The sequence below is a fragment of the Paenimyroides viscosum genome, assembly GCF_003858535.1.
GTDB classification, from domain to species: Bacteria; Bacteroidota; Bacteroidia; order Flavobacteriales; family Flavobacteriaceae; genus Flavobacterium; species Flavobacterium viscosum.
Genome location: NZ_RQTJ01000010.1, coordinates 1 through 57,671, shown reverse-complemented (window position 1 = coordinate 57,671; position 57,671 = coordinate 1). Strand labels below are relative to the sequence as shown.

Annotated in this window: 63 protein-coding genes (1 of these 63 running past the window's edge); 24 read left to right on the top strand and 39 right to left on the bottom strand. The window is 33.7% G+C overall.

Annotation, left to right across the window (positions count from 1 at the left end; all coding sequences use genetic code 11):
- The 3 genes from EG242_RS06520 to EG242_RS06510 form a co-directional block, all read right to left on the bottom strand.
- Positions 1 to 3,068, bottom strand: the 5' portion of a protein-coding gene (locus EG242_RS06520) for a hypothetical protein (protein ID WP_124899096.1). The gene continues 334 nt to the left of window position 1, outside the view; the window shows 3,068 of its 3,402 coding nt (coding positions 1–3,068); its start codon is at positions 3,066 to 3,068; its stop codon lies beyond the left edge, outside the window.
- 74 nt (positions 3,069 to 3,142) lie between these two features.
- Positions 3,143 to 3,862: an endonuclease/exonuclease/phosphatase family protein gene (locus EG242_RS06515; RefSeq protein WP_124899095.1), complete on the bottom strand. Its 720-nt coding sequence runs from the start codon at positions 3,860 to 3,862 to the stop codon at positions 3,143 to 3,145.
- A gap of 90 nt (positions 3,863 to 3,952) precedes the next feature.
- The gene (locus EG242_RS06510; protein ID WP_124899094.1) at positions 3,953 to 4,165 is read right to left on the bottom strand and encodes a hypothetical protein; all 213 of its coding nucleotides are present in this window, start codon (positions 4,163 to 4,165) and stop codon (positions 3,953 to 3,955) included.
- 98 nt (positions 4,166 to 4,263) lie between these two features.
- Between EG242_RS06510 and EG242_RS06505 the strand changes: the two genes are divergently transcribed.
- Genes EG242_RS06505 through EG242_RS06480 form a run of 6 tightly spaced genes read left to right on the top strand, consistent with a single transcriptional unit; the run spans position 4,264 to position 7,940 of the window.
- Entirely contained in the window at positions 4,264 to 4,740 is a 477-nt protein-coding gene (locus EG242_RS06505; RefSeq protein ID WP_124899093.1) for an XRE family transcriptional regulator, read from the top strand.
- Position 4,741: 1 nt separating this feature from the next.
- Positions 4,742 to 5,200: a hypothetical protein gene (locus EG242_RS06500; RefSeq protein WP_124899092.1), complete on the top strand. Its 459-nt coding sequence runs from the start codon at positions 4,742 to 4,744 to the stop codon at positions 5,198 to 5,200.
- A gap of 1 nt (position 5,201) precedes the next feature.
- Complete coding sequence (locus tag EG242_RS15215; RefSeq protein WP_124899091.1) at positions 5,202 to 5,525, top strand: DUF805 domain-containing protein; 324 nt, start codon at positions 5,202 to 5,204, stop codon at positions 5,523 to 5,525.
- A gap of 27 nt (positions 5,526 to 5,552) precedes the next feature.
- Entirely contained in the window at positions 5,553 to 5,900 is a 348-nt protein-coding gene (locus EG242_RS06490; RefSeq protein WP_124899090.1) for a hypothetical protein, read from the top strand.
- A 1-nt stretch (position 5,901) separates the two neighbouring features.
- Complete coding sequence (locus EG242_RS06485; protein ID WP_124899089.1) at positions 5,902 to 6,360, top strand: hypothetical protein; 459 nt, start codon at positions 5,902 to 5,904, stop codon at positions 6,358 to 6,360.
- 56 nt (positions 6,361 to 6,416) lie between these two features.
- On the top strand, positions 6,417 to 7,940 hold the full coding sequence (locus tag EG242_RS06480; RefSeq protein WP_124899088.1) for a bifunctional GNAT family N-acetyltransferase/carbon-nitrogen hydrolase family protein: 1,524 nt from the start codon (positions 6,417 to 6,419) through the stop codon (positions 7,938 to 7,940).
- An 18-nt stretch (positions 7,941 to 7,958) separates the two neighbouring features.
- Here EG242_RS06480 and EG242_RS06475 read toward each other — a convergent pair whose 3' ends face one another.
- The 10 genes from EG242_RS06475 to EG242_RS06430 all read right to left on the bottom strand — a co-directional run bounded on the left by EG242_RS06475 (position 7,959) and on the right by EG242_RS06430 (position 18,024).
- Positions 7,959 to 8,339, bottom strand: a complete 381-nt coding sequence (locus tag EG242_RS06475) for a hypothetical protein (protein WP_124899087.1) — start codon at positions 8,337 to 8,339, stop codon at positions 7,959 to 7,961.
- Between the two features lie 110 nt (positions 8,340 to 8,449).
- A complete protein-coding gene (locus EG242_RS06470) occupies positions 8,450 to 8,857 on the bottom strand; it encodes a hypothetical protein (protein WP_124899086.1) in 408 nt (135 codons plus the stop codon).
- A gap of 208 nt (positions 8,858 to 9,065) precedes the next feature.
- Complete coding sequence (locus EG242_RS06465) at positions 9,066 to 9,545, bottom strand: lipocalin family protein (RefSeq protein ID WP_124899085.1); 480 nt, start codon at positions 9,543 to 9,545, stop codon at positions 9,066 to 9,068.
- Between the two features lie 171 nt (positions 9,546 to 9,716).
- Complete coding sequence (locus tag EG242_RS06460) at positions 9,717 to 10,886, bottom strand: class I SAM-dependent rRNA methyltransferase (protein WP_124899084.1); 1,170 nt, start codon at positions 10,884 to 10,886, stop codon at positions 9,717 to 9,719.
- Positions 10,887 to 11,027: 141 nt separating this feature from the next.
- Positions 11,028 to 12,284: an AI-2E family transporter gene (locus EG242_RS06455; protein WP_124899083.1), complete on the bottom strand. Its 1,257-nt coding sequence runs from the start codon at positions 12,282 to 12,284 to the stop codon at positions 11,028 to 11,030.
- A 13-nt stretch (positions 12,285 to 12,297) separates the two neighbouring features.
- Entirely contained in the window at positions 12,298 to 12,954 is a 657-nt protein-coding gene (locus tag EG242_RS06450; RefSeq protein ID WP_124899082.1) for a CoA transferase subunit B, read from the bottom strand.
- A gap of 2 nt (positions 12,955 to 12,956) precedes the next feature.
- Entirely contained in the window at positions 12,957 to 13,658 is a 702-nt protein-coding gene (locus EG242_RS06445; protein ID WP_124899081.1) for a CoA transferase subunit A, read from the bottom strand.
- Between the two features lie 71 nt (positions 13,659 to 13,729).
- On the bottom strand, positions 13,730 to 16,072 hold the full coding sequence (locus EG242_RS06440; protein WP_124899080.1) for a penicillin-binding protein 1A: 2,343 nt from the start codon (positions 16,070 to 16,072) through the stop codon (positions 13,730 to 13,732).
- A 16-nt stretch (positions 16,073 to 16,088) separates the two neighbouring features.
- Entirely contained in the window at positions 16,089 to 16,580 is a 492-nt protein-coding gene (locus EG242_RS06435; protein WP_124899079.1) for a gliding motility lipoprotein GldH, read from the bottom strand.
- A complete protein-coding gene (locus EG242_RS06430) occupies positions 16,564 to 18,024 on the bottom strand; it encodes a PSP1 domain-containing protein (protein WP_124899078.1) in 1,461 nt (486 codons plus the stop codon). The genes EG242_RS06435 and EG242_RS06430 overlap by 17 nt, the downstream gene beginning before the upstream one ends.
- 333 nt (positions 18,025 to 18,357) lie before the next feature.
- On the opposite strand from EG242_RS06430, the gene EG242_RS06425 reads away from it, so the two are divergent.
- Positions 18,358 to 19,296 carry a T9SS type A sorting domain-containing protein gene (locus EG242_RS06425; RefSeq protein WP_124899077.1) on the top strand — a complete coding sequence of 313 codons (939 nt, stop codon included), beginning with the start codon at positions 18,358 to 18,360 and terminating at the stop codon, positions 19,294 to 19,296.
- 50 nt (positions 19,297 to 19,346) lie between these two features.
- Here the strand turns inward: EG242_RS06425 and EG242_RS06420 are convergent, their stop codons facing one another.
- On the bottom strand, positions 19,347 to 20,417 hold the full coding sequence (locus tag EG242_RS06420; protein WP_235831882.1) for an endonuclease/exonuclease/phosphatase family protein: 1,071 nt from the start codon (positions 20,415 to 20,417) through the stop codon (positions 19,347 to 19,349).
- A 137-nt stretch (positions 20,418 to 20,554) separates the two neighbouring features.
- Between EG242_RS06420 and EG242_RS06415 the strand changes: the two genes are divergently transcribed.
- The 6 genes from EG242_RS06415 to EG242_RS06390 all read left to right on the top strand — a co-directional run bounded on the left by EG242_RS06415 (position 20,555) and on the right by EG242_RS06390 (position 28,961).
- On the top strand, positions 20,555 to 23,335 hold the full coding sequence (locus EG242_RS06415) for a carboxypeptidase-like regulatory domain-containing protein (RefSeq protein ID WP_124899075.1): 2,781 nt from the start codon (positions 20,555 to 20,557) through the stop codon (positions 23,333 to 23,335).
- A 12-nt stretch (positions 23,336 to 23,347) separates the two neighbouring features.
- Positions 23,348 to 23,953, top strand: coding sequence for a choice-of-anchor J domain-containing protein (locus EG242_RS06410; RefSeq protein WP_124899074.1), 606 nt, complete (start codon positions 23,348 to 23,350; stop codon positions 23,951 to 23,953).
- Positions 23,954 to 23,963: 10 nt separating this feature from the next.
- Positions 23,964 to 25,343, top strand: a complete 1,380-nt coding sequence (locus EG242_RS06405; protein ID WP_124899073.1) for a DUF5689 domain-containing protein — start codon at positions 23,964 to 23,966, stop codon at positions 25,341 to 25,343.
- Positions 25,344 to 25,450: 107 nt separating this feature from the next.
- Entirely contained in the window at positions 25,451 to 27,673 is a 2,223-nt protein-coding gene (locus tag EG242_RS06400) for a cation:proton antiporter domain-containing protein (RefSeq protein WP_124899072.1), read from the top strand.
- Between the two features lie 3 nt (positions 27,674 to 27,676).
- A complete protein-coding gene (locus EG242_RS06395) occupies positions 27,677 to 28,171 on the top strand; it encodes a GNAT family N-acetyltransferase (RefSeq protein ID WP_203227686.1) in 495 nt (164 codons plus the stop codon).
- 79 nt (positions 28,172 to 28,250) lie between these two features.
- On the top strand, positions 28,251 to 28,961 hold the full coding sequence (locus EG242_RS06390; RefSeq protein WP_124899070.1) for a LuxR C-terminal-related transcriptional regulator: 711 nt from the start codon (positions 28,251 to 28,253) through the stop codon (positions 28,959 to 28,961).
- Between the two features lie 201 nt (positions 28,962 to 29,162).
- Here EG242_RS06390 and EG242_RS06385 read toward each other — a convergent pair whose 3' ends face one another.
- The 10 genes from EG242_RS06385 to porW form a co-directional block, all read right to left on the bottom strand.
- Entirely contained in the window at positions 29,163 to 29,795 is a 633-nt protein-coding gene (locus EG242_RS06385) for a hypothetical protein (protein ID WP_124899069.1), read from the bottom strand.
- A 56-nt stretch (positions 29,796 to 29,851) separates the two neighbouring features.
- On the bottom strand, positions 29,852 to 30,712 hold the full coding sequence (gene atpG / locus EG242_RS06380) for an ATP synthase F1 subunit gamma (protein ID WP_124899068.1): 861 nt from the start codon (positions 30,710 to 30,712) through the stop codon (positions 29,852 to 29,854).
- A gap of 88 nt (positions 30,713 to 30,800) precedes the next feature.
- Positions 30,801 to 32,375: a F0F1 ATP synthase subunit alpha gene (gene atpA / locus EG242_RS06375; protein WP_124899067.1), complete on the bottom strand. Its 1,575-nt coding sequence runs from the start codon at positions 32,373 to 32,375 to the stop codon at positions 30,801 to 30,803.
- Positions 32,376 to 32,412: 37 nt separating this feature from the next.
- Positions 32,413 to 32,946 carry an ATP synthase F1 subunit delta gene (gene atpH, locus EG242_RS06370; RefSeq protein ID WP_124899066.1) on the bottom strand — a complete coding sequence of 178 codons (534 nt, stop codon included), beginning with the start codon at positions 32,944 to 32,946 and terminating at the stop codon, positions 32,413 to 32,415.
- 9 nt (positions 32,947 to 32,955) lie between these two features.
- Positions 32,956 to 33,456 (bottom strand): F0F1 ATP synthase subunit B, encoded by a 501-nt coding sequence (locus EG242_RS06365; RefSeq protein ID WP_124899065.1) that lies wholly within the window; start codon positions 33,454 to 33,456, stop codon positions 32,956 to 32,958.
- Between the two features lie 88 nt (positions 33,457 to 33,544).
- Entirely contained in the window at positions 33,545 to 33,739 is a 195-nt protein-coding gene (locus EG242_RS06360; RefSeq protein ID WP_091520805.1) for an ATP synthase F0 subunit C, read from the bottom strand.
- A 56-nt stretch (positions 33,740 to 33,795) separates the two neighbouring features.
- Positions 33,796 to 34,962 carry a F0F1 ATP synthase subunit A gene (gene atpB, locus EG242_RS06355; RefSeq protein WP_124899064.1) on the bottom strand — a complete coding sequence of 389 codons (1,167 nt, stop codon included), beginning with the start codon at positions 34,960 to 34,962 and terminating at the stop codon, positions 33,796 to 33,798.
- 90 nt (positions 34,963 to 35,052) lie between these two features.
- Positions 35,053 to 35,460 carry a hypothetical protein gene (locus tag EG242_RS06350; RefSeq protein ID WP_124899063.1) on the bottom strand — a complete coding sequence of 136 codons (408 nt, stop codon included), beginning with the start codon at positions 35,458 to 35,460 and terminating at the stop codon, positions 35,053 to 35,055.
- Positions 35,453 to 35,692 carry an AtpZ/AtpI family protein gene (locus EG242_RS06345; RefSeq protein WP_124899062.1) on the bottom strand — a complete coding sequence of 80 codons (240 nt, stop codon included), beginning with the start codon at positions 35,690 to 35,692 and terminating at the stop codon, positions 35,453 to 35,455. Before EG242_RS06345 ends, EG242_RS06350 begins: the two co-directional genes overlap by 8 nt.
- A complete protein-coding gene (gene porW, locus EG242_RS06340; RefSeq protein WP_158608852.1) occupies positions 35,679 to 38,246 on the bottom strand; it encodes a type IX secretion system periplasmic lipoprotein PorW/SprE in 2,568 nt (855 codons plus the stop codon). Before porW ends, EG242_RS06345 begins: the two co-directional genes overlap by 14 nt.
- Positions 38,247 to 38,598: 352 nt before the next feature.
- On the opposite strand from porW, the gene EG242_RS06335 reads away from it, so the two are divergent.
- On the top strand, positions 38,599 to 39,006 hold the full coding sequence (locus EG242_RS06335; RefSeq protein WP_124899060.1) for a hypothetical protein: 408 nt from the start codon (positions 38,599 to 38,601) through the stop codon (positions 39,004 to 39,006).
- A gap of 34 nt (positions 39,007 to 39,040) precedes the next feature.
- On the opposite strand, the gene EG242_RS06330 is transcribed toward EG242_RS06335, so the two are convergent.
- From EG242_RS06330 to EG242_RS06285, 10 genes are all read right to left on the bottom strand, one after another.
- Positions 39,041 to 40,078, bottom strand: coding sequence for a TerC family protein (locus EG242_RS06330; RefSeq protein ID WP_124899059.1), 1,038 nt, complete (start codon positions 40,076 to 40,078; stop codon positions 39,041 to 39,043).
- A gap of 11 nt (positions 40,079 to 40,089) precedes the next feature.
- On the bottom strand, positions 40,090 to 41,085 hold the full coding sequence (locus EG242_RS06325; protein ID WP_124899058.1) for an NAD(P)H-dependent glycerol-3-phosphate dehydrogenase: 996 nt from the start codon (positions 41,083 to 41,085) through the stop codon (positions 40,090 to 40,092).
- Between the two features lie 201 nt (positions 41,086 to 41,286).
- Positions 41,287 to 41,868 (bottom strand): nicotinate (nicotinamide) nucleotide adenylyltransferase, encoded by a 582-nt coding sequence (nadD, locus tag EG242_RS06320; RefSeq protein ID WP_124899057.1) that lies wholly within the window; start codon positions 41,866 to 41,868, stop codon positions 41,287 to 41,289.
- A gap of 3 nt (positions 41,869 to 41,871) precedes the next feature.
- Positions 41,872 to 42,450 (bottom strand): guanylate kinase, encoded by a 579-nt coding sequence (gmk, locus tag EG242_RS06315; protein ID WP_124899056.1) that lies wholly within the window; start codon positions 42,448 to 42,450, stop codon positions 41,872 to 41,874.
- Between the two features lie 160 nt (positions 42,451 to 42,610).
- A complete protein-coding gene (locus tag EG242_RS06310; RefSeq protein ID WP_124899130.1) occupies positions 42,611 to 43,459 on the bottom strand; it encodes a YicC/YloC family endoribonuclease in 849 nt (282 codons plus the stop codon).
- 135 nt (positions 43,460 to 43,594) lie between these two features.
- Entirely contained in the window at positions 43,595 to 44,341 is a 747-nt protein-coding gene (locus tag EG242_RS06305) for a DUF3575 domain-containing protein (protein ID WP_124899055.1), read from the bottom strand.
- A gap of 127 nt (positions 44,342 to 44,468) precedes the next feature.
- The gene (locus EG242_RS06300; protein WP_124899054.1) at positions 44,469 to 45,200 is read right to left on the bottom strand and encodes a DUF3575 domain-containing protein; all 732 of its coding nucleotides are present in this window, start codon (positions 45,198 to 45,200) and stop codon (positions 44,469 to 44,471) included.
- A gap of 134 nt (positions 45,201 to 45,334) precedes the next feature.
- Positions 45,335 to 46,369 carry an asparaginase gene (locus EG242_RS06295; protein ID WP_124899053.1) on the bottom strand — a complete coding sequence of 345 codons (1,035 nt, stop codon included), beginning with the start codon at positions 46,367 to 46,369 and terminating at the stop codon, positions 45,335 to 45,337.
- Positions 46,362 to 47,495, bottom strand: coding sequence for a lysophospholipid acyltransferase family protein (locus EG242_RS06290; protein ID WP_124899052.1), 1,134 nt, complete (start codon positions 47,493 to 47,495; stop codon positions 46,362 to 46,364). Before EG242_RS06290 ends, EG242_RS06295 begins: the two co-directional genes overlap by 8 nt.
- Positions 47,496 to 47,539: 44 nt before the next feature.
- Positions 47,540 to 48,310, bottom strand: coding sequence for a TatD family hydrolase (locus EG242_RS06285; RefSeq protein ID WP_124899051.1), 771 nt, complete (start codon positions 48,308 to 48,310; stop codon positions 47,540 to 47,542).
- A 34-nt stretch (positions 48,311 to 48,344) separates the two neighbouring features.
- On the opposite strand from EG242_RS06285, the gene EG242_RS06280 reads away from it, so the two are divergent.
- Positions 48,345 to 48,782, top strand: coding sequence for a retropepsin-like aspartic protease (locus EG242_RS06280; protein WP_124899050.1), 438 nt, complete (start codon positions 48,345 to 48,347; stop codon positions 48,780 to 48,782).
- On the opposite strand, the gene EG242_RS06275 is transcribed toward EG242_RS06280, so the two are convergent.
- Positions 48,765 to 49,349 (bottom strand): DUF3109 family protein, encoded by a 585-nt coding sequence (locus EG242_RS06275; RefSeq protein WP_124899049.1) that lies wholly within the window; start codon positions 49,347 to 49,349, stop codon positions 48,765 to 48,767. The two genes, EG242_RS06280 and EG242_RS06275, sit on opposite strands and share 18 nt — an antisense overlap.
- A 138-nt stretch (positions 49,350 to 49,487) precedes the next feature.
- Between EG242_RS06275 and EG242_RS06270 the strand changes: the two genes are divergently transcribed.
- Genes EG242_RS06270 through EG242_RS06255 form a run of 4 tightly spaced genes read left to right on the top strand, consistent with a single transcriptional unit; the run spans position 49,488 to position 51,554 of the window.
- The gene (locus EG242_RS06270) at positions 49,488 to 50,063 is read left to right on the top strand and encodes a MarC family protein (protein WP_124899048.1); all 576 of its coding nucleotides are present in this window, start codon (positions 49,488 to 49,490) and stop codon (positions 50,061 to 50,063) included.
- A gap of 47 nt (positions 50,064 to 50,110) precedes the next feature.
- The gene (locus EG242_RS06265; RefSeq protein WP_091520752.1) at positions 50,111 to 50,305 is read left to right on the top strand and encodes a hypothetical protein; all 195 of its coding nucleotides are present in this window, start codon (positions 50,111 to 50,113) and stop codon (positions 50,303 to 50,305) included.
- A gap of 1 nt (position 50,306) precedes the next feature.
- Positions 50,307 to 50,921: an FAD-dependent oxidoreductase gene (locus EG242_RS06260; RefSeq protein ID WP_124899047.1), complete on the top strand. Its 615-nt coding sequence runs from the start codon at positions 50,307 to 50,309 to the stop codon at positions 50,919 to 50,921.
- A 45-nt stretch (positions 50,922 to 50,966) separates the two neighbouring features.
- Positions 50,967 to 51,554 carry a hypothetical protein gene (locus EG242_RS06255; RefSeq protein ID WP_124899046.1) on the top strand — a complete coding sequence of 196 codons (588 nt, stop codon included), beginning with the start codon at positions 50,967 to 50,969 and terminating at the stop codon, positions 51,552 to 51,554.
- Positions 51,555 to 51,588: 34 nt separating this feature from the next.
- Here EG242_RS06255 and EG242_RS06250 read toward each other — a convergent pair whose 3' ends face one another.
- Positions 51,589 to 51,822: a DUF6341 family protein gene (locus EG242_RS06250; RefSeq protein ID WP_124899045.1), complete on the bottom strand. Its 234-nt coding sequence runs from the start codon at positions 51,820 to 51,822 to the stop codon at positions 51,589 to 51,591.
- A gap of 110 nt (positions 51,823 to 51,932) precedes the next feature.
- On the opposite strand from EG242_RS06250, the gene EG242_RS06245 reads away from it, so the two are divergent.
- Positions 51,933 to 52,862, top strand: coding sequence for a DUF6427 family protein (locus tag EG242_RS06245; protein WP_124899044.1), 930 nt, complete (start codon positions 51,933 to 51,935; stop codon positions 52,860 to 52,862).
- On the opposite strand, the gene upp is transcribed toward EG242_RS06245, so the two are convergent.
- Complete coding sequence (upp, locus tag EG242_RS06240) at positions 52,857 to 53,498, bottom strand: uracil phosphoribosyltransferase (protein WP_124899043.1); 642 nt, start codon at positions 53,496 to 53,498, stop codon at positions 52,857 to 52,859. The two genes, EG242_RS06245 and upp, sit on opposite strands and share 6 nt — an antisense overlap.
- A 67-nt stretch (positions 53,499 to 53,565) precedes the next feature.
- Between upp and EG242_RS06235 the strand changes: the two genes are divergently transcribed.
- The 4 genes from EG242_RS06235 to EG242_RS06220 are packed head-to-tail and all read left to right on the top strand — an operon-like array spanning position 53,566 to position 56,601.
- Positions 53,566 to 54,171: a DUF4254 domain-containing protein gene (locus EG242_RS06235; RefSeq protein ID WP_124899042.1), complete on the top strand. Its 606-nt coding sequence runs from the start codon at positions 53,566 to 53,568 to the stop codon at positions 54,169 to 54,171.
- Positions 54,172 to 54,213: 42 nt separating this feature from the next.
- Entirely contained in the window at positions 54,214 to 54,513 is a 300-nt protein-coding gene (locus EG242_RS06230; protein WP_124899041.1) for a hypothetical protein, read from the top strand.
- A 1-nt stretch (position 54,514) separates the two neighbouring features.
- Complete coding sequence (locus EG242_RS06225) at positions 54,515 to 55,546, top strand: glycosyltransferase family 9 protein (protein WP_235831881.1); 1,032 nt, start codon at positions 54,515 to 54,517, stop codon at positions 55,544 to 55,546.
- Positions 55,543 to 56,601, top strand: a complete 1,059-nt coding sequence (locus EG242_RS06220; protein WP_124899040.1) for a M20 family metallo-hydrolase — start codon at positions 55,543 to 55,545, stop codon at positions 56,599 to 56,601. Before EG242_RS06225 ends, EG242_RS06220 begins: the two co-directional genes overlap by 4 nt.
- A gap of 28 nt (positions 56,602 to 56,629) precedes the next feature.
- On the opposite strand, the gene EG242_RS06215 is transcribed toward EG242_RS06220, so the two are convergent.
- Positions 56,630 to 56,998: a hypothetical protein gene (locus tag EG242_RS06215; RefSeq protein WP_124899039.1), complete on the bottom strand. Its 369-nt coding sequence runs from the start codon at positions 56,996 to 56,998 to the stop codon at positions 56,630 to 56,632.
- Positions 56,995 to 57,492: a hypothetical protein gene (locus EG242_RS06210; protein ID WP_124899038.1), complete on the bottom strand. Its 498-nt coding sequence runs from the start codon at positions 57,490 to 57,492 to the stop codon at positions 56,995 to 56,997. The genes EG242_RS06215 and EG242_RS06210 overlap by 4 nt, the downstream gene beginning before the upstream one ends.
- Positions 57,493 to 57,671 lie beyond the last annotated feature (179 nt).

Below are 57,671 nucleotides of genomic sequence, written 5' to 3'. Positions count from 1 at the left end.
AATAATTCTACTCGGGCATTTTGCGAAAACAAATAACTTATTCGTGGATTGATGCTTAAATTATTCAGCAGGTAATTTTTAGATCCGTAGTTTTCTGAAATACTTTCAACCTTATCAAATTTATTGGTTAACTGCACCAGCCACCACTTGTTTAATAAATGCTGAAACTGTATTTGGTGTGTGGTGATTTTATTGTCTAAACTTCCAAAATTCATCAGGTTTTTAGCCCGATTGTTTATTAACGAATAAATGGTGGTGTATTTTTGTTTCCCGCGGTTGAAATAAATCGAATTACGAATGTTTGAATTTTCTGCAACCAGTTCATCAGACGAAGATCCAAAAGGATTCCAAGCAATTCCGCTTCCATCTCTCAAAATACTTCGATCGATAATAAAAGACGATTGCAAATGAAACTGACTGGCAAATTTCTTAAAGCCACTTTCGTTCTGCCAAATACTGAAGTTGAAATTAAAAACCTGCGTTAACTTGGTTTGATGCGTTTTTACAAAACTCTGATTCGGTAAAAACATCCGCACATATTCAGCCAAATCGGGATAAGGCGCAATTTCAAATTCTTCTAATTCCTGAATGCCGTTGCCGTTATAATCGTTCCACATGTGGGTTCCCAAACCTGCATCAACCTTAATATAGGTAAATTCTTGCTGCGCCACAGCACCCGATGAGGTTTCGTAAATAGTGTTGGTCTGTATCAGGTTTTTTAAATAACGATCGTTGTATGCAATGCGTGAATTCAGCGTAGGTTCTACCAAACCGGTATCGGTATATTTTAATCGACGGTAATTGGCGTAAACAGATAAATCGCTGGTTTGGGTTTTAAACAATTGCGATTTTACATAAAACGAATGCGCGTTTGAAACGTTTCGCAACACATTATTCTGCAACGAATCGTTTACCCGATAGGTATAACCCAATTCTACATAGGTTTTTAACGTATCGCCACGACCTACAAAGGCATCAATTTGCGCGTATTTTTGTGATAAGGTTTGAAACTGCTGCGTGGCAACATCTTTTACCTGATAATTTTCTAAATCTAAACGCGAACCTGCCCAATTTTTATCTTTTGTGTAAACCGCCTGTGTTTTGCTTCGAATAAAATTGGTATTGTAAACGCTGCCTTTTGCCGATAGAAAACTGGTATTAGTGTTTAGGTTGAAGTTTTTGTACAGATAATTACCAATCAAAGACTGTTTATGCCCAATGTAGCTGTTGCTGTATTCTAAACGGCTGTATTGATAAGTAAAAAAACTATTATCATTCGGGGAAACTTTAGATCCAACGGTCAGCAACGATTGATTTCCGAAGGTATTTGAAACATTCCAATCCCGATCAAATTCAATAGAATACAAGCGTTCAATGGTCTTGAAATTTTCTGTTACCAACTGCACATTTCCAAAAACATCCACCTTCCATTTATTGTTCAAAACTCGATGCGTGGCATTTACATTGGCGGCAATTCCTTGATTATCTTCATCATCAATAGGCGAAAACAAGTTTTCATCGTGGTTGCTAAATCCAAATTCAAAATCTACCTGCGTAAAATCTTTCGGTTTGTATTGCCCCATAACGGTTGCCAAAGTTAAACGAGTAGGCGCAATTAGCTGAATCAACGGTTCATAATCGCCCTGATTTAATCCATCTACAGGTTCAATAAATTCATAAATTTTACCAACGCCCGACGAATTTGCCAAACGATAATTTCCGTTGCTTGGACCAACATAACTGAACGAAACCATATACAACGTATCGGTTGGCGTGTTAGAATACTGATAGAATTCGTATCCATTTTGGCTGACTTTTTTGTACAACGTTTTGTTTTCTGAATAAGTATCGGGATACGCAGACGGCGCCATCATTAACGCCAGACTGTCACCGGCTTGTTTAAGAATATCGACTTGTTCTTTGTTTAGATTTTGCTGTACAGGCTGATTTTTAATATCGGTTTCGGTATAAACATATCCAGCAATATTCCATTTTTCGCGTTCGTGTTTTATACCGCCATAACCTAAAAATCGCGCATAATTTCTGTCGGTATATTGATATTCTACCACAATACGCATATCCGAAGTAATCGGAAAAAGAGTGGTAAAGCGAATTTCGCCCGAATTATAATCAATCACATAATCGTTTTGTTCGCCTCGAGTGAGTTTTCGTCCGTTTACATATACCGATTCCGATCCCGAAATAATCAAAATATATAATTGATTGTTAGTTCCTTTTAATTTGTACGGACCTTGATTTCCTTCCTGACCAACAAATTCGCTTTTTGCATATTGCCCGCGAACCAAGGCAGCTGCGGTTTCAATGGTGGTTTTGCTTTTGTCGTTTCCGAATTTTACGGTGCCCGAAATTCCCTGAACTTTTTTGTTGAAGTTTAAAAAGCGGGAAGCTCTGTTTTCTAAAAACAAATCTCCGGCTTTAATGCTCCAATCAGTCGAAAAAAGTTCCATAAAGATCTGATCGAACTCATCCATTTTTTGTGAATACCCGCCGTTTTGCAAAGGAACGTTACTGTCTTGCAGCGATGCCCGAATTTGAATTTTATCTGATAAATTTCCGACAATCTGCAAATCGAGATTGGAATTTGTTACCAGATTTTGATTGTTTCCTACGGTAATTCCCCGTGAAATACTTCCGTTAGTATTCAACCCATCAAAAGGCGTAAAAGTGGTTGCCTGTTTTTCGGGAACCGAGAAAATATACGCGCCTTCTTTATTCGGAACGATACGTTTGGTATCGTACAAAGCATAGGTTCGGGTTAAAAAATCGGGATAATTTAAAAAGGAAACGCTTAGGGTGTCTTGTAAAGGTTGTGTAAATGTAAGGGTTGCTTTGTTGTAATCTACCGTGTAATTTGCAGTATCAAGATCGATTCCCTGATTGTTGACAATCTTAAAATAGGTGTTGTTCAGCGCAACGCTGTCTAGATGAACAGTTGTGGTTAAAGAATCGGTTATGATTTTTTTTGATTTGTACAGCGAATTTGTTTCCTGTGCATGGGCAAAAGAAAAAATTAAAAAACACCATACAAAACAAAAAAACTGTTTCATGTAAGTTATAACTTCAAAACATCAAAAATAGTGTATTTTATTCTTGAAAGTTTGATTATTAAAGTTTACGAAAACTATTTACTTAATTCATTGAATTCACAAATAATCGGCATATGGTCACTTAAACTAATCCAATCATCGAATTTTCCAATTTCAAACATTTTAATTTTCTCTTGAAAATTTGAAGGTCCAAATATATAATCAATATGGTATGGTCTTATAAATTTTCTTTGCAAGTATAGTGTATGTATAGTTTCTTTTCCTTGATCTTCATTTGACATTTTATGATAGAAACTTTCTATTCCTATTTCTTTTAATTCTTTTACAACATCAGAATGATTCCACCATATATCCCACTGATCCCAAATAGAATTACTATTAAAATCTCCAATAATAATAGTTCTATTCATATTAGTTTTATTGATTTGTAGATATTTCCATAGTTGACCTATATATCCAAAATTTGGAGAATTATTTTGATGCGTCCACACTCCAACTAAATCGAAATCATTGTTTACTCTACAAGGTAGAAAGTATTTAACAGAATGATCATGATATTTATTTGACCAAGGAAGATTTTGAAGTATTATTTCTGGCTTTGCAAATATTCCTAATCCTTTGTTTTTATTTTCTCCAATCCAAATATAATTTTTACACCATTCCTTATAATGTAAATCATTGGATTCACTAGGGTTTTCGCATTCTTGAATAACGTAAATATCTGCGTCTAAAAATGATAATTGCTCGAATTTTTTCCTAAATGCACCATTACAGTTCCATGTAATAATTCTCAATTTGCTGTTTTTTAGTTATGCTTAATTCAAATATAAATAAAAAGTCTGTATCATTTTAAACGATACAGACTTTTTTGAATAGTGTTTTTATTAAAAAGTATAACCTAATTTAACACCGGCTTTAAAAACAAAGTTGTCAAAGTATTGGTTGTCAATAACGCCTTTGCCTTTAACTTCCCATTTCCAGTTAAAACCAACCGATGGATCTAAACTTAAATTTTTAGTCAGCTGAACTTTGTATCCAATATTCGGATTAAAAATACTCCAATAACTGTATTTTCCTTCAAAATTTTCGCTTAACAAGAGGAAACATTTCGTCTTACGAAGAATTACGAGCAGAACCTAAATTAGAAATTATTATAAAAATTGCTAATTATTTTAGCATTCCGTTAGAACATCTTTTGACAAAACAACTGTCGGTTAACGAGATTTTAAACTTTAACGACTATTTTAACGAGGAAGGTCAGAAGAAATTACAAAAAAACTTTGCAAACATTCCGTTTATTTCTCGCGAAGCCATTCATCATATTAAGGAAGGGACTTTTGATGTTCAGAAATTAGATCTTATTGCTTTTCCAATGTACAGTTCTAATAAATTTATTGCTTTAGAACTAACGCACGAAATTGCTTCACCGGCAAACGTTGATATTCCCGAATACACTATTTTGTTTTTTGAACAAGTACAAATTGATACTTTACATATCTTAGATAATCATTTAGGAATGTTTTTAACGAATACCGAAATCTTTATTGGAATCTACAATCAAAACAAAACAACGATTAATTTAAAACTGAACGAATGGAAATCGGAAGATTTTAATACCGAAAACCTGCCAAGCTTTTGGAAATTATACGCTAAATTTGAAAAAAATATATAAAATGGTTCAGTCAAAATTAAGTAACACCGCCTATTTTTACAGCATACTAATTTTAAGTTTTCCGGTTTTAACTGCCTTTATTGTCAACAAGTTTTTGCGCATGTTTCAAGACAGCTGGCATTGGGGCTTAACGGTATTTTTGGTGTTGTGCTGTTTGGTAAGTTTGTTTGTTATTATCTGGGGCTTTTTTATTGAAATGAACCTGCGCATGGCAACGGTAAAAATTACCGATGACACCATTGAAGTAAAACAATTGTTAGGATTTGGTACTAAAAAAACTTTTAAGATTTATGCCATTGATGGTTTTGCTATTCGCGAATTTAGACAGCGAGCACAGTATCACGAATATTGTTATTTAATTCAAGATAAAAAGGCTTTAGCGGTATTTTCGAGTTTGTACTACAAAAACTATATGGAAGTGCGCGATGAACTGCAACAACGCTTAACACTTTTGAAATAAGATGTTGAAAAAAATATTTTACTATGGTTTTAATTTAACCGGTAAAGCCAACAGATCTGAATTTGCAATATATTTTGTAATAGAATTAGTTCTTTTACTTGTAGCACTCGAATTATCAACTCGAATAAATCATTCTGATTTTAGAACCTACATCAACCTTTTTTATATTGATTTAATACTGCTTGTTGTAACTACACCTACTCTATCAGCAACAACAAGGCGTTTACGATATTTGAACCTTTCTACAAACTTAATTCTTATAAGCTTTATTCCATTTATAAGTTCTTTTTTCAGACTCTTTCTTTTAATAAAATCTAAAAAATAAAAATCCTTTTGTATCTTTAAAATAAAAATGGGCAAAAATTGTTTAGAATGTGGCGAAAAAATCATTGGTCGGGAAGATAAAAAATTCTGTAACGATGCCTGCCGCAATACCTACAACAACAAATTAAACAAAGACAGCACCAATTTAATGCGAACGGTTAATTACACGTTGCGCAAAAATTACCGTATTTTATCAGAAAACAATCCCGAAGGGAAAGCAAAAATCAACCGTAAAAAACTACTCGATTTAGGCTTCGATTTTTCATTGTTCACTTCTATATACATCACAAAATCTAACGTAACGTATTATTTTGTGTACGATCAAGGTTACATGCCTATAGAAAACGATTGGTTTGTATTAGTTAAAAAGAATTAAAATGTACAGTTATCTGTTAATAATTCATTCTTACTTACGATGGTTAGTTTTAGCGTCTATTTTAATTGGACTACTATTTATCATCATAAAACGATCAAAAAAAGCTATTTACACAACCAAAGATTATCAACTTTTTAAAGTGATAAAAAACGTTTTCAATCTGCAATTTTTAGTCGGAATTTTACTTTTAACCCAAAGCCCAATGGTTAAAGCCTTTTGGTCGGAGGTGAGTCAGGCAGTAAAATGGCGTGAAATTCGCTTTTTTGGATTAGAACATCCGTTCATGATGATTTTGGGCGTTATACTTTTAAATATTTTTACAGATAAAACCAAAGAAAAGATCGGCTCTAACAACGCTTTTAAATATCTGTTTGTGAGCTATCTAATTATACTTTTTATTCTTTTCGTATCAATTCCTTGGTCATTTTCTCCATTCACCGCTCGACCAAATTTGCGTTAATTTTAACATCTTAATCGAACATTTTTTATAATTTAAGGAAAAATTTACGAGAAAGAATGCAAATCAACAAAGTAGAATTAAGAAATTTAGAAATTGAAGATTATATCGAATTAAAAAATTCCATGCTTCAGGCGTATGAAGAAGGTGTGGAAGATCCGTATTGGAAAAAAGAAGAAATCCGTCGGTTACTGAAAGTTTTTCCCGAAGGGCAAATCGTAATTGTGGTAGATGATGTAGTAGTGGGAGCTGCTTTATCGCTTATTGTTGATGAAAACTTAGCGCTATCAAACCATAAATACAACGATATTGTAACCGATAGCAAATTTAAAGCACACAACCCAGAGGGCGACGTTTTGTACGGAATTGATATCTTTATTCATCCTAATTACCGCGGACTTCGTTTGGGACGCCGTTTATACGATGCCAGAAAAGAATTGTGCGAACAGCTGAATTTAAAATCGATTATTTTTGCGGGCAGAATTCCAAATTATCACAATCATTCTAAAGAATATACTCCGAAACAATATCTTGATAAAGTAAAAACCAAAGAAATTCATGATCCGGTAATTTCGTTTCAGGTAAACAACGATTTTCACATAAAACGTTTATTGCGCAATTATTTAGAAGGCGATCACGACTCTAAAGATTATGCTGTGTTACTGGAATGGAACAATATTTCGTACGATAAATCACCGGTTTTAATCAACGCCAAAAAAAGTGTGGTTCGTTTAGGTTTGATCCAATGGCAAATGCGTCCGTTGAACAATTTAGAAGAGTTTTTTGATCAGGCAGAATTTTTTATCGATGCTGTTTCAGGTTACGAAAGCGATTTCGCTACGTTTCCAGAATTATTCGTAGCACCACTTATGGCAGATTACAACCATTTAAGCGAGGCCGAAGCTATTCGTGAATTATCAAAACATACCGATATCATTCAAAAGCGTTTTCAAGAATTAGCTATTCAATATAACATCAACATTATTACGGGCAGTATGCCTTACTTAGAAGACAATGTTTTATACAACGTAGGTTTTCTTTGTAAACGCGACGGATCGTCTGAAATGTATCGCAAAATACACATTACACCAAACGAACGTTTATATTGGGGAATGCAAGGTGGCGATACCATACAGACTTTTGATACCGATTGCGGAAAAATTGGAATAATGGTATGTTACGATGTAGAATTTCCAGAATTAGCCCGAATTATGAGCGAAGATGGTATGGAAATTTTGTTTGTTCCTTATTTAACCGATACCCAAAACGGATACACGCGAGTGCGTAGCTGTGCCCAAGCCCGTGCTATTGAAAACGAATGTTATGTTGCCATTACAGGTTGTGTTGGAAACTTGCCAAAAGTAAATAATATGGATATTCAATACGGACAAGCGGCCGTTTTCACTCCATCGGACTTTGCTTTTCCAAACAATGGTATCAAAGCAGAGGCTACACCAAATACTGAGATGACGCTGATTGTTGATGTGGAACTAAACGCACTAAAAGAATTACACGAATTAGGGAGTGTACGCATTAAAAAAGACCGCAGATTAGATCTATATAAATTAAGAAAACTAAAATAGAGCCATAAGGCTCTATTTTTATTTAATATACGATTCTAATCTGTTTAAGAAATCTTGAAAAGCAACGGCTTCTTCTTGTGGAACACGTTTTGCCAGCTCAACACCTCTTTTTTGATACTCGTTTAGTTTTGGACCCAAAGTTTTTAATGCCTCAGAATCATTGTGTGCTGTTGCAGTTTTAAAATCGTTCACAAACTTGCTGTATTCTTGCGCAAACTGATCTGCTTCGGCATATTGAAAATTTGGAACAGCAACTACGTCTTCTACCGTATTTTGTTGTACATCGTTAGAATTCTCAACCGGTGGATCGGTCATTGGTTCCTGAATTTTATTTTCTTCTTTTTTACATGCCGTCAACAAAACTGTCGACAATAACATGGGATAAATTATCTTTTTCATACCATTTAATTTTTATTGATTGAATTATAAATGTAGTAAAAAACAAAATACAATTTCAAAAAAAAAGACACAGCATACACTGTGTCTTAAAAATTTTGAATTTTTTTTTACTATTTAATTGTTGAATTTTGTTGTTCAGCCAATTTCATAGAATATTCTTGCCATAATTTAACATCTTCCGGTGTTAATTTTGAAGCTACTTCTGTTTGCTTTGATTGCCAATCAGCAGCTTTAGCTTGTAATTCTGATACTTTTGCAGCATCTCCAGATTTTGCCGCTTTCATTGATTTTTTTACATAAGCAGTATATTCTTCTGCAAATTTTTGTGCTTCCGGAGAACTAAATTTAGGTACTTCTAAAGTAGTTTCTGTGGTAGTTGTTGTTGTCTGCGTTTCTGTTGCAGCATCTACAGTTGTTTCTGTTTCTGTAGTTGTTTTTTCTTCAATACCTTTCTTTTTGTCACAAGATACTACTAACATAGTTGATGCGAATAATGCTGATAACACTAATTTTTTCATATACAATATTTTAATTATTTATATCAAATATATTTTTTTTTTTAAAACGATCAAATTTTTAATTAGTAATATAGTAAATTATTAACACATGATTTTATTAGAACCATTTGTCTGCTTAATTAAAAGACTTTAATAATGTAAAAATCTAAAAATGCTTAAAAATAATTCGGGCTTAAGTAAAAACCCAAGCCCGAATGTGTAATAAGTGTTATTTAACTTTTTTAAATATGTACTTTAATGAAACTACATTTAATTCGTAATTTCCCGCATCTTCTCTTGATAGAGTTTGCTGAATTTCGAAAGAATCATTATTCAATTTTTTAATCTCGAAAGCTTCACCTTCTTCTCCGGTAAATTCATTTTTAAGGGTAAACGTGTTTGCATTGATACTCCAAGTACCACTTAAAATTTGGTTGCTACAAGCATTTGAGTTTGTACTATAATCGTAATCCGTGTGCTGCAAAGATCCGTTACTTAAAAAGTCGTAGATATCTAATGGACAAACACCATTTTCCCCACTATCAGTAGAAACCATATTACCATTTACATCTAACGCTAATTCTTCTATGTAATTCCATTTACCTAGTAACTGTTTTTGTTCTGTTGGTGCCGGCTTATCGTCATCTGAACACGATACAGCTGTAACCGCAATAGCACTTAATGCCAACGTTGAAAATATCTTTTTCATAATTTTAAAAATTTTATTCTAAATAGTAAACAGTACAAAATTAGGATGATTTTGAAAAAGTATTTGTAGAACTTTTTACCGCGAATAAACCGAACTTGTTCTACATAAAAAAAACAAAACTCGCAGCAAAACTAAATTCGTGCGAGTTAAAAAATTTTATTTTCCGATAGATTATTCTTCTACATATAAAACCAAACCTTTTAAATAAGATCCTTCGGGGTGAAACATGTTCACCGGATGGTCCGGACCTTGCGAAAGCTTGTGCAGCACACGTACTTTTCTGCCCGATTCTATTGCTGCTGCTGCTACGGTATTGTAAAAAAGCACCTCATCTATAACCTGCGAGCAAGAAAAAGTAAACAGAAAACCGCCTTTTGTAATGTTTTTTAATCCGGCAACGTTCAAACGCTTATATGCTTGTGTTGCGGTGTGTTTGCTTTTTATGTTTTTGGCAAATGCTGGCGGATCTAAAACAATAACTTCGTATTGGTTTTTATTTTCTTTTAGAAATTCAAAAACATCTGATGCTACTGCCTGATGATTGCTTCCCGGAAAGTTTAATTCCATATTTTGATCAGCCAGTTTCACCGCTTTTTCTGATATATCAACAGATGTAACCAAATTTGCACCAGCATTCATGGCATAAATAGAAAAACCGCCGGTGTAGCAAAATGTGTTCAATACTTTTTTTTCGCTGGAATATCTTTCTAGCAACTTTCTGTTTTCACGCTGATCTAAAAAGAAACCGGTTTTTTGTCCTTCTACCCAATTTACATGAAACTGAATGTTGTTTTCTTTTGCCACTGTTTCGGTTGCTTTTCCGAATAAATGAAAATCGGTTCCGGTATTTGGAAGTGTATTTGCGCTTTTGCAATAAATGGTTTCGCAATAATCAGGAAAGCACTTTTGTATGGCTTCGGAAATTTTCTTCATGCTTAAATAAATACCTGTTGAGTGCGCCTGAATTACAAAGTTTTTGTTGTAATAATCAATAATTAAACCCGGAATTTCGTCGCCTTCGCCATGAATCAATCTAAAAGCATTTGTTTCTTCGATATTAAAAAGCTTTAAACGTAAATCCCATGCTGCTTTTAATCTGTTTTCCCAGAAATCATCATTAAAAACTTCGTTATTAAAAGTTAAAATACGCACAACAATGCTTCCTTTATTGCTGTAAAATCCAGTTGCTAAATGGTTGCCGTCATAATTAGTTAGATCAACCATTTGTCCGTCTTCTAATTCATCTGATACCCCGTAAACCGCTCCACTGAAGACCCATGGGTGTTTACGTAAAATTGATTTTTCTTTTCCTTGTTTTAATATAACTTTTGCAAAATCCATTTAATAATTTTTTACAAAAGTAAAACAATACGAAAAAAGAATTTATAGACTAGGTACTTTAATTTTTTAAAACATTTTTATATATAACATTAGCTTAAATACAAAAAATCTACCGTAACGATAGATTTTTTGTATTATAAATTATTCTGTTTCTTTAGAATCTTCTTTTGGAGTTTCTTGTTCATTCTCCTGATGATTTTGCTCTTCGGTTTGTAAAACCTTAGGCAATTCTTCATCTTTAGGCTTTCTACGATAAATGTATCGATCGTAATATTTTTCGAACAAAGGTGTGGGCGCATTATCTTCCCCAAGAACAAATCCATACGGTCGCATTCCTTCCACATTATCGAAAATAATTTTGAATATCGCTAAAACAGGAATCGCTAAAAACATACCGGCAATTCCCCAGATAGATTCAGCAATCACAATACCAAACAATACTACAAACGAGTTCAATGCTACTTTAGAACCAATGATTTTTGGTGTAATGATGTTTCCATCGATTGAATTTACAACCACAACTGCAACAATTACCCAAAGTGCCTGTATAGGCTCACCTGTTGCTAATGTTACAATAGCTGCCAAAAGGGTAGCTATAAAAACACCAATGTAAGGTATTAAATTTAAAACACCGCACAGCACAGCAAACAGCAATGCATACCTAATACCAATGATTGAATATGCGATGAACATTAAGCCCGAAACTGCAACTACTTGAATCATTAAACCAAAAATATACTGTTTTATGATGCTTTGAATTTCAACAATTACTTCTTTTACTTTGGTTTGATCTTTTGGAGGGAAACACCAGATTAAAAATTTCACCAAATGACTGCGGTACAGTAAAAAGAAAAATATTCCTAAAAAAGTGAACATTGATGATGCAAGCATGGAAGTTAATGATGTAACTGCAGTTCCCAGCACACCTGAACCACGCTTTAGAAAATCTTCGGCATTTTTTTCGATATAATTGATTTGTTCTTCTTCAGAAACGCCAAATTTATCATACACAAAAACTTGTGCTTCGTGAACCAATTTTTCGATTTGTTGCTGAAATTCTGGTAGATCTTCTGTAAATCGTGCCATTTGTGTTCCAATGAAATAAAATACGGCAAGCACCGCTAGAGAGAACATTATTGCAGATAACAATGAAGACAATATACGCGGAAATTTCAGTTTTTTTTCCTGAAAGTTAGACAGCGGTAACAGCAACATAGACACTAAAAAGCCAATAACCAATGGCACCAGAACAGATTTGCCGGCAATACAAATGTAAAAAACTGCTATTAAGCTTATTAATACACAAGCCAAACGCACTACGAACGGAACCTTTTTTTGTTGTTCGGCTGGATCAATAACAGCTGTTTTTTTTTTATTCTCTGAATATTCGTTTTGCATAGCCTGATTTTTTTTAAATACTCATTTCAGGAATTGTTCCTTCTATAATCAATTCAGCTTCGGTAGCTTTTATAATATCTTCTACAGATACTCCCGGAGCGCGTTCTAACAATTTAAACCCTTTTGGTGTTACCTCCATTAAAGCTAATTCGGTCACAACTTTTTTAACACAACCCACGCCTGTTAAAGGCAAGGTACACTTTTTTAATATTTTAGATTCGCCTGCTTTGTTTACGTGCATCATGGCAACAATGATATTTTCTGCCGATGCTACCAAATCCATAGCGCCGCCCATACCTTTTACCATTTTTCCTGGAATTTTCCAGTTGGCAATGTCTCCGTTTTCAGAAACTTCCATAGCGCCTAAAATAGTTAAATCTACATGCTGTGAACGAATCATTCCAAAACTCATAGCCGAATCAAAGAATGATGCGCCTGGCAATGTGGTTATGGTTTGTTTTCCTGCGTTGATTAGATCCGCATCTTCATCACCTTCAAAAGGGAAAGGTCCCATGCCTAAAACGCCGTTTTCTGACTGAAATTCTACGTTCATTCCTTCGGGAATATAGTTTGCAACCAATGTTGGAATCCCAATTCCTAAGTTTACATAAAATCCTTCTTGTAATTCTTTGGCAATGCGTTTTGCAATACCTACTTTATCTAATGCCATAATTAATCTCTTTTGCGTACCGTTCTTTGTTCAATTCTTTTTTCATACTTTTCTCCTTGGAAAATGCGTTTTACGTAAATTCCCGGAATATGAATCTGGTTAGGATCTAACGCGCCAAGTGGCACCAGTTCTTCAACTTCGGCAATAGTAATTTTACCTGCACCAGCCATAACCGCATTAAAACTACGTGTTGTTCCTTTAAAAACCAAGTTTCCTGCTTCGTCACCTTTCCATGCTTTTACAATAGCAAAATCGGCTTTGTAAGCTTCTTCCATTACATACATTTTTCCGTTGAACTCACGTGTTTCTTTACCTTCGGCAACTTCGGTTCCGTAACCAGCAGGTGTAAAGAATGCAGGAATACCTGCTTGTGCAGCACGACATTTTTCTGCCAATGTTCCTTGTGGTGTTAATTCAACATCTAATTCGCCACTTAACATTTGGCGTTCAAACTCGGCATTTTCACCTACATACGAAGCAATCATTTTTTTAATTTGACGCTTTTGCAGTAATAATCCCAAACCAAAATCATCGACACCCGCATTATTAGAAATACAGGTTAAGCCCGTAACATTTTTACGAACCAATTCTGCAATTGAATTTTCGGGAATTCCGCTTAATCCAAATCCGCCCACCATAATGGTTTGATTATCTTGCACATCGTGTAATGCTTCTTGCGCATTTGCAACCTTTTTATTAATCATAATTATTTAGATTGTTAAGAGTATAAAAATATAAAAAAAAACGACTTCAAAATAAGAAGTCGTTTTAAATATTAAAAGTTAAATTCTGTAGGTACGCTTTCGGTTGGTGCTGCCAAACTATCTCTTTTCTGACTTCCGTCAATTAAAGAATCATTTGCCACACGTTTCCAACAATCAACCAAAACACTAATGTTAGCTGGGCGTTCAAAATCTTCATCAGAAACATACAGTGTTTTATCGCCATAACATTTTTTCATAAAGATACCCCAAATAGGCAATGCCATTGTTGCTCCTTGTCCGTAAACTGTTGATTTAAAATGTGCGGCACGATCTTCGTTACCCACCCAAATACCAGTCACTAAATTTGGAACCATACCAATAAACCATCCATCTGAATTGTTTTGAGTTGTTCCTGTTTTTCCTGCAATAGGATTTTTAAATGCGTACGGATAACCGGTCATGGTATGATAACCTGCACCACCTGAACCGGTATAACGTAAACGACCACCCGATCCACCTTCTGTAACACCTTCTAAAAGTTTTACAATAGCATAGGCAATGTCTTTATTCATAACGTCGCGGGTTTCTGCTCGTGATTCAAACAATACCACTCCGTTTTTGTCGGTAATTTTATTTACAAATCGTGGCTTTACGTAAACACCCTGATTTGCAAAGGTGCTGTATGCTGCAACCATATCGCTAACCGTAATTTCTACAGCTCCCAACCCAATTGCTGGTGAAGCGGGTATGTCTGATTTTACACCTAAATCTCTACATAAATCTATAACCGCTTTTGGACCAACACGATCCATTAAACGAGCCGTTACGGTATTTAAAGATTGTGCCAAAGCATATTTCATTGTTACAGATCCATAATATTTACCTCCGGAATTTTTAGGCGACCATGGTTGTTGTATTCCATAGCGTCCTTTCGGCATGGTAAAAGGTCCGTCGTAAATATAATCGCAAGGACTCATTCCTAATTGATCTATTGCTGTTGCATAAACAAACGGCTTAAAGGTAGATCCTACCTGACGTGCTCCTTGGGCTACGTGATCGTACTGAAAATGTTTATAATCAATACCCCCAACCCAAGCTTTTACATTACCTGTAACAGGTTCCATAGACATCATACCCGATTGCAAGAAATGTTTGTAGTAAACAATAGAATCGCGTGGTGTCATTAGCGTATCTTTTTCACCTTTCCATGTAAAGATTGCCATTTTGGTTTTAACATCGAACGATTTAATAATATCTTCTTCTTCTTTTCCTTGTGCACTCATTTGTCGCCAACGCTCAGAATTACGCATTGCCCTGTTAATAATTTTATTCGTTTCGTCTTGATTGATCTGAATAAACGGAGCATTTTTATTGCCTTTTTGCTGTTTAAAGAACTCTTTTTGCAAGTTGGCCAAATGCATTTCTACGGCTTCTTCGGCATATTCTTGCATACGTGAATCGATGGTAGTATAAATACGTAAACCATCGCGGTAAATATCATACGTAGACCCGTCTTTTTTAGGATTTTCCTTCACCCATTTACGCATATAATCACGTAAATATTCTCTAAAATAGGTTGCGTATCCTTTTGTATGTGTTTCAGGCGTATAATTAATTTTTAATGGTTTGGCTTGATATTTCACCTTTTCTGCTTCGGTAATTTTTTTATTTTTAGCCATTTGTGCCAAAACAATATTTCTACGATTTTGCGATCGTTCTGGATTAAATCGTGGATTGTATCGCGATGGCGCTTGTAACATACCTATTAAAACCGCAGATTCTTCAACCGTTAGTTTTTTAGGCTCTTTATTAAAATAGATGTTAGCCGCTGAACGAATTCCATACGCGTTACTAACAAAATCTACCGTATTTAAGTAATAAGCTATAATTTCGTTTTTGGTGTACTGCCGTTCTAATTTTACGGCAATAATCCATTCTTTCACCTTTTGAATAACGCGAAAAAGTTTGTTACTTGATCCTGAACTACCGTGAAAAAGATTTTTAGCAAGCTGTTGGCTTATGGTACTTGCACCACCGCTTGAACCAGCAGTAAAAATAGCACGCATGGTTCCACGGGCATCGATACCTGAATGGGAACGAAAGCGTTCGTCTTCGGTAGCAATCAACGCATCGACCAAATGTTGCGGTAATTCATCGTATTTTACCGGAATACGGTTTTCTAGATAAAATTTACCTAATGTTTTCCCGTCTGCAGATATAATTTCTGTTGCAACGCTTGATTCTGGATTTTCTAATTCATCAAAACTTGGCATTGCCCCAAAAATACCCCAATTGGCAAAGGCAAAAATTAGTATTACAAATGCTATACCCGCCCCAAATAACTTCCAGAATAAACGTAGAAATTTTCTGTTTGTAGATAGCTCTTTCTTTTTAGAATGTTCTATTTTTTCCATAACTTCTTATGAATAATTATTGTACTTGTAAACCAATTTCGGTGATTCCTTCTAAAACAGCATCGCCCTTAACTTCGTTTACTTTTCGTATGGCATGCTCCACTTCAATCTTGTAAACACCTTGTTTAATAAACCTTATATTTTTGCGCCAAAAAAGCTTGTGTTCTTTTACGTCTGTAAAGCCTGTGCCTAACATGCTACCGTCTGCATTTGCCATTTGGTATTGTAGGGTATCTACCGTGGCAGAACCTTCTGGCGGATGCATTTTCACAATTAAAAACAAGTTGCTGTAAGGATAATTATTTTTAGTTCGCACATTAATATACGCATTGTGTTTACTTATTGTATCTAAAGATTCAAAGCTAAAAATGGCTGGTTCACTTTTTTTCCATCCATCGGACAGCGATTTGTATTCGTTAAAAAAATCGTTAGTTGTACAAGCGGTAAACGCGAATATTGTTGATAAGGTAACAACTTTAAAGAAATTTCTTTTATTGTTTGTTATCATTTGGTTTGTTGTTTGGTGTGTTTCCGTTATTTTTATTTGGTCGCTTAAAATTCTTTTTACGCGGATGATTTTTAGCAGCACCTTCTTCGTTTGATTTTGCTGGTGCGTTATTTTGAACAGCTGGTTTTGGCTTTTCGGTCTGATTATTTTGATTGTTTGGGTTATTCTGAACCTTTGGCTGATTGTTTCTTGGTGTACGGTTTTGAGGTCTTGCTTGCTGCGAGTGCGGATGTTTTGAAGCGTTTTCGTTTGTTGAACGTGGCGCTTTTTTCACATCAGTTGTAGTTGTTGCTACTTTTTCTACCGTATTACCTACAGGTTTTTTCTTGTTACGTGGCACACGTTTTTTACGTTTAGGCTCATCAAATCTAGACAAACTGTCTTCAGTCACTACGCTTTGTACAGAAGCATTGTTTTCTTCTTCTGCAACATAATCTTCAATATTATCTACAAGTTGCCCTTGTTTGTTTAATGCCAAAATTTCTTTAACCTGCGGCACTTCAATTTTATACCAATTTGCACCATTTGATGGAAAGGCAAACCACATAACTTGTTTAAAAATATCAATTTTTTGGCAATAAGCGTCACCATTTTTGGTTTGCAATTTGGTTTCGCTGTCTGGCATACCTTTTAAGGCATCTAAATACGTATCTAATTCATAATTAAGACAACATTTTAGCTTACCACACTGCCCTGCCAATTTTTGCGGATTCAATGATAATTGCTGATAACGAGCTGCTGCCGTATTTACACTTCTAAAATCGGTAAGCCATGTAGAACAACATAATTCGCGTCCACACGATCCGATACCGCCCAAACGAGCAGCTTCTTGACGGAAGCCTACTTGTTTCATTTCGATACGCGTATTAAAAGTACGTGCAAATTCTTTAATCAGCTGACGAAAATCTACACGATCATTTGCGGTATAATAAAAAGTTGCTTTAGAGGCATCGCCTTGAAATTCAATATCAGAAATTTTCATTTCTAGTTTTAATTCAATAGCAATTTCACGAGCACGAACTTTCATTGGTTCTTCGCGCTTGCGGGCATCGCTCCAAATATCAATGTCTTTCTGTGTTGCTTTACGGTATATTTTTAGGGAATTGCCATACGGATCTACCTTCTTTTTTTTCATTTGTACCTTAACCAATTCGCCGGCTAAGGTTACTACTCCGATATCATGCCCAGGACTTGCCTCGGTTGCTACCACATCGCCCATTTGTAGGGACAATTTATCTATATTTTTATAAAAGTCTTTTCTGCCGTTTTTAAAACGAACTTCAACTATATCAAAAGGTTCAAAACCAGAAGGGTAGTGCATATTTGATAACCAATCGAATACACTTAATTTATTACAGCTATCAGTTCCACAAGAACCTTTGCTGCCACAACCTTTTGGAATGCCTGAATCGTTTGTTTTAGTAGAACAATTTGTACATGCCATATATATTAAACAACCTGCGTTGTGAATATTAATTAATAAAAAATTTGTGTAAAGATACTATATTTTCATTGTGCATAATAACGCGTTAACGTTTTATAATATTTTACGAAAATCTAAGATAAGTAAAAATAAAAAGAATGTCCTTTATTATTTTTTATAAGTTCAAATTTACAAAACTATTACTGTTTTAACTATATTTACAAAATAACAAGCTAATTTCACATAAAACATCATCAAAACAGAATATATAAATTACATTTTAAGTTAAAATATGTTTTTTATATTATAACATCTAAATTAATTAAAACTCTACGACCTAATAACACAATAACTATGAAAAAGCTAATTTTAATGTTACTTACACTTGCACCTTTTGTAACAAAGGCACAAGTAACCCTTATCCCCGATCAAAATTTTGAAAATTATTTAGTTCATTGGGGATATGATAGCGACGGATTGATTAATGGACAGATTTTAACCAATGATGCCCTAACAGTTACTGAATTAGACTTTATAAACAAAAGCCCAAATAATATTTCATGGGTTGATTTAGACGGGTTTAATGATTTTGCTAACTTAGAAATACTTAAAGTAGGGAATGGCGCCACAAACATAAGTTTTGCAAATTTAATAAATCTAAAAAACATATATTTAGACAATCCTATTTTATCTTCTTTTGATGCAACACCTTTAACTTCTTTAGAAGAATTAGAACTTGATAATACAACGTTAGATGTTCCGGCCAGAGAAATACGCGAATTAGATTTTAGCAACAGCCCAAAATTTAACTACCTCTTTGTTCGTGAATTAAGAAATTTAGAACGAATTAGTTTACGAAATAATCAAGCAAGTGCTGTTTCAATTATTTTATATGCAGGTTCAGATTACAACATATGTATTGAAGTTGACGACCCTTTAGATGCAACAAACAATTTACCTCCGTATGATAATTGGTCAATTACATGGGATGGTGTACATGACTATACTAATTTCTATTTCAGTGATGTATGTACATTAAATATTGAAAAATTTGTAAACGAAAATTTTAAAATTTACCCTAACCCTGCAATAGAATATGTTTCTATTGAACAAAAAGAAACTGAGGGTGTAACTTTACAATCAGTTCAAATTTTAGATAGTTCGGGCAAATGGATCAAATCGATAAGAGAGAACTTTAATCAGATAGATGTTTCTAATTTAAGTAAAGGAATGTACTTGTTTGTAATACAAACCGATAAAGGAAATAAAACGGAGAAGATTGTAATAAAATAGATTTTAGAAATCACTCATAAAAAAAGCTGCCATTTGGCAGCTTTATTCATTTATTTTTTCTCTTTAATTAGATAAATGTAAACCGGAAAGTGATCGCTAAATCCTGGCTCACCACTTAATTGGTTTCGCAGTGGATAGCCTTTATACTGACCTGATTTTTGTATTAAAAAAGGTTTGTTGAAAATTCCAACTTTCCAATAACGATAGCTTGAATAATCTTTGCTTAAAAGTGGTTCTGTGAAAATGAGCTGATCAAAAATATCCCAAGCGTCCCGATAAGCAAGCGTTCCATGACCTTCTTTATACAATTGATACATAGGATTAAAAATTCCGCCTTTTTTCACTTCATCTTTTTTACCTTTTGCTTCTAAAACATCTTTAACCGATTTATTATAAGGACCGTCATTCATATCGCCCATCGTTATTACTTTTGCATTTGGGTTGATGTTATACAACGAATCGATAATTTTTTTGTTTAACGCTGCAGCAGCTTCACGGTTTGGGCTACTTTTTTTCTCGCCACCAGAACGCGACGGCCAGTGGTTTACAATAAAGTGCATTTCTTCGCCATCTAACAAACCGGTAACCAACAATTGATCACGGGTAAAAATGCGCTTGCCTTTGCCGTTGTTGCTGTCTTTATATTTTGCATCGGTTTTATCGTAAATATATAAAGGAATATTTTTAGAACTTGTTGGTTTAAAATGTTTGGTTTGATAAAAAAGAGCCACATCAATACCACGGCGGTCCGGAGAATCAAAATGAACAATTCCATAATTGGCATTTTTAAGTTTCGGCATATTTACCAAATCTTCTAACACCTTACGATTTTCAATTTCGCTAATCCCTAAAATTGTAGGCATATTTGGGTTGTCATCTGTACCAATTTCGGCAATTACCCTACTTAAATTTTCTAATTTTTGTTGATATTTTTTTCCATCCCAATTCCGTGCTCCATTCGGAGTCCATTCTTCATCATAAATTTTCTCATCGCGAATGGTATCAAACAAATTTTCAACATTGTAAAAAGCTACGGTGTGTACCGCATACGATTTCTGTTGTGACTGCGCAAACACGGTATTTACAAATAGTGTTGCAAAAAGTAAGATGTTAAATTTCATGCCCATATTATGTTATTATAAAGTTTTCAACAAACTAGAATGCAAAATTAATTAATATTTATAAAATAACTACCTTTGCACCACATTAAGTTTAATGTAAACTTATAAATTTTTAAACTACTTATTTTTAGGTTTTTATGAAAAAATTACTCTTTAGTACCTTTTTAGTACTAATTACCATTTCAACTTGGGCACAAAGTACCGCGTTACGTGGAATTGTTGTAGATGCTAAAACACAGCAACCTTTATTTAATGTAACAGCAAATTTAGCCAACACAAATTTATCGGCTACCACAAACCATCAAGGTGAATTTGAAATTGCAAATCCTACTTTAGGTAACCAGGTGCTTTACATTAACTTTACAGGTTATGTAGAAAAAAGATTTACTTTGGATATAACTACCGAAGCCGATGTTGATTTAGGTACTATTTATCTTGAAGAAGATTTAACTGCTGAACAGCAATTGAGTTTAATTACCCTTACCGAAAATGATTTGGGTGATGACAATTCGGGATCCGAAACCACTTCTGGTTTATTACAAGCATCGCGTGATGCTTTTCAACAAGCAGCAGCCTTTAATTGGGGACAAGCACGTTTTAGAGTTAGAGGTTTAGACAACGAATACGGAAACACCTTTATAAATGGTATTTCTATGAATAAAATATTCGATGGAAGACCGCAGTATTCTAATTGGGGAGGCTTAAACGACGCTACACGTAACCAAGAGTTTATTAACGGTTCTATGCCTAACGATTATACTTTTGGTGGAATTTTAGGGGTACAAGCCATTAACACACGTGCTTCGTTTATGCGAACAGGAACTCGTGCTTCATTGTCTGGTACCAACACAAACTACAACGGACGTGTTATGCTTACCCATGCTTCTGGAATGAATAAAAACGGTTGGGCTTATGCAGCATCAGCATCTTACCGTATGGCTAACCAAGGTTTTTTTGAAGGTACAGATTACGATGCTAAATCATTTTTCTTAGCTATTGAAAAGAAAATCAACAACAACCACAGCTTAAACTTATCTGCAATTTACGCACAAAACAGCCGTGGTAAAAACTCACCTAACACACAAGAGGTGATCGATTTAATGGGTTACAAATACAACTCATACTGGGGTTGGCAAGGCGATAAAAAACGTAATTCACGTGATAAAGACGTAGAAGAACCAATTTTTATATTAAGCCACTATTGGAATATTAGTGAAAAATCAAGCTTAAATACTAATGTAGCGTATCAATTTGGAAAAATATCTAACACACGTTTAGATTATAATGGTGCTAACAATCCAGATCCTACCTATTACAAAAACTTACCTAGTTATCATTTAAATTACCACAATACAAATAGTGGTACGCCAATTTGGACACCTGATTACGATTTAGCTGAAAGAAACCGTGTAGACTTTTTGAACAATTCACAGATTGATTGGCAAAAATTATACAGAGAAAATGCTCAAAGAGGGTTTGCTGTAAATGCCTTGTACGCAGATGTAATGCAAGACAATCAATTAACTGCAAACACTTTATTCAACACACAAATTTCTAATGTTGTAGGATTTAATGCTGGTTTAACATACCGCAACCTACGCTCAGAAAATTATCAGGAAATGATTGATTTATTAGGCGGTGCTTATTTACAAGATAACGATTTATTCTTAAAACCCGAATATGCAGATTCTGATCTAAATAACCCAAAACGCAAAATTTACGAAGGTGACAAATACGGTTACAACTATATTATGCATGCCAACATTGTTGATTTGTTTACACAATTTAGATTCAACTTTGGTAAATTCGATTTCTATTTAGGTCAAAATGTATCTTATACAGATTATCAACGTGAAGGTTTATACAAAAACGGTTTATACGCTGATACATCTTTTGGTAAAGGACAAAAATTAACGTTTGAAAACTACGGATTAAAAGGTGGGGCAACTTATAAAGTAACAGGTCAACATATTTTTAATTTCAATGCAAGTTATTACACAAAAGCTCCATCAATTCGCAACAGTTATTCAAACACAAGAATAAGCGACAATATTGTTGACGGTTTAACCGATGAAAAAGTTTTTGGAACAGATCTTAGCTACATTATACGTACACCAAAATTAAAAGGTCGTGTAGGTGCTTATTTCAACGAAATTAAAGACGCGTCTGAAGTTGCGTTCTTCTATGCAGATGGTATTGATATTGATGCAGATACAAGCAGCGACTTTGTTTCGGAAGTAACACGTAACATTAGCAGACAAAGCATGGGTGTAGAATTAGGTGCAGAATACCAAGCAACAAAAACCATTAAACTTACTGCAGCCGCAAACTACGGGCAAGCAATCTATTCAGACAATGCAGATGTGTACTTAAATGTAGACAGCCGCGTTGAAAACGGTTTAAACCCTATGGTAAACTATGGTACAAGTTACATTAAAAATTACCGTGTAGCTGGTAGTCCGCAACAAGCATACTCATTAGGAATTGAATACCGCGATCCTAATTATTGGTGGATTGGTGCTAACGCAAACTTCTTAACCGATTTATATTTAGATGTTTCTCCGTTATTAAGAACCAACAATTTCTTTGCAGAACCAGGTCAAGGTGGTGCAGCTTTTTCAGATGTAGACACCAACGTAGCAAGCAATCTATTAAAACAAGAAAAGTTAAACGATATCTTTTTAGTAAACGTACAAGGAGGTAAATCTTGGAAAATTAAAGGTAAAACCGTAGGTTTCTTTGCATCGGTAAACAACGTTTTAGGCTTAGAATATAAAACTGGCGGTTTTGAACAAGCGCGTAACGCGAATTACCGCGAATTATTAATGGATCACGCTAGTGGAACACGCACATTTGGTCCTAAATATTTCTATGGATACGGCAGAACTTATTTCTTAAACATATACATGAACTTTTAATTTTAAAGTGATATGAAAAAATTAAAATACATATTCCCAATAGCTGTTTTAACTTTCGCAAGTATATTTACAGCTTGTTCACCAGAAGACGAACAGGAATTACCACAACATAATAAAATTATTTATTTAGTAGATTTTCAACAAGTAGTTGAAGGTACTTTTGACGAAACCCCTTTTACTAATTTTTCAGAAGTTGGTACAAAAGAATGGTTTGGCAATAAAGATAACAGAGGAAATGGTTACTATGAATTTTCCCCTTTTCAAAGTGGGCAACCATTAAACATTGGTTGGTTTATTACACCAGTAATTAATTTAGACCAAGCCAATGCTAAGCGTTTAACCTTTCAAAGCGCACAACACCACGTTATAAATGATACAGAAAATTATTTAGAACTATTTGTATCAAACAATTTCACAGGCGATGTTGCTGCTGCAAATTGGGTTAAATTTGAATTTAAAAAACCGCAACCCAATTCAAAAAATTACGAATGGGTAAATTCTGGCGGAATTAACTTAGCACAATTCAGCGGAAACATACATATTGCTTTTAAGGCAACCGGAGGAACAGCAAATGCTAATGCAGGCGCTTATATGATTGATAACATTAAAGTTTTTTAATTTTTAAGGAATGAAAGCATTAAAATATACATTTGCAGCCTTAGCATTGGTTGCAACATTAGTAACAACAAGTTGTGCAAACAGTGACGACGCTACTGCACCCACAATAGAATACCATAACGCAACACCAACAATTACTTTAGAAGAATTATACACTAAAGCAAATACAACGTTGCAACAATATACCGAAGACGATATTTTAGAAGCCTACGTATCATCTACCGATGAAGGCGGAACGTTTTACAAATCGGTATCATTACAAAACATAGAAGGCACCAAAGGCTTGTCTATTTCTGTTGATATGTACAACATAGTAAACCATATAGCACCGGGGCGTAAAGTTTATATCTATTTAAAAGATATGTACTTTTCTGTTGTAAACGGATCGGTTGTTTTAGGCGATGTTTTCGAAGAAACAAGCGTTGGTAGAATGCGTCCGCAAGATTTCTACAAAAAAGTATTTGCATCAAACGTAATAATTCCTGAAGCAGAATTAGCCAAAACCATTACTTTGGCAGATCTTAAAAACGACAATTACATCAACACCTTAGTAGAAATTGATCAAGTACAGTTTGCAGACAATGCGGTTGATAAAACTTATTACGATGCATCGAATGTGTTGGGCGGCGCTACAAACCACAACATTTTAGATGCTAGCGGAACCATGATTTTTAGAACCAGTGAATTTGCAAAATTTGCATCACAAGTAATACCAAATAACAGCGGAAAAATTCGTGGGGTTTTAACCAAGTTCAACAGCGATTATCAATTTATGGCACGTACGTTCAATGATATTCAACTAACAGAAAACCGTATTGGCGAAGAACCTGGAGAAGGCGAAGAACCTGTTGCACCTACAAACTTATTATTCACTGCAGCCGATTTTGAAAATTGGACAAACTTTAATAGTTCAATAAACAGTTTTGGCTTAAAATCTTATGCAGTTCAAGGGGTTGGCACAGGTGCTTTAGGTACTAATTCGTTACACCTTAACGGTACACCAACTGCAAACGATTATGTTTTTACAATTTTAGCTTCTGCACATGGAAATATTCCTGCAACACCAACAAAAATAACTTTTTGGGTGAAAGGAACAGCTGCAAAATCATTATCATTCAACATATACCGTGCTACAACAGGTTACGATGTTTTTAACGTAACAAATTTAGGAAGCAGTGCAGTTGTATTAAACAAAGCCGACCTTAATGATGCTGGCAACGGAACAAATGCTTATGGTGGAACCATAAACACAAACGGTAAATGGGTTAAGGTTACCTTAAACATTGCCGATGTTGATCTTAATAAATCTACCGCTGGAGATCTTTTTGCGTTAAAAGTTGGAAACAATGCCGCTTACGATTTACACATTGATAATATAGAAATTCAATAACAATTAATTACAAATACTAAAACGCCTTCTTTAAACCGAAGGCGTTTTTTTTGTTCCTTTTAATAATAGGTTTTTTGTATCTTTAAAACAAATATTCGCGTACTTTTATGCCAGCAGCTGTAGAAACCTCACATCATTTATACCCATTGATTTCAGATTTAGGTTTGATATTAATGACCGCCGGAGTTGCCGTTTTAATCTTTAAAAAGATAAAACAACCTTTGGTTTTGGGTTATTTAATAGCTGGTTTTTTGGCAGGTCCGCATTTTCCTTTGTTTCCTACAGTTCAAGAAATGGGCAACGTAGAAGTCTGGGCAGAAATTGGCGTGATATTTTTACTTTTTAGTTTAGGACTGGAATTCAGTTTTAAAAAACTCGTAAAAGTGGGCGGTTCTGCTAGTATTACTGCCGGTGTGCAAATTGTATCCATGATTATTATTGGTTTTACAACCGGTAAACTTTTAGGTTGGAATTTTATCGACAGTATTTTTTTAGGAGCAATTCTCTCCATGTCATCCACAACCATTATTCTACGAGCGTTTGATGAATTAGGCGTAAAAACACAAAAATTTGCCGGTGTAGTTTTCGGAACATTGATTGTAGAAGATATTGTCGCAATTTTATTAATGGTTTTACTATCAACCATAGCGGTATCGCAACAGTTTTCAGGAGTTGAACTAATGGAATCTATCTTTAAGCTGGCGTTCTTTTTAATACTTTGGTTTTTAGCAGGAATCTTTTTAATTCCTACCCTACTTAAAAGAACAAAAAATTTGCTAAACGAAGAAACCACTTTAATTGTTTCGTTGGCATTGTGTTTAATGATGGTTATTCTGGCAACCGCAGCAGGTTTTTCACCAGCATTGGGCGCTTTTATTATGGGATCGATCATAGCCGAAACAACCAAAGCAGAACAGATTGAACATTTAATTAAACCTGTAAAAGATCTATTCGGAGCCGTTTTCTTTGTATCAGTCGGTATGTTAATCAATCTGGATACTTTACAAGAATATGCTTTTCCTGTTGTAATTATAACCATTGTTACTATTTTTGGAAAAACAATAGCTACTGGAATGGGCGCTTTAGTATCGGGGCAGCCTTTAAAACAATCGGTTCAGGCAGGAATGAGTTTGGCTCAAATTGGCGAATTTTCGTTCATTATAGCCACCTTAGGTATGACGTTAGGTGTAACAAGCGGATTTTTATATCCTATTGTTGTGGCGGTTTCGGCAATAACAACTTTTACTACGCCGTTTTTCATTAAAAATTCTCTAAAAGCATATCATCAACTAAAAATTATTCTACCTAAAAAATGGGAAGATCGGTTAGATAATTATTCTTCCGAAACACAAACCATATACAAAACAAATCATTGGAAAAAATACATTACCGGAGTAATATCACACATTGTAATACATTCGGTTATTATTGCAGGAATTGTTTTTGTAAGCATTTCCTATTTAATTCCATTGTCTAACGGCGCATTTACCTATTATTTGTACATTTTTTTAACCGTTGTTGCATTTTTGCCTTTTTTATATGCTTTGGCATTGCAAAGAGTTGCGGCAACATCTTTAAACAAACTAAAAAGCGAAAATAAAAACATTACACCCCTAATATTAATTGCCTTGTTTAGAATTTTATTGTGCATTGTAATTGTTTTTATAATGATAAATGAACTGATTAATCCGTTAACAGGTGTAATTGTATTGGCAATATTAATTTCGTTTGCAGTGCTGTTTCCAAAGAAAATTCAGAATATGTACGGAAAGATTCAACATCAGTTTATTGAGAATTTTAATGATAGAGAAAGATCCGAAGCTATTAGAAATAAAAGCGATTTAACGCCTTGGGACGGACACATGACTACTTTTGAAATTCCGCAGGAATCACTGATCGCCGGTAAAACCTTGAATGAACTAAAAGTGCGTGAAGAACTGGGTGTAAACATTGCCATTATTAAACGTGGCGATCTGGTAATAAACATTCCCGATAAAGACGAAAAGATTTTTCCGAAAGATATTTTGTATGTTATTGGAACCGACGATCAGGTGAGGGATTTTGAACTTTTTGTTGATAAATCGCTGGTGGGATCGGTTGATTACCATACAGAAATTGTACTGAAAGGTTTCGAATTGACCAATGAAGCGTTGAACGGAATATCGATTCGTGAAAGTAAAATCCGCGAAAACAGCAACAGTATTATTGCCGGAATTGAACGCAATGGCGAGCGCATTTTAAATCCACAACCTACATTTACCTTACAAAAAGGAGATATTTTATGGCTTGTAGGCGATAAAAAGAAAATCACCGCTTTATTTTCAAAATAGATTATGACGATAGAAATTGCAAAACCCGAACATTTAAACAACATTATGCAGGTTATTGATGCTGCACGAAATAGTATGCGCGCCAACGGCAACCTTTCACAATGGATTAACGGATATCCATCAGCAGATGTTATTCTGAATGACATCAATCAAAACATTGGATACATTTGTTGGAACGATACCGAAATTGTAGGTTATTTTTCATTTTTGAAAGGCGATAATCCTGAACCGTCGTACAACATCATTGATAACGGAAAGTGGCTTAATAACGAACCTTATGGCGTTATTCACAGACTGGCATCAAACGGAAAAGCTAAAGGAGTTGCCAAAGCTTGTTTTGATTATTGTTTTACGCAGATTAACAACATTCGTGTTGATACCAACAACAATAACCTGCCTATGCAGAACTTCTTTAAAAAGTATGGTTTTACGTATTGCGGTATTATTTATGTTGCAGATGGTTCACCAAGAGATGCTTTTCAAATGGTTTTAAAATAAAAATCAATGAGCATTTAAACATTCTTTATAAAATTAATTTTGTAATTTAGAACACCTTATAATCCCTTGTAATAAAACTATGGAAGACACGATAGCTACAAAATGGAATGTTTTAGTGAACAATCAAAAGTCCCAATCTGAAGCTGACAATAAAACCGAATCGGTTGAACAAATTTCAAGTTACATTTTTATTTACGACTGTTACGAAAACTCTATTTTGTATGTAAATAAAGCTTTTGAAACATTAACGGGTTACAATTCACACGAGTTTAATCTTGATTTTTTAATAGGTATGATTCATCCCGAAGATGTACCTTATTTCTTTGCTTCTGAAGAAAGAGGGTTAAACTTCACCAATAAACTATTGTTTAATGAGCATTTTAAGTACCTACTCTCTTACTCATATCGAATTAAAACAAAAAACGGATCGTACATTAGAATTTTACAGCAATGCCAAGCGCTTGAAGTAAACAACAGCGGACACTTAACTAAAACATTGGTTATACATAAAAGAATTGCAGATTTTGATGTTTTGCCAAAAAATGATTATAAAATTTTAGACAAATCTAATAACGTTTATATAAACGAACAAAACTCGTATAATCTAAGCGAAAGAGAACTGGAAATTTTAAATCTTATTAAGCTAGGATATAATAGCGAAAGAATTGCATTTGAATTAAAAATTAGCACCAATACGGTTCGCACTCACAGAAAAAACATCTTAACAAAAGCAAAAAGCAATAGTTTTATTGAACTAATAAAGAAAATTAGCATCAGTGATTTTGAATAAAAATAAATAAACAAAGCCTTTATCTACATACAATAAAGGCTTTTGTATTAAAAAGTGTACTAAAATTAGTACTGTTTTTTATTATCCCCAACACTGGCGCGAGCATCTTGCTCGTGTCTTTTTTTCGTTTGTTTTTTATTTTTGGTACGAGCCGTGACGCTCGCACCAGCAAGGGATATCCTTTTAATTAATCTAGCAAAATTAAATATACTCGTATCTAATTATCTTTCCGCTTTCAATTGAATAGAATAACTTATATCTCATTCCGGTATCTCCAAAATACATTACATAAGTAACGATAAAAATTTTATTAACATTCTTTGTGTCTTTAATTTCATAACCATCAATTACAATCTTTTCAATCTGACGATATTTTTCAGTTATCTCTTCAAATACACCGAAAAAAGCCTTACTCATTTCTTTATTCAAAAACACATTCTCTAAGTCTAATCTTTTTTTATTGTCTAAAAAATCATCTTTTAATTCTAATAATGATTGTAATTCTATAAAAAATGACTTCTTATAGTTAAAAGACTTATTATCATTAATAATGATTAATTTATCAAAATCATTAGTTTCATTGTACTTCAAGAAAAATTTAAATGCTAAATTATCATAAAAGACATCTGCATGATTATTTAAAGGCTTTTCTAATTGAAAATACAATGAAACACTGTCATTTATAATTGAATCTTTTTTAACAAAAGACACAGAGATTGAATCATTAACAGAAATAGATTCAACTAATAATTTTTCATTTGCAATAGCATCATTTTTCTTGCAGCTAATAATAGATATTGCGAAAAGGATAATAAAAACTTTATGATACACCATAAATATAAAATAAAAAAGAGGCACAAAATGCCTCTTATATAGTAACTAAAAACGTATTAATTATTCAATGCTTCGGCACCACCAACAATCTCTAAGATCTCGTTTGTAATAGCAGCTTGTCGAGCTTTGTTATACGTTAATTTTAACTGATCGCGTAAATCTTTCGCATTATCGGTTGCTTTGTGCATAGCCGTCATACGTGCACCGTGTTCAGCTGCGTTAGAATCTAACACTGCTTTGTACAACTGCGTTTTTAACGATGTAGGTATTAAATTTAAAATGATTTCTTCTTTAGAAGGCTCATAAATATAATCTACCGTTACGTTCGATTCTGTTTCAATTGGCTTTAAAGGCAAAAACTGTTCTGTTTGTACAATTTGTGTAGCTGCATTTTTAAATTGATTGTACACCAACTCCACCTTATCATAAGATCCTTCAATAAAAGCATCCATAATTTGTTGCGCAACAACTTCAACATTTGCAAACGTTAAAGCATCGAATAAATCACTGCGGTTTGCAAAAACAGTTTCTGTTTTACCAACCAAGTCATATCCTTTTTTACCAATTGTTAAAACATTAACACTTTTACCAGCATACGTTGTATCAATTAACGTACGTGTAGCTTTAATAACGTTTGCATTAAAAGCACCACACAATCCACGGTTTGATGTAACTACAACTACTAAAACTTTGTTTACTTCGCGTTGTTCTGCGTAAACACCTGCTGCATCACCTTCTAATGTTGAGCTTATGTTCTGAATTAATTCGGTTAATTTCTCTGCATACGGACGCATAGCTGTAATAGCATCTTGCGCCTTTTTTAATTTTGCTGCAGAAACCATCTTCATTGCAGAAGTAATCTGCATGGTTGATGATACCGAGTTTATTCTGTTACGTATTTCTTTTAAGTTTGCCATTTTAATTGAATTAAGACAAATAAATTTAGATAGTAGTATTGAGAACTTAGAAACCTAGATTCTCAATACTAACTACTCTGTACTTTTATTAGTATTTAGACGATACTTCTTTCGCAACTTTTTCTAATGTAGCTGTAGCTTCGTCAGACAAGTTACCTGCTTTTAACGCATTTAAAGTATCGCGGTACGATAAGTTTAATACTTGTAAGAATTCTTTTTCGAATTCTTTTACTTTTTCTACAGGAACGTTACGTAACAAGTTTTTAGAACCTGCATAGATAATTGCAACCTGATCTTCAACAGAATACGGATCGTTTACCGCTTGCTTTAAGATTTCAACGTTACGACGACCTTTTTCGATTACGTTTAAAGTTACTGCATCTAAATCTGAACCAAATTTCGCGAAAGCTTCTAATTCACGGAATTGTGCTTGGTCTAATTTTAAAGTACCTGCAACTTTTTTCATTGATTTAATTTGCGCGTTACCTCCAACACGAGATACCGAAATACCTACGTTAATTGCCGGACGTACACCTGCGTTAAATAAATCAGACTCCAAGAAAATCTGTCCGTCTGTAATCGAAATTACGTTTGTTGGAATATATGCAGAAACGTCACCAGCCTGAGTTTCGATAATTGGTAAAGCAGTTAACGAACCACCACCTTTAACGATTGGCTTTAACGATTCTGGTAAATCGTTCATGTTTTTTGCGATTTCATCGTCACCGATTACTTTTGCAGCACGCTCTAATAAACGAGAGTGAAGATAGAAAACGTCTCCAGGATACGCCTCACGACCTGGTGGACGACGTAAAATTAAAGACATTTCACGGTAAGCTACTGCTTGTTTAGATAAATCATCATAAACGATTAATGCAGGACGACCTGTATCACGGAAATACTCACCAATTGCAGCACCTGCCATTGGAGCATATACCTGCATTGGAGCAGGATCTGATGCATTTGCAGCAACAATTACAGAATAAGCCATTGCGCCTTTTTCTTCTAATGTTTTTGCAATGTTTGCTACTGTAGAAGCTTTTTGCCCAACAGCAACATATATACAGAATACTGGTTTACCAGCATCGTAAAATTCTTTTTGATTTAAAATGGTATCGATACAAACAGTAGTTTTACCTGTTTGACGGTCACCAATAACCAACTCACGTTGACCACGACCAACCGGGATCATTGCATCGATTGCTTTGATACCTGTCTGCATAGGCTCGGTTACCGGCTGACGGAATACAACACCAGGAGCTTTACGCTCGATTGGCATTTCGTATAAATCGCCTGTGATAGGTCCTTTACCGTCGATTGGGTTACCTAAAGTATCAACCACACGTCCTAACATACCTTCACCTACTTTGATAGATGCGATACGACCTGTTCTTTTTACGATAGATCCTTCGCTTACACCTGTAGATGGGCCAAATAAAACAACACCAACGTTATCTTCTTCTAAGTTTTGAACCATTGCCTCTAAACCGCTCTCAAACTGAACCAACTCACCATACTGTGCGTTTGCCAATCCGTGAACACGTGCAATACCATCACCTATTGTTAAAACGGTACCAACTTCTTCTACAGATCCTTCTGCTGTAAAACCAGATAATTGTTTCTTTAATATTGCTGAAATCTCAGCAGGATTAATTGCTGCCATGCGTTTGACTATTTTATCACGTTAACCGTGTGTGATTTTAATTATTAAATTCTCTTTTTAATTGACTTAATTTGTTTGCAATAGATGCATTGTACTGCATATCGCCCAAACGAATAATAAAGCCGCCAATAATATCTTTATTTACTTCGTTTACAATAGTAACTTCTTTTGTAGAAAGCTCTTTAACCTTTGCCAATACCTGCGCTTCTAATGCCGGTGTTAAAGGTGTAGCTGTAGTTACATAAGCAACTTCAACTCCTTTTAACTCGTCATACAATTTAGCGTATTGTGCTGTAATTGCTTCTAAAATATCTAAACGCTTGTTTTGTAATAAAACCGAAAATAAGTTTTTAGTATCTGCGTTAGCCGAAGCAAAAATTTCGTTTAAGGCAGCTAATTTAGATTCTCCTTTAATTACCGGATTCTCTAAAAATAACTTTAACTCACTGCTTTGTGAAATAGCATCAGATATCGTTTTCATATCTGTACCAACCACTTCTGCATTTCCTTTTGCGTTAGACACGTCAAGAATTGCTTTAGCGTATCTTAAGGCTGCTCTTGTTCCCGTCATAACGTGCTATTAATTTAATTTAATATCGTTTAATAATGATCCAACCAATTGCTCTTGCGCTTGCTTGTCTGCTAACTGACCTTTTAATAATTTTTCTGCGATATCGATTGATAATGTAGAAACTTGTGTTTTAATTTCAGCCATTGCCGCGTTTTTCTCACTTTGAATAGATGCCTGTGCTTGTGCAATCATTTGTGCACCTGCAGTTTGAGCTTCTTCTTTAGCTTCAGCAATCATTTTGTCTTTCATTTCGCGTGCTTCTTTTAACATTGCATCGCGCTCTAAACGTGCTTCAGCTAATAATTTTTCGTTATCTGCTTTTAAGTTCGTTAACTCTCTTTTTGCGTTTTCTGCTGCTGCTAAAGCATCGGCAATTCCTTCTTCGCGTGCTTCTAAAGCGTTAACGATAGGTTTCCAAGCAAATTTTCCTAATAAGAAAATAATAACTACTAAGATGATTGCCATCCAAAAGAATAAACCTAAACTAAAATCGTTGATTAACTTTCCCATTTATATCTTAAAATATGATTTTATGTAATACTTTTTGTTTAATTAAACAATATCTGCAACCAACCGTTACAGATATTGTTTATTGTAATTAAGCTCCTAAGATTAAAGCACCGAATGCTAAACCTTCTAATAATGCACCAATGATGATCATTGCAGTTTGGATTTTCCCAGCAGCTTCTGGCTGACGAGCGATAGCGTCCATTGCAGAACCACCAATTTTACCTAAACCGATACCTGCTCCGATAACGATTAAACCAGCACCTACTAAATTTGGAATTGTCATGATAAATGATTTATATATAATTAAACAAAATTTTAATACTCTACTTTATATTTTTATTAATGATGATCGTGTTCTTCTACAGCCGAACCAATAAACAATGATGATAACATTGTAAAGATAAAGGCTTGTAAGAATGCTACCAATATTTCTAACACTGTTAAGAATAAGGTTAACAAGAACGATACACCTACTGCACCTGGCGTTGACAAGGTTTCTTTCATTACAAACGCTACTGCAATTAACCCCATTACTACTGAGTGACCTGCAGTGATGTTTGCAAATAAACGAATTAACAACGAGAATGGTTTTGTGAACATACCTAAAACCTCAATTGGTGCTAAAACAATTTTCATTGGCCACGGCACACCCGGCATCCAAAAAATGTGTTTCCAGTAATCTGCGTTTCCGCTAATGTTTACATATAAAAAGGTAAACAATGCTAAACAAACTGTAACCGATATGTTTCCTGTAACGTTTAACCCAAGCGGTGTTAAACCTAATAAGTTTAATAAGAAGATTAAAAAGAAAACCGATAATAAATACGGCATGTACTTTTTATACTTTTTTTCTCCAATGTTTGGGCGAGCCATTTCATCACGTACATAAATTACCAATGGTTCTAATGCGCGTGCAATTCCTTTAGGTAAGTTGTTTGGTGATGATTTGTATGTACGTGCTAATGCTGTAAACCCTAAAAATAATAATACGGTAGCTAACAATAAACCTACAACATTTTTAGTGATAGAAATATCGAAAGGTTTTTCGTTGGTTGGGTGGTGCTCTTCATCATAAGAAATAGTACCTGCAGCATCTGTTTTATAAATTTTACCGTGGTAATATTTATAATTTTGCCCGCTGTTTTCAATCACTTTACCGTTGTAAACAAAATCTTCGGTAGACATGAATACTTTTAAACCGTTATCAATTAAAATAACTGGTAAAGCAAATCCATAATGTTTGTGTTTTTCTGCATCGCCATAAAACGAATAATAATGGTCGTCCATTAAGTGATGTTGCGTGTACGCTTTAACAAACTCTTTTGAACTTGGATCAACTTTTTCGTGCGTATCATGAGAATCATGAGCCACATGAGTAGTTTCTGTAGTACTAGCTTGCAACGAATCATGTGCTGAAACAGTCGGTGTTTCTGCGTTTGAAACCAAAGGCATCAAAGCAAATAAAGCCGCTGTTAGTAAATGAAGTGATTTTTTAATAGTCACCATACCGGGATTAAATTTTTTATGGTTCAAAAATTTTGTGCAAAAATACAATATTTATCGTTTCCGTGCAGAAGTATTTTAAACTTTTTTTATTTATTTATTTTCTGATGAAGATGATTGATTTAAAACACGATACGTTACGTACACATCAAAAAACATAAACAAAAAGAAAACGACTAAAAAATTATATTTAAAAAAATTGTCTGATCCGCTGGCTTCTAATGCTCCACGTATGGCAACATAATTAATCACCAGCTTTAAAGTTAAAAAACCTAGAAACAAAAAACCTAAATTTTGCGGCATACTTTTACCAATACCTACTACCCCAAAAATTAACAAGGCAGATAATAATAATTGCAACGCATAAATTTGCCACAACTGTATAGACGCCATTTCCCAAAGAACTGATTGCTTGGTCATTGTTTGTAACAAAAAATGTAATCCAAAGGACACTAAAGCTAAAATTGCCAACTGACCTATAAAAGCTAATGCTTTACCCATTTTTATTTAATTTATTAACCTGACTTATGACTTGATACATTGCCAGAAAAATTCCGAGCAAAGTTACGCTTTTTGTGCCCCAATCGTTATAGATTAAATACTTTTTATCTAACCAACCGCCAATTCTATAAAACACATAAATAGTTGCACCCATTTGAAAAGGTATTGTTGTAAAAACAAACCACTTATTGTTAGTATTTTGCTTTTTTGGCAATTTTTTATTTTCCTGCATCTTTTACATATTCTTCCCAATTTTTCTTGATAAGCACCACACCATAATCATCGGTACTTATTAAAACAGGGTTTTGCTTAATGTTATAATCCGATTCTAATTCCAGATACATTTGTGCCGATTTTGCAATATTACCCGATTTAACCCCGTGCAACACAAAGAAAATAGTGTTATCGTTGTACATATCGGCACTAAAAACAAGTCCGGTGTGACGGCGATCGTTAGCATATTGCTCTAACTTCAGTTTTAAAGTTTTACCTTCTTCTGTTAATGGATATGGCACTTCGTAAACCATTTTTATGTTTTTAGATAAATCGCGTTTAAACGATAATCCTTGTAATTTTGGCAAATCTTTCGCTATGATTCGTTCTGCTTCTTTTCCTTCTTTTGTTGTAGGGTACGTTAATGCAACATATTCTAACGCTTCACGGTAATTGGTCAATCCGCGCAACTTACCAATAGTCATTGCTTTTAACAATTCGTATTTGCTAATGATTCCATCTCCAATAACCGTCGGTATTTTAGCATCTAATTCTTGCAGCGTTTCATAAAAAGCACCATTTGCATATAAGCGGTAAATTTTATTGTATTCATCAACCGGAGATCCATCGGTAGATATTACGGCATTTGGATTTAAAGCTACTTGTGTGTATCGTGAATTTGGATGATTTGTCTTTAAATCTTCTAACATTGCCTGTGCCTTATTTGGATCGATCTTAAGATAAATCTTATATAAATGATATTTTGCTGGCTCAATTAAACCAACTTCCGGATTTATAGAAAGCAAATGCTCTAATCTTTGTGCTGCTACTTCGTACTCTTCTAAACGGTCGCTGTACAACAAACCTAATTGATAGTAGGCGTTATCGCGTTCGGTTTTTATTTGACTAATTTCTGTTTGTTCTGTTGGAATTTGTTTTAAATAGAAATCTACATTGTATCGCTCATTAGTTGAATCATCGTTACCAGCAGTTACACCACTATTAGCACTTGTTTCTGCATTTGTGGGTGGCTGTTGGGTATTATCTGCGATTGATGCACCGCTAGTAGATGCTACAGATGACCATCGCCAATTATCTGTTAACGCACGGTTACCCCATTTTTGAGCAAAATCGCTTTTACCTTGTTGTACGGTATTTAAGTTATAAAAGTAAAAATTAGAAGACGAACTAGTACTTGGAGCAGAACCTGGCATTTGTTGTGCGTTTTGTTGCGATGCTATTTGCTGAGCTTTTGCATCGTCTGCCTTCAATTTTTCGATTAATTTTTCTATTTCTTCTTTACGTTGGGTATCGTCTTTACCAACTAAATTTAAAATACTGTCGTTTTTTCGGGCAATTTGTTCATATCGAACAATATCGACCAAATTATTTCTTTTTCGCTTAACCTGAACATACTCTCGTGACATCGGGTTCATGTACACCATTGTAGAGTCATAATACATTCCTGCGGTTTCGAACTTTTTTTTCTGATAGTAGATATTTGCCAGCTTGTTGTAGTTAGATACTTTTACATACTCGTTATTTTTACCTACCTTTAAAGACATATTGTAGTCTTTTATGGCACGATCTTGCAAATCATACGCTTCGTGCATGACGCCTAACTGATGAAAAATAATATCGGAATACGCACGATTTTCACGATCGTTTAACAACGATAAGTATTGTCGTACAAAAGCTGTAGTATCAACAGTAGCAATATCTTGATTGGCAAATTTTTCGGCATGTGCATTTATTACCAGCGCGCGCGAAATTCTGCGGTTGTAATCAATAACATCCTGAAAATTTTTAACCGCATCGGTTTTTTGACCTGTTTTACTGTTTAATTGTCCTAAAATATAAGTATAACGTGCTTTTTCGTCAGTATCTTTTGTAAGTTCAATAGCTTGTTGCAAGGGGATTTTAGCCGAATCTAAATGTTCTAAATGAATATAACCTTGTGCTAAAGTTGCGTAAGCATCTGCTTTTGTTTGATCTTTTAATTCACTTTCACTATCTCTAAAGATCTTTTTAATATTCTGTATTGCTAGCCCGTAATATTCTAATTTCAAATTGGTTTTTTCTTTCCAAATAAGTGCATCATAAAACAAATCACTGTCTGGATATTTTAAAATAATATAATTAAAAGCTTCAACCGCAGGCACAAATCGCAAATCTTGGTAACGTGCCTTACCTAAAAGCATATAAGCTTCGTCCATTTGTGGGTTGTGTTCTTTACCAGCAATATTTATAGAGTGCTTTTGAGCAGCTTTCACAGCTTTGTCTTCGGCTCTTTGAAAATGCGGACTTTTTTCGGCAGCACCTGTAATAATTAATGCTTTTTCATCTTTTTGGGCAGGTTCTACCGTTATAAGATTAGAAAAATCATCTACATATTTCTTTTTAAGTTCCATTACTCCCCTATCGTACGAAACGGTACCATTGTAAAGCACATTGTATTTTGTGGTAGTAGCGTGGTATCTTTTGTTGGCAAAACCTGCTTTTTCGGTAGAACAAGCAATTGCTACCAAAACAAGAAATAAAACAGGAATATATTTAAAGAAAAAAGTTTTCAATAGTTTAGATTTTTTATAATAACTAAAAAACACAGAATTTCGTATAAATAACTTAAAAAACTTAATGCTCTGTACTTTAATGTGTAAAAATAATAAAACAGAACAAATTTTCATTATAAAAAGAATTTAAAAAAAATCGCTCCAAAAAATGGAGCGATTCTTTTTCATAGCAAATTTTGCTAATCTATTTTAATCTAACCAAAAACCAATTTATTTCTTTAAATACTAAAAATATAATATCAAAAATACAAATTTAAAATACATTAGACAAATATTTAAATATTTTTTTGATAATTTAACTTAAATAATATTTAAAAAGGATACAGTACATTTGTTTTTTTAATAATTTGAAATGAGAAAAGATATTGATTTTCCTAAATCGGAAAATGTTTTTTTAGCCGCAATACAGCAATGGAATGACGACTTTCAGGAAAACAGCTGGTTTGTTTACCTTATAAATAATACTAACGAAACTTTAGAATTGGTAATGGCAGTATCTCGCGCTTACGGAATAATAAGCAACGAACAGCGTATAACAGGAACATTTCGCCATTCGTTTAAAGAAGTTGCACCAAACAGCATTACCAAACTTGAAATGCTAGAAAACAATGTTTTACAGCTTAATAACGAATTTGTGGTTTCGTACTTTTTAAACAACAAAATGTTCGATAAAACCTTTGTTTTTAAAACCAATTCTATTAACACCAAAGCATTAAGCGATATTCCCGGCACTGATTTTCGAGGAGTTTTATTGAAATAAAAAAAGCCAGATTTTAAAAATCTGGCTTTTTGTTTTATGCTTCTTTATTTTTTTTGTTTGATACTAACGACCAAATTACCGAGATTGCCAATACCGAACCTATAATAGCTAACGATATAGAAGAATTAAAATGATAATAAGGCATAATAATCATTTTTACACCAATGAATGTTAAGATAATCGCCAAACCGTAATGTAGTTTAGAGAACATATCCATTGAATTTGCTAATAAAAAGTAAAGCGAACGCAAACCTAAAATAGCAAATATATTTGATGTATAAAGAATAAACGGATCGTCTGGTGCAATGGCAAAAATTGCCGGAATACTGTCTACCGCGAAAACCAAATCGGTAATTTCAATAACAGCCAACGCAACAAACAAAGGAGTTACCATTTTTACACCGTTTTCAACCGTAAAGAATTTATCGCCATGAAAATCTTTGGTTACTTTAAAGAATTTGTGCACAATGCGCACGCCAATATTTCGTGACATGTCTGCACCTTCTTCTTCATTGTCATGATTATCTGATGCCCATGATTTTATACCCGCAAAAATTAAGAAAATACCAAAAACGAATAACACAACGTTTAATTGGCGTGGGTCCCCTGTTTCGGGATCAATACCTAAAAATGGTAAGGTTACATAAGTTAACTTAATAAGTTCAACGCCAGCAAAAATAAAGATCGCTCTAAAAAATAAGGCGCCTAAAATTCCCCAGAACAATACTTTGTGTTGATATTCTTTTGGTATCTTAAAAAACTTAAAAACCAGAATAAAAACAAACAAATTGTCAACAGACAATGCTTTTTCTATCCAATAAGCTGCCTGATATTTGGCAAAATTATCTGTAATTCCGTAAGGTTTGTCTAAAACCCAATAAACAACACCACTGAAAACCATAGAAAGGGCAATCCAAACTATTGACCAAGAAAGCGCTTCTTTATTAGAAATGACGTGGCTTTTTTTATTAAAAACGCCTAAATCAAGCAAAAGCATAATTACAACTGCAATTGCAAAGCCCCCTATTAGCCATGGGTGGTTTATTAAATGATCGTCTGGTAAATTGTTCATAGTAAATAGATTTAATCTAATTTATCGGTTAGTTTTTTAAATACTTTTTTAGGTTCTTTATTATTATATAAAATGTCGTAAACGGCATCAATAATCGGAGTTTTTGCTTTTAATTCTAAATTCATTAGGTAAGCACTTTTTGCTGCATAATAACCTTCGGCAACCATGTTCATTTCCATTTTTGTAGAAATTACAGTGTATCCTTTTCCAATCATATTTCCAAACATACGGTTGCGTGAAAAAAGCGAATATCCGGTAACCAGCAAATCGCCCAAATAGGCAGAATCGTTTATGTTACGTTTTAGTTTGTGCACTTTTTTAATGAATTTTTTCATTTCGCGAATGGCATTACTCATTAACAACGCCTGAAAGTTATCGCCATACCCCAAACCATGCGCCATACCAGCTGCTATTGCATAGATATTTTTTAGCATTGCGGCATATTCTGTTCCCATAACATCGTCTGACGTTTTTGCTTTAATATAATGGCTACGTAAACTAGAAGCAATTACTTCGGCTTTTGATAAATCGCCACTGGCAATTGTTAGGTAAGACAAGCGTTCTAAAGCTACTTCTTCTGCGTGACATGGCCCTGCTAAAACCGCGATGTTTTCAATAGCAATGTTGTAGGTTTCCATAAAATGCTGCCCCACAATTAAACCTGTCTCGGGGATAATTCCTTTAATAGCAGACACGATTATTTTACCATCTAAAGAAACAGTAAGATTTTCTAATTCGCTACCCAAAAAGGCAGATGGTATTGCAAATATTATATAATCGGCATAACCAATTGCCTGATTAATATCTGTTGTAAGCAACAATTGTTCGGTATCAAATTCTACCGAACTTAAATAATTTGGATTGTGTTTATTAACTTTTAATTCTTCAATTGCAGTATCGTTGCGCATATACCAGGCAATTTCAGATAAATTGTGGCACAGCATTTTAGCAATAGCCGTTGCCCAACTACCACCGCCAATTACTGCAAACTTTGGATTGTTAATCATTCTTATTTTTTTGATTTGCAAAAATAGCTTTTTTAATCTTCTTTTAAATTATTATTTTGTTAAGCTTATTATTTACGCTTTAAACAATAATAAAACTAGGTTTTGCGTTGTACTTATGATTTTTAATTTGATTTTTTTATTGAATTTAAAAAGCGACTTCGTTATTGTTGTCGCTTTTTTTATTAAAGATAATCTTTTTAGTTATTTCTTGTAGAACAAATTATGATTGATGTACTCCCAAACATGTGCATCTAACATTGGTTTTATATTCTTTTGATCTTTTATGCCGTTACGGATGAATGTGGAAGAAAGTTCTATAATTGGCGCCTCTACTTTATGAATATGTGGATGATTTAGGAATTCTTCAGGAACCTCATCGGTTGAAATTCTTGGATACACATACAAATGATAATCGTTCAGAATCAATTCGAAATTCTTCCATTTTTTGAGCGATTTTAAATTATCCTCACCCATTATTAATGAAAAAGTATGTTGCGGAAATTTTTCGTGCAGATGCGCCAACGTGTTTACAGTGTAATTTGGTTGTGGCAGTTTAAATTCAATATCGCTTGGAATAATTTTATCGTAATCCTGCGTAGCCAGATGCACCATTTGCAAACGATGATAATCTGCCAATAAACCCGATTTTTTTTTCAGCGGATTATGCGGCGTAACAACCATCCAAAGCTGATCTAAATTGCTGTTTTCAACAATATGGTTGGCAATAATTAAATGACCAACGTGTATAGGATTGAATGTGCCGAAATACAAACCTACCTTCATAATTTACTTGTTTAAAAAATTCGAAACCAAGTTACAAGCGTCTTTTTTTGCTGTTTCCAAATCGTGATTTTCTAAAATAACATCAAATTCAGGTGCACGTGAAATTTCACGTTCTGCTTTTTCTAATCGCATGGCAATTTTTTCATCACTTTCGGTCTGGCGAAAACGTAAACGACGCTCTAATTCTTCAACAGAAGGTGGACTAACAAATATTGCCAATGTTTGATCTGGATATTGTTGTTTGATATTTAACCCGCCCACTACATCTATATCAAAAATTACATGTTTGTCTTCTGCCCAAATACGTTCAATTTCGGTTTTCAGCGTACCGTAATAATTATCTTTATAAACTTCTTCAAACTCAACAAAAGCATTTTCTGCTATTTTCTCTTGAAATTCAGTCGGAGAAATAAAATAGTAATCTTTACCATTTACTTCGTCACCACGCATGTAACGCGATGTTGCCGATATAGAAAAATCTAAACACAATTGTTTTTGTGTTAGCAAATGCTTTACAATTGTTGTTTTACCAGAACCTGATGGTGCCGAAAAAACAATCAATTTCCCTTTTGGTGCTGTCATTTATGTAGTGTTGTTGATTTATAGAGATTGAATAAATTTACTATCTTTTTTGTCAAACCGCACTTGATGCGGTTTCTCATCTTTTTCTTAAACTTGTGAGATGCTGCACTTCGACTACGCTCAGTGACCAATTCAACATGACAACTATAGATCTATTCAATTATAATATATTTAAAACTTGTTCTTTAATTTTTTCTAATTCATCTTTCATTTTCACGACCAACTTTTGCATTTCGGCATGGTTTGATTTTGATCCCATGGTATTTATTTCGCGTCCCATTTCTTGGGCAATGAAACCTAATTTGCGTCCGCCATGTTCACCGCTGTTCATTGTTTCTACAAAATAATCTAAATGGTTGGTTAAACGCACTTTTTCTTCGTTAATATCTAATTTTTCAATATAATATACTACTTCTTGTGCATATCGGCTTTCATCGATATTAAATTCTAATTCTTTTAAATTTTGAAGCAAGCGGTCTTTCACCGTTTTAATTCGATCTTCTTCATAACTTTCTACTTCAGTTATACAGTTGCGAATGATATTTATGCGGTTTAAAAAATCGTTACCCAATTTCTCACCTTCTTGTTGACGGAATTCGTTTATATTTACAAGCGCTTGGTTTAAAACTTTTACAATTTCATTCCATTCTTGTTCATCTAACTCACAACGTTCAACCTTTAACGCATCGGGCATACGCACTGCCATTTTCATTAATTCGGTTTCATCTGCATTAGGAATTATGTTTTTCATTTGCGCGATGTATGCTTTAACAATGGGCGCATTTAAAACAGACGATGTTTCTTCACCGGTAACTTCTATAAAAACAGAACTTTCTACTTTTCCGCGTTCTAACTGCTGTGCAATTACATTGCGAATTTCTAGTTCTTTTTCTTTGTACGGTTGTGGTAAGCGAACGCTTAAATCTAAATTTTTAGAATTTAAAGATTTAATTTCTACCGTAATTTTTTTTAAGGGTAATTGCACCGACGCCTTACCGAAACCTGTCATGGAATAAATCATACCGAATTATAATAAAGGTGCAAATTTAGTAAATTGTAACATACCTTGTTAATTATTTGTAAAACAAAAAGCTGCCTTAAAAAAGACAGCCTTTGTTTTGATATAAATTTATGATTTTTATCTTTAAAAACGGTAACCAATACCAATTGATGCTCTTATTCCAGCCCAAGGACCGTCTAATTTTGCTTTTGCACCTGAATCGTTTACTTCGTATTCTAAATCAACCACAGGTAGATCCAAATCATTCAATGCCTTTTTAATCGCGGCTTGTTCGCTTTCATTTATAGATTTCTTTCCTTCTAATGTTCCTTTTGCAGAACCGTAATGTGGTCCCATAATCATCCAATCTAAATAAAACTGCTTGTAAACACGCCATTGTGCACCAATAGCAAATCCGCCCGAAAACGATTTAATGCTACCATCAACCACAATATGTTGTTCGGTTCCTTCGTAATCGTAATTAACCGGGAAATCTACATTATACTTTCCATATCTTAAAAACGGTGCAATGTAAAAGCCTTTATAACCCTCTTTTCCTAAATAAAAACGGATTTCTGGCGTTACCGAAAAACTTGAAATACTTACCTGCTGAAGTTGTGCACTTGTTGTTTTATCGTCTACAATTGATTCGATTGAATTTGAAAACGGTAAACCTTTAGACGGCATCATGTTAAAAGTTACACCTACTGTAGTTTTAGGAGTAATAAGACGCTCGTACTGTAAAGAAATGTTTCCGGTGGTTAAGGCTAAAAGATTAAGCTTAACCATGTTTTTGCTTTCTACTTGTAGTTGTTGTACTTCGACTTCTTCTTGTGCGATGCCCAAATGTGAAACAAAAAGAAAAGTCATTGCTAAAATTGTTTTTTTCATGTTTTCTAAATTTTGGGCAAATGTACTTTTAATTTATTGATCTGAAAACACTTTTACAAAGCTGGCACTGTGTTTATTGCGATTTTTAATGAAATTACTATTTATATGCTATAGCAAATCTGAATGATTAAAACCGATATCCGACAGCTAAGGCTAATTTGGCATTTGCCCACGGACCTTTTATTTCAACATCAACACCATCATCTTTTACTTCATAAGTATATTTTACAACGGGAAGCTCTACATCGTTCATTGCTTTGCGTACTTCGGCTTGTTCTTCGGCATCTAAAGAGCGTCTGCCGGTTAATTCGCCCGATGCAAAACCATAACTTAAGCCTACAAAAGTAACATCGAGATACCATTGCGAAGCCAATCGCCATTGTGCACCAAATGACAATCCGCCGGAGAAACCATCAACATTTCCGTTAATAGTCACAATTTCTAACTGTTCTTTATAAATATATTCCACCGGAAGCTCAATAGAAAAACGATCGTAACGCAAAAAGGGTGCAATGTAAAAACCACGCATGCCTTCTTTTCCTAAATAAAATCGGACTTCGGGCGTAAACGAAAAAGCATTCATTTTTACATCTTTCAAAATATCGATCGCGCCTTTGTCTTTTACAATATCCTCTACCGTACCAAAAAACGGAATACTGCGTTTGGGCATAATGTTGATATTTGTAGCAATGCTGGTTTTGGGTGCAATGAGTCGTTCGTATTGTAACGAAATGGTAGATGATGTTAAACCAAGAACATTCCATTTAACCATGTTTTTATCTTCGGAAAAATTGGTTGTTTCTTGTGCAAATCCGCTAAAGCAAAGTAAACTAAAAAGTAGGGTGACTGTATTTTTCATAGCAAACAGGTATTTATACTTTAACGGTTAATTTACGTAAAATATTTCTGTTTGTAAGTTAAATATAACGATTATTCACACCATATACATTTCAAACAAAATCAAAAAAAAGAACCAATAAAGGTTCGTTTTAGTTATTCTTCTATAATAAGCTCGCCACAAATGGGTGTTTGAAAAGCTTGCGAAAATTCAGACAAGGTTAATTCTTTAGGTAATAAAACCATTAGTTTGGTAATTGCAGCTTCGGTGGTGATATCGTATCCCGAAATAACTCCAATTTGTTTTAATGCAGTGCCGGTTTCGTATTTGCCCATATCTACACTACCACCCCAACATTGTGTAATATTTACAATTTTAATACCACGATCTATAGCTTTTTGCAGTGTATTAATAAACCAAAATTGTGTGGGTGCGTTACCCGATCCAAATGTTTCTAACACAATTCCTTTTAAATCTGGGATGTTTAAAATTGCGTCTAGTACATTTTGAGTAATGCCTGGGAAAATTTTTAGTATTACAACATTTGTATCTAATTCTTTCTGAATAACTAATTGTTTGGATCCATAAAAATCGTCTAACAAATGTTCGTTTATTTTTAAATGTACACCACTTTCTGCCAAATGCGGTAAATTGGGTGATGTAAATGCATTGAAGTGTTCGGCTGAGATTTTGGTGGTTCTATTTCCTCTGTACAACTTGTATTCAAAGTACAAACCAACTTCTTTTATAACAGGGATTTTATTTTGATGAAGTGATGCAATTTGTATGGCGGTAATTAAATTTTCTTTGGCATCGGTACGCAGATCGCCAATTGGCAATTGCGAACCGGTTAATATTACCGGTTTCGAAAGATTTTTCAGCATAAAACTTAGTGCCGATGCGGTGTACGACATAGTATCTGACCCATGCAAAATCACAAAACCATCGAAATCATGGTAGTTTTTTTCAACAACTTCGGCAATGGTAATCCAATGTTCCGGATTCATATCAGAAGAATCAATAGGATCTTCAAAAGAATAGGTATCAATGCTACAATCTAATAACTGTAATTCGGGAATACGCTCTAACAACTGGTTAAAGTTAAAGGCTTTTAAGGCACCGGTTTCAAAATCTTTAACCATGCCAATTGTACCACCCGTATAAATTAAAAGAATAGCCGGTTTATGCATTTTGTAACTTTAATTTGTTTACTACCGGGTTGGCATACATTTCTAAAAACATATCCACTAATGCTTCATTGCTTTTATCTACTTTTAGTTCCAACCTACGTAAAAATAATTGTTTTTCTTTATCGGTGTATTCGTTTTCAAAAGTTTTGGTGTGGTTTAATAAGTCATAAGCAATATAGTTGGTTGGCCACAGTTTGTAGTTGGCAATAATTTGCTCGTCGATTACTTTAGCAACCATTTGTATTTGCTTGTTTACATTGGTAGTTTCGTTTTGAATAACATCTAATTCTTTATCTAAAACATCGCCAATATGAATGTTGATTCGTTTTTTTTGTCCAACAATACCGCTCATTAAATTGATAAAATCTTCGTTTTTATCTTTAATATAAGCTTCTTCTGCCATTTTTGCCATTAATTGCGGCATTTTTAACTTATCGGTTGGGTCGTATTCATAAGATATGGTAACTGGAACAATACGCAGTTTCTTAAAATAATCCATCATTGATGGTTCATCGCACGCCATTCCAATCATTTTCAATACACCTGGGTGCGTGGCATCGTTACCATCTTTCGTTCTTCCTTCGCGTTGTGCAATCCAAACCGAACGGTTTTTTTTATTTATTAACGCATACATATATTCAGAAAGTGTTTTACTACTTTCTAATAATTCGCGTGGAGAAATATTACGTTTAACAATAAAATTACGGTTTAGTTTGGCTAAATCCATAAATAATTGTTTTTGCACCAAGTTATCTCCAACTGCCGAGCCTGTCATTATTTTACCATTTTCAAACAATAGCACATTTAGTAAACTGGTGTCTAATAGAATATCGCGGTGGTTTGATATGAATAAATAAGAGGTATTAGGATCTAGCTTCTCAAAACCTGCACCAAACAATCCTTCGGAAGAATTTTTTAAAACACGTTGTAACGTTATGTAGATGATTTTCGATTGAAAATCGCGAATTGAATGTATATTGTTAAAAAGATCTTGAACTTGATCTTCACTATAATCGGGAAAAGTATACTCTATCAACGATTTTACCATTGGATGCTGCGAAATACTCTGTATTTTTTGCTGTACTTCTTCATCGTGATAAAAACGTATCGAATCGAATTTAGACATAGTTTTAATATATTTTCGTAAAATGAAACAAATATACTTCCAATTTACAATTTAAAAATGTTTAATGCGTTTTTTGTTGTTTGTTGTGCAATTTCTTCTGCAGAAACACCATAAATAGTTGCTAATTTCTGTGCAACCAATGCTACATAGCTACTTTCGTTACGTTTGCCGCGATGTGGTGCAGGCGCTAAATAAGGCGAATCGGTTTCTAAAACGATCTCTTTTAATGGAATTTGATCTAAATATTGATCTATTTTTCCGTTTTTAAAGGTAGCTACACCGCCAATTCCTAATTTCATGTTTAGATTCAATGCTCGTTGCGCCTGATTAAGATCACCCGTGAAACAATGAAAAATTCCGAACAAATCGTCGCTTTTTTCTTGATCTAGTACTTCAAAAACCTCATCGAACGCATCACGACAATGAATATTTATTGGCAACCCTAATTTTTTTGCCCACTGAATTTGTGTTTGAAAAGCTTGCTGTTGAATGTTTAAAGTAGATTTATCCCAATACATATCAACACCAATTTCGCCTACCGCTGCGTAATTTCCTTTATTTAATTCCTGCTCAACAAAAGTCAATTCTTCTTTAAACGTTTCGGGTTTAACGTAACATGGATGCAACCCCATCATTAAATGAACGTTTTTAGGATATTGTTGTTGTATTTCTTGCATACTCTTAAAATAAGAAGAATCTATTGCCGGAACAAAAAAATGCTCTACCCCAACGGCAAATGCGCGTTCCATCATTTGGATACGATCGCTTTCAAATTCTTCACTGTATAAGTGCGTATGTGTATCAATTAAAATCATTTTGTATTTTTAGCCTTTAATTAAATCTATTTTAATGAACGATATTGTAACTGTTTTAGAGCAGCAAGATTATTTCAGCATTTCGTTTCGCATTCGTAAATCGAACCATTTGTATGTACACGCAAAGGTAAACACCATTAAAGGACTGTTTTTGATTGATACCGGAGCGTCAAATACCTGTATTGACAGTAACGAAAAATCGTTTTTTAAACTACTGTCAAAGGCACATAAAGCTAAGGCTTCAGGTGCGGGTTCTAACGATATGCATGCCGAAATTTCTACCAACAATGCCATACAATTAGGTAAATGGAAAAAGAATGCGGTTGATTTAATTCTGCTTGATTTAACCCACGTAAACATTGCTTTAAGCGAATACGATTTACCAAAAGTTCATGGAATTATTGGCAGCGATTTGCTTAAAAACAACAGCGCCATTATTCATTATCCTTTACAATTACTTTTTATTAAGTGATTGCTTTTGCCACTCGGCGGCAAAGGTTTCTAATTCGGTATACCAATTTTCGCCAAACTTACGAATTAATGGTTCTTTTAAAAATCTATAAACGGGCACTTCTAGTTCTTTTCCAAGCGCACAAGCATCGTCACAAATATGCCAACGGTTGTAATTTACAGCAGAAAATTGTGAATATTCTTTAATACGAATAGGATACAAATGACACGAAATAGGTTTTTTCCATTTAATTAAACCTTCGTTATACGCTTGTTCAATACCGCATAAAGCCGTATTTCCGTCGAAAATAACGTACGCACATTCTTTATTATCAATCAATGGAGTTTCTAAATCACCGTCTTCGCCCGTTACCCAGGTTCCTTTTTCTTCAATTACAGCAATACCTTTAGCACGTAAATAAGGTTTTATTACAGGATATATTTCTTCTAAAATAGCTGTTTCTTCCTTATCTAAAGGCGCACCCGCATCACCATCTACACAACATTGTCCTTTACAAGCTGTTAGGTTACATACAAATTCTTTTTCAAGAACATCGTCTGAAACTATTGTTTTTCCAATCTGAAACATAAAATCAATTCATTATCAATTTGCAAAGTTACAACTATTTAATAGTTTCTATAGTGTTACAAAAAATCTAAAAATAAACGTTATATTTATACTTAATTTTCAATAGATTATAAATACCTTTGCAAAAAATTTAAGGCTATGGAAATTAATTTTAAAGAAATTTTTACCGCTGGTATGATTTTATTTGCTGTAATTGATATTTTAGGATCTATACCTATTATTGTTGATTTACGTACAAGGGTGGGTAAAATTCAATCGGAAAAAGCATCAATTGTAGCTGCGTGTATTATGATTGCTTTTTTATTTGTGGGTGAAAGTATTCTAACTTTAATTGGAATTGATGTAAATTCGTTTGCTGTTGCAGGTGCATTTGTATTGTTCTTTTTAGCCTTAGAAATGATTTTGGGCATACGACTGTATCGAGACGAAGAACCTAAAACAGCATCAATTGTTCCGTTAGCGTTTCCTTTAATCGCCGGACCCGGAATTATGACTACCATTTTAGCGCTACGTGCAGAATATCAAACAATAAATATCGTTTTTGCAATTGTGTTAAACATTATTGTGGTTTATGTAGTTTTAAAACTTTCCGGACAAATAGAACGTATGATAGGCACTAACGGTTTAGGAGTAATTCGCAAAGTATTCGGAGTAGTTTTATTGGCAATTGCTGTTAAATTATTCGCTGCTAATGTTAAAGACTTGTTTAACTAATTAAATATTTTGTACTTTCGTTTTCTATTCAACAAAATAAATCAATAATGAAATACGTTACATACATAGTTATAGCTATTGCTATTGCTTTGATTGTATTAAACATTACAAAATTAGATTTTAACAACTTATTTCAAGGTGAAAGTGTTGTAGCTTTAATTTGTATTATTGCCATTTTGTGTGCAGTAATTTTATTGCTTATCTTTAATACTTCAAAAGCAATAGACAATAAAAACAAGTAAAATGTTTGACTGTTTAATTATAGGCGGAGGCGTTTCGGGGGTTTCTTGTGCCTTGGTTTTAGGATCGGCAAATGCAAAACCATTTGTGAACGATAAAAAAATCGGTATCATTGCCCACCAAAAAACATCAATGTTGCAAGACGCATTGTTCAATAACGCTTATGGAATATCTCCTGGCACTTTAGGTAACCACTTATTACAACAAACCCTTACAGATTTAAACAATTTATACCCGCACATTAATCAAATTTTTAACGAACGGGTACTTTCTATAATTAATCACAAAGATTATTTTTTAGTAACTACTACAGAAAATATTTATGAAAGTAAATGTGTAGTAGTTGCAGTAAACTCAAGCAATCCTTTTACTATTAACGGTTGTTTGGAACCTTATGTAATTCCGCACGGCAAATCGTTACCACAGAAAAACCGTCTTCAACTAGCAAATAACGATCATTTGGTTTTTGAAAATATTTATGTTGCAGGAACTTTAGCCGGGCATCGCAGTCAGTTGGCAATTGCTGCCGGAAGTGGCGCTGCCGTTGCAACCGATATTTTAACTTTGTGGAACAACGGTATTGAAACCCACGCACACGACAGTATTAGAAAGAAGTAAAATTTTTTATAGGCGTTAATCGTTAAACATTTTCAAAAAAAACTTATGGACTTTGATTTAGTAGATGAATTAAACAGATACTTACTTGACAACAAACTTGAGTTAGCTATTGAAGTAGCCGAGAAAAAATTAAGTAATTTATCTTCAACAGAATTTCACAAAATTATTGGTCGAGATCTAAAACCATTATCTGAAAACCTTACTTCTTACATAACCGCTTTTTATTCTCAATCGAAAAATAAATTCGAAGTAAAAGCAATTTATTCAGAAATGAATGGATTTACAATTAATTACGACTTATGGTTCATTGATTTGTTTGGATATTCTGAACTTGGAACACTCGATGATTTAGATTGGCTGTCTGAATTTGAATATTCATCTGAAAAAAGCATGTCTATTAGTAGCTTTGAAGACTTACAATCTGTATATGAAGAATATATGGAAAATGAAAAATGGAGAGATAAAGAACTAGAAAAAGCATGTAAAATTTGTGAGCTGCTCATTATTTTAAGGCTTCAAGAACTTTTTAAAGAAGTAAAAACTATTGCAGTTCAAAGAAATTTAGATTGGAAAGACATCCCTTTGTTTGTTACTGCACATGATTACGAGATGATATACGAAGTAAAGAAATAAAAAAGCAGGTTTAAAACCTGCTTTTTTATTTCTTTTATTTTAAGAACGAATGTGCTGTAGTGTCTTGATCGTCTTCATTGTTAGCTGCAAAAATACGTAGTTGTTTTAACCAGTAAATAAATGCAACAGTACAAATAATAATGAAAATCCAGTTAAGCAAGTTTGCAACCCACCAATTTGTTAATTCTAATTTAGCAAACCAGTCCATTGGTACAAACAAAACATCAACGAATAAAAATTGTATCCCGTGAAAGAAAGATGTCCACATAATATTGTTATTAAATTATTTATGTTTAGTTTTAGTTTAATTCTAACTTTGCAACAAAAGTAAAAAAAATTATCAACAACTTATTTACAAAAATCAAATAATATCATTAAATGCTTACAAATCTTTTTTCTAAAAGCAGACCCATTGGGTATGTAGCAATTGGCTTACTGCTTTTGTTAACTTACTTTATACACTTAATTAGCGATTTAAAGTGGTTACAATCACCAGCAGTAATTATAGAAAAAAGTTTTCTGTTTGTAGTTGTGGCATTTTCGGTTTTGCTGATACAGTTTATTACCGTTAAAAACTATTTGGCTGTTAACAACCTCTATTCGTTGTTTTTATACGCCTGTTTTTTAATTTTATTTCCTACTTTTTATGATGATTCTCAATTAATTCTAGCAAATTTATTAGTGCTTTTGGCATTGCGAAGAATTATTTCGCTACAAACTTTAAACGAACCAAAGATTAAAATATTCGATGCCAGTTTATGGATTTTTGTCGCTACATTATTTGAATCGTGGACTATTCTATATTTTTTAATGATCTATCTTGCAGTTATTTGGTACGTTAATCAAGATTACCGCAATTGGATTATTCCTTTTATTGCGTTGCTAACCGTTACGATACTATTTTACACTTACAGCTTATTTTACAATATTGATTTAGTTGAATTTTGGACAGACAAATACGATGTTGGTTTCAATTTTAGTTACTTTGAAAATATTTACCAAAATCTTGCGCTTTCATTTTTTGCAAGTATTGCCGTTTTGTTTACCGTTTATCAGCTTACTAATTTAAAAAGCATTGCAACCAACCAAGTTACTTTATATAAAAACATTGTGTTGTGTTTTTTAATTGGCGTAGTTATTTATGTAATTAGTCCCGAAAAATCGAATGGATTATTGGTATTTACTTTCTTTCCGCTTTCTATTATTGGTGGAAATTTTATAGCTCAAACACCTAACAAATGGGTTAAAGAAGCTATCTTGGCTACAATTCTTGGAGTAAGCTTATTGTTATTCTTATTAAAACTATAACTTTTCGCCGTAAGCCAAATCGCCTGCATCGCCAATTCCGGGAATAATGTATTTTTTTTCGTTTAAAGAATCGTATAAACTAGCAACCCACAAATGAATATTTTCAGGTAAATGCTGTTTCAAATAATCAATCCCTTCTGGCGCAGCAATAACAACGCAGATATGAATTTCTTTAGGCTGTTCTTTTTGTAACAACTGATTAAAAACCGCAACCATAGAATGCCCTGTTGCCAACATTGGATCCAACAAAAGCAGACATTTATCTTTAAACGAAGGTGCTGCCTGATATTCAACCAAAATTTCTTCGGCTCCGTGTGTTCTTGCTGCCGATACAAAACCGTTTTCGGCATCATCAAAAAAGCTCATAAAACCGGTATGTAAAGCCAATCCGGCGCGAAGTATCGAACACAAAACAACCTCGTCTTTAATCATCATGGTATCTTTTGTACCTAACGGCGTTTGAATAGAACAATTGGTATACGAAAGTTTTTTACTCAATTCATAAGCCATAATTTCGCCAATACGCTCCATGTTTTTCCGAAAACGCATCGAATCTTTTTGAATTTCAACATCTCGCAACTGCGCTAAAAAATGGTTTAATATGCTGTTTTGTTCCGATATATAATGAATATGCATAACTTTAGATAGGTTTTAATTTTTTGTAAAATTATTAAAACTATATTTGTAAATAAAAATTATTACCATGTTTGCAGAATTTGCTTTCCCAGTTTTTGAACAAAGTATTACAGATTATCATAAATACGATGATGTAAATCAGCCTATTGAAAATCCTTACGAAAAAGGATCTATAGAACATTTATTATATGCCAAAAACTGGGTTGATACCGTGCAATGGCATTATGAAGATATTATTCGCGATCCGCAGATTGATCCGGTTGCTGCTTTAGAGTTAAAAAGAAAAATTGATGCTTCGAACCAAGTGAGAACGGATATGGTTGAATACATCGACAGTTATTTTTTGGATAAATACAAAAACGTTCAGGTTAAGCCAAATGCTAGAATAAACACCGAAAGTCCGGCTTGGGCAATGGATCGTTTGTCTATTTTGGCATTAAAGATCTACCATATGCAAGAAGAGGCTACTCGCCCAGATGCATCAGAAGATCACCGTGCAAAATGTCAGGCAAAATTAGATGTTCTTTTAGAGCAGAAACAAGATATGTTTACATCGATCAGTCAATTGATTGAAGATATAGAAAACGGCGACAAATTCATGAAAGCGTACAAACAAATGAAGATGTATAACGACGAAGAATTGAATCCGGTATTGTATCAAAATAAAAAATAAGTACTTTTGAAAGACTTTCTTAAACAGAAAGTCTTTTTTACTATGAACAAACTTTTAAAAATAGCGCAGGTATTCGTTTTTACCATTTTAATACTTTTAATTGCTGTATTTATATGGCAGTTTTTCGATGCTTACGCCAAATTACTTTTTATTCCGCTGGGCTTTTTAAGCATTTACTACCTGTTAATTTATCTGTTTGCAAAACTGTTGCAGCAAAACCATTCAAAAGTGTGGTTTTATGTGGGTATTTTCTTTATGATTATTCCATTGCTGGCTTTCTCAATGGCTTACAAACCTATTTTAGAATTTTCGTACAGCATTCTGCATACTTTAGACAATTAAAATGAAGCATATTTTAGTAATACGATTATCGGCAATGGGCGATGTTGCTATGACGGTTCCTGTTATACGATCGCTTATTCAGCAACATAACGATGTAAAAGTCACGGTGGTTTCGAGACCTTTTTTCAAACCTTTTTTTGATGATATGGATCGGGTTGATTTTTTTGAAGTCGATCTGGAAGACCGTCATAAAGGATTTTTTGGAATTTACAGATTGTATAAAGATCTAAAAAAACTAAAGATCGATTTTGTTGCCGATTTCCATAATGTATTGCGATCTAAAATACTTCGTACCTTTTTTAAATCAAACGGAACTAAAACAGCGTTTACTGATAAAGGCAGAAAAGAAAAAAAGGAATTAACACGATTAGAGAAAAAAGTATTAAAGCCTGTAAAATCAATGGTTGATCGTCATGTTGACACCTTGGCGCAATTAGGTTTTAAGGTTGATCTATCAAAAATATCTTTTCCAGAAAAACCGGTTTTGTCTGATGAAATTCTGGCTGTAACTGCCAAAAAATCAAACAATAAATGGATTGGAATTGCCCCTTTTGCACAATATCAAACAAAAGTATATCCAACCGAATTAATGCAAAAGGTTATTTTAGATCTTTCCGAGAATCAAAATCATAAAATTTTCTTGTTTGGCGGAAAAAATGAATTAAATTCGTTAAAAAACCTTCAGCAAAACCTTGAAAATGTTATATTAGTTGCCGATAAACTTACTTTTAAACAAGAATTACAGTTTATTCCGCATTTAGATGTAATGCTTTCAATGGATTCTGGCAACGCGCATATCGCAGTAATGTACGGAGTTTCTGTTGTTACCTTATGGGGAAACACGCATCCGTTTGCAGGTTTTGTACCGTTTAACCAACCGTTAGAAAACAGTTTGATTCCAGATTTAGAGAAATATCCGTTTTTGCCGACATCGGTTTACGGAAACAAAATAGTAACAGGCTACCAAGATGTTATGCAAAGTATAACACCCGAAGAAGTTGTTGCAAAAATTAGTACGAATTTATACGAATGAAAGATTTAATAGAAAAAAGCATTGGGCTGCTAAAAGATTTAATTAAGACACCGTCGTTTAGTAAAGAAGAAGATATTACAGCCGAAATTATTGATAACTACATAAAAAGTTTCGGAGTAGAAACATACCGCGAATTAAACAACGTCTGGGCTTTTAACAAGTTTTACGATCCGTTAAAACCCACTATTCTATTGAACTCGCACCACGATACGGTTCGTCCAAATATCGATTATACGCGTAATCCTTTTTTAGCGGAGATAATAGACGGAAAATTGTATGGTTTAGGTTCTAACGATGCTGGCGGATGTTTGGTTTCGTTGATTTCTACCTTTCTGCATTATTACAACCAACCGAATTTAAAATACAATTTGGTAATTGCCGCTACTGCCGAAGAAGAAATTTTAGGCTTGCACGGTTTGGAATTTGTGGTACCAAAATTAGGCGCGTTAGATTTTGCGATAGTTGGCGAACCAACACAGATGCATTTGGCAGTTGCCGAAAAAGGTTTGATGGTTTTGGAATGCACTGCATCGGGAAAGTCGGGGCACGCAGCACGTAACGAAGGCGAAAACGCCATTTACAACGCTATTGAAGATATTTTGTGGTTTAAAACGTTTGAATTTCCTAAACAATCTGAAATGTTCGGACCGATAAAAATGTCGGTAACTATGATAAATGCCGGAACACAGCACAACGTAGTGCCATCGAGCTGTGATTTTGTGGTTGATGTTCGTATTACCGATGCTTACACCAACGAAGAAGTTTTAGATATTATAAAAGCACATACCAAATGCGAAATCAAACCGAGATCAACCCGTTTGCGTCCATCGTTTATTTCGTTAGATCACCCGATTGTAAAAGCCGGGATAAATTTAGGCAGAACAACGTACGGCTCGCCTACTACAAGTGATCAAGCGGTATTAAAAATTCCATCTTTAAAATTAGGACCTGGAAATTCGGCTCGTTCACACACTGCAGATGAATTTGTGTATGTTAACGAAATTGAAGAAGGTGTAGAATTGTATATTAAGATTTTGGATCAGTTGGTGTTGTGATGTTTTATTTAAAAATAAACATTGTTAGCTAAAAATATTTATTAACAAATTTGTCTATCATTTTTTGTTCATATTCCTCATATTGTCTATCATAATCTAATATATATTCATTAAATTCTTTCTCTTGATCTACAATATAATCCTCGAAATTATCTTGAGTAATAATCAGTTTTAATAAACTCGAATTTATTTCTATTTTATCTCCAATTTTATTTTTCAATTTGCTTTTAGATTCTTCATGTCTTAAAGCAATCTTCAATATACCAAATATTGCTGTTGTAAGAGATAATTGTTCAACAACAACATTCTCTTTTTCCCCATACTTAATTATTAAAAATTGCGAGTATCGAAGGTCTACAACATCAATTATTTCTCCAATTATTATTTTTTCATTCATTTTATAAAAAGTTTAGATAACCAATGAGTTTTTATTTTCGACAATTCATGTTTTGTGTTCTCAAATTGAGATTTTAATATTTTAATTTCTTCTACAAGATTTTCATTTTCTTTCTCTTTACTCTGTAAGATTGTACCCAATTCTATAAACTCTTCAGTTTTCTTTCTAAAGCTTTCTAAACACTTTCTATTCTCACTTATTAATTTTCTCTTTTCTACTTTTTCCGATTTCAACTTTTCTTCATTGATACCAAAAGCTTTAGAAACTTTATTCAATTCTTTTTTTAATTCTTTTTCACTTAATCTAAGCTTATTTAATTCTTCTTTTGTTTTTTCGATTTTAGATATACTTGTCTTTTCATCAACTAATTTACTTGTCTTTTCAAAATTTAATACAAAATTTGATGTCTTTAGTACATTCAATAATTCATCTTGTGAATGAACTTTTTTCTTAAGAAAAGTATATTTCAATTCTAAATCATATACATATGTCATTAGATTATTACTATCTTTAATATCAATAATTTGTCGAGATTCAAAAAAAGCTTCTATAAAATCTTTAATTTCAATATATGAATATTGTTGAAATTTGTCTAATAAGCTATTATAATTATATTAGCCCCCTATAAAGCTGGAGTGAAATTAAGAAATTAATTATATAACTTTGGTTTTAT

Bases quoted from the DNA above. Each gene is read 5' to 3' on its own strand.
- EG242_RS06500 (WP_124899092.1), top strand. From the start codon at position 4,742: ATGGTTCAGTCAAAATTAAGTAACACCGCCTATTTTTACAGCATACTA.
- EG242_RS15215 (WP_124899091.1), top strand. From the start codon at position 5,202: ATGTTGAAAAAAATATTTTACTATGGTTTTAATTTAACCGGTAAAGCC.
- EG242_RS06490 (WP_124899090.1), top strand. From the start codon at position 5,553: ATGGGCAAAAATTGTTTAGAATGTGGCGAAAAAATCATTGGTCGGGAA.
- EG242_RS06485 (WP_124899089.1), top strand. From the start codon at position 5,902: ATGTACAGTTATCTGTTAATAATTCATTCTTACTTACGATGGTTAGTT.
- EG242_RS06480 (WP_124899088.1), top strand. From the start codon at position 6,417: ATGCAAATCAACAAAGTAGAATTAAGAAATTTAGAAATTGAAGATTAT.
- EG242_RS06475 (WP_124899087.1), bottom strand. From the start codon at position 8,339: ATGAAAAAGATAATTTATCCCATGTTATTGTCGACAGTTTTGTTGACG.
- EG242_RS06470 (WP_124899086.1), bottom strand. From the start codon at position 8,857: ATGAAAAAATTAGTGTTATCAGCATTATTCGCATCAACTATGTTAGTA.
- EG242_RS06465 (WP_124899085.1), bottom strand. From the start codon at position 9,545: ATGAAAAAGATATTTTCAACGTTGGCATTAAGTGCTATTGCGGTTACA.
- EG242_RS06460 (WP_124899084.1), bottom strand. From the start codon at position 10,886: ATGGATTTTGCAAAAGTTATATTAAAACAAGGAAAAGAAAAATCAATT.
- EG242_RS06455 (WP_124899083.1), bottom strand. From the start codon at position 12,284: ATGCAAAACGAATATTCAGAGAATAAAAAAAAAACAGCTGTTATTGAT.
- EG242_RS06450 (WP_124899082.1), bottom strand. From the start codon at position 12,954: ATGGCATTAGATAAAGTAGGTATTGCAAAACGCATTGCCAAAGAATTA.
- EG242_RS06445 (WP_124899081.1), bottom strand. From the start codon at position 13,658: ATGATTAATAAAAAGGTTGCAAATGCGCAAGAAGCATTACACGATGTG.
- EG242_RS06440 (WP_124899080.1), bottom strand. From the start codon at position 16,072: ATGGAAAAAATAGAACATTCTAAAAAGAAAGAGCTATCTACAAACAGA.
- EG242_RS06435 (WP_124899079.1), bottom strand. From the start codon at position 16,580: ATGATAACAAACAATAAAAGAAATTTCTTTAAAGTTGTTACCTTATCA.
- EG242_RS06430 (WP_124899078.1), bottom strand. From the start codon at position 18,024: ATGGCATGTACAAATTGTTCTACTAAAACAAACGATTCAGGCATTCCA.
- EG242_RS06425 (WP_124899077.1), top strand. From the start codon at position 18,358: ATGAAAAAGCTAATTTTAATGTTACTTACACTTGCACCTTTTGTAACA.
- EG242_RS06420 (WP_235831882.1), bottom strand. From the start codon at position 20,417: ATGAAATTTAACATCTTACTTTTTGCAACACTATTTGTAAATACCGTG.
- EG242_RS06415 (WP_124899075.1), top strand. From the start codon at position 20,555: ATGAAAAAATTACTCTTTAGTACCTTTTTAGTACTAATTACCATTTCA.
- EG242_RS06410 (WP_124899074.1), top strand. From the start codon at position 23,348: ATGAAAAAATTAAAATACATATTCCCAATAGCTGTTTTAACTTTCGCA.
- EG242_RS06405 (WP_124899073.1), top strand. From the start codon at position 23,964: ATGAAAGCATTAAAATATACATTTGCAGCCTTAGCATTGGTTGCAACA.
- EG242_RS06400 (WP_124899072.1), top strand. From the start codon at position 25,451: ATGCCAGCAGCTGTAGAAACCTCACATCATTTATACCCATTGATTTCA.
- EG242_RS06395 (WP_203227686.1), top strand. From the start codon at position 27,677: ATGACGATAGAAATTGCAAAACCCGAACATTTAAACAACATTATGCAG.
- EG242_RS06390 (WP_124899070.1), top strand. From the start codon at position 28,251: ATGGAAGACACGATAGCTACAAAATGGAATGTTTTAGTGAACAATCAA.
- EG242_RS06385 (WP_124899069.1), bottom strand. From the start codon at position 29,795: ATGGTGTATCATAAAGTTTTTATTATCCTTTTCGCAATATCTATTATT.
- atpG (WP_124899068.1), bottom strand. From the start codon at position 30,712: ATGGCAAACTTAAAAGAAATACGTAACAGAATAAACTCGGTATCATCA.
- atpA (WP_124899067.1), bottom strand. From the start codon at position 32,375: ATGGCAGCAATTAATCCTGCTGAGATTTCAGCAATATTAAAGAAACAA.
- atpH (WP_124899066.1), bottom strand. From the start codon at position 32,946: ATGACGGGAACAAGAGCAGCCTTAAGATACGCTAAAGCAATTCTTGAC.
- EG242_RS06365 (WP_124899065.1), bottom strand. From the start codon at position 33,456: ATGGGAAAGTTAATCAACGATTTTAGTTTAGGTTTATTCTTTTGGATG.
- EG242_RS06360 (WP_091520805.1), bottom strand. From the start codon at position 33,739: ATGACAATTCCAAATTTAGTAGGTGCTGGTTTAATCGTTATCGGAGCA.
- atpB (WP_124899064.1), bottom strand. From the start codon at position 34,962: ATGGTGACTATTAAAAAATCACTTCATTTACTAACAGCGGCTTTATTT.
- EG242_RS06350 (WP_124899063.1), bottom strand. From the start codon at position 35,460: ATGGGTAAAGCATTAGCTTTTATAGGTCAGTTGGCAATTTTAGCTTTA.
- EG242_RS06345 (WP_124899062.1), bottom strand. From the start codon at position 35,692: ATGCAGGAAAATAAAAAATTGCCAAAAAAGCAAAATACTAACAATAAG.
- EG242_RS06335 (WP_124899060.1), top strand. From the start codon at position 38,599: ATGAGAAAAGATATTGATTTTCCTAAATCGGAAAATGTTTTTTTAGCC.
- EG242_RS06330 (WP_124899059.1), bottom strand. From the start codon at position 40,078: ATGAACAATTTACCAGACGATCATTTAATAAACCACCCATGGCTAATA.
- EG242_RS06325 (WP_124899058.1), bottom strand. From the start codon at position 41,085: ATGATTAACAATCCAAAGTTTGCAGTAATTGGCGGTGGTAGTTGGGCA.
- nadD (WP_124899057.1), bottom strand. From the start codon at position 41,868: ATGAAGGTAGGTTTGTATTTCGGCACATTCAATCCTATACACGTTGGT.
- gmk (WP_124899056.1), bottom strand. From the start codon at position 42,450: ATGACAGCACCAAAAGGGAAATTGATTGTTTTTTCGGCACCATCAGGT.
- EG242_RS06310 (WP_124899130.1), bottom strand. From the start codon at position 43,459: ATGACAGGTTTCGGTAAGGCGTCGGTGCAATTACCCTTAAAAAAAATT.
- EG242_RS06305 (WP_124899055.1), bottom strand. From the start codon at position 44,341: ATGAAAAAAACAATTTTAGCAATGACTTTTCTTTTTGTTTCACATTTG.
- EG242_RS06300 (WP_124899054.1), bottom strand. From the start codon at position 45,200: ATGAAAAATACAGTCACCCTACTTTTTAGTTTACTTTGCTTTAGCGGA.
- EG242_RS06295 (WP_124899053.1), bottom strand. From the start codon at position 46,369: ATGCATAAACCGGCTATTCTTTTAATTTATACGGGTGGTACAATTGGC.
- EG242_RS06290 (WP_124899052.1), bottom strand. From the start codon at position 47,495: ATGTCTAAATTCGATTCGATACGTTTTTATCACGATGAAGAAGTACAG.
- EG242_RS06285 (WP_124899051.1), bottom strand. From the start codon at position 48,310: ATGATTTTAATTGATACACATACGCACTTATACAGTGAAGAATTTGAA.
- EG242_RS06280 (WP_124899050.1), top strand. From the start codon at position 48,345: ATGAACGATATTGTAACTGTTTTAGAGCAGCAAGATTATTTCAGCATT.
- EG242_RS06275 (WP_124899049.1), bottom strand. From the start codon at position 49,349: ATGTTTCAGATTGGAAAAACAATAGTTTCAGACGATGTTCTTGAAAAA.
- EG242_RS06270 (WP_124899048.1), top strand. From the start codon at position 49,488: ATGGAAATTAATTTTAAAGAAATTTTTACCGCTGGTATGATTTTATTT.
- EG242_RS06265 (WP_091520752.1), top strand. From the start codon at position 50,111: ATGAAATACGTTACATACATAGTTATAGCTATTGCTATTGCTTTGATT.
- EG242_RS06260 (WP_124899047.1), top strand. From the start codon at position 50,307: ATGTTTGACTGTTTAATTATAGGCGGAGGCGTTTCGGGGGTTTCTTGT.
- EG242_RS06255 (WP_124899046.1), top strand. From the start codon at position 50,967: ATGGACTTTGATTTAGTAGATGAATTAAACAGATACTTACTTGACAAC.
- EG242_RS06250 (WP_124899045.1), bottom strand. From the start codon at position 51,822: ATGTGGACATCTTTCTTTCACGGGATACAATTTTTATTCGTTGATGTT.
- EG242_RS06245 (WP_124899044.1), top strand. From the start codon at position 51,933: ATGCTTACAAATCTTTTTTCTAAAAGCAGACCCATTGGGTATGTAGCA.
- upp (WP_124899043.1), bottom strand. From the start codon at position 53,498: ATGCATATTCATTATATATCGGAACAAAACAGCATATTAAACCATTTT.
- EG242_RS06235 (WP_124899042.1), top strand. From the start codon at position 53,566: ATGTTTGCAGAATTTGCTTTCCCAGTTTTTGAACAAAGTATTACAGAT.
- EG242_RS06230 (WP_124899041.1), top strand. From the start codon at position 54,214: ATGAACAAACTTTTAAAAATAGCGCAGGTATTCGTTTTTACCATTTTA.
- EG242_RS06225 (WP_235831881.1), top strand. From the start codon at position 54,515: ATGAAGCATATTTTAGTAATACGATTATCGGCAATGGGCGATGTTGCT.
- EG242_RS06220 (WP_124899040.1), top strand. From the start codon at position 55,543: ATGAAAGATTTAATAGAAAAAAGCATTGGGCTGCTAAAAGATTTAATT.
- EG242_RS06215 (WP_124899039.1), bottom strand. From the start codon at position 56,998: ATGAATGAAAAAATAATAATTGGAGAAATAATTGATGTTGTAGACCTT.
- EG242_RS06210 (WP_124899038.1), bottom strand. From the start codon at position 57,492: ATGACATATGTATATGATTTAGAATTGAAATATACTTTTCTTAAGAAA.